The 57671-nt window shown below is 32.1% G+C and carries 45 protein-coding genes and 2 pseudogenes (1 of these 47 only partly in view); 34 read left to right on the top strand and 13 right to left on the bottom strand.

Annotated features, from left to right (window positions below; genetic code table 11):
- Positions 1 to 127 precede the first annotated feature (127 nt).
- Both HMPREF2715_RS01660 and ccpA read left to right on the top strand, forming a co-directional pair.
- Positions 128 to 1219 (top strand): bifunctional 3-deoxy-7-phosphoheptulonate synthase/chorismate mutase, encoded by a 1092-nt coding sequence (locus HMPREF2715_RS01660; RefSeq protein WP_070580934.1) that lies wholly within the window; start codon positions 128 to 130, stop codon positions 1217 to 1219.
- 319 nt (positions 1220 to 1538) lie between these two features.
- Positions 1539 to 2531 carry a catabolite control protein A gene (ccpA, locus tag HMPREF2715_RS01655; protein ID WP_070580931.1) on the top strand — a complete coding sequence of 331 codons (993 nt, stop codon included), beginning with the start codon at positions 1539 to 1541 and terminating at the stop codon, positions 2529 to 2531.
- Between the two features lie 146 nt (positions 2532 to 2677).
- Here ccpA and HMPREF2715_RS01650 read toward each other — a convergent pair whose 3' ends face one another.
- Positions 2678 to 3835 (bottom strand): acetoin utilization protein AcuC, encoded by a 1158-nt coding sequence (locus HMPREF2715_RS01650; protein WP_070580929.1) that lies wholly within the window; start codon positions 3833 to 3835, stop codon positions 2678 to 2680.
- A 34-nt stretch (positions 3836 to 3869) separates the two neighbouring features.
- Positions 3870 to 4502 carry a GNAT family N-acetyltransferase gene (locus tag HMPREF2715_RS01645; protein ID WP_070580927.1) on the bottom strand — a complete coding sequence of 211 codons (633 nt, stop codon included), beginning with the start codon at positions 4500 to 4502 and terminating at the stop codon, positions 3870 to 3872.
- Between the two features lie 164 nt (positions 4503 to 4666).
- On the opposite strand from HMPREF2715_RS01645, the gene acsA reads away from it, so the two are divergent.
- Together acsA and HMPREF2715_RS01635 are read left to right on the top strand one after the other, a co-directional pair.
- On the top strand, positions 4667 to 6376 hold the full coding sequence (acsA, locus tag HMPREF2715_RS01640) for an acetate--CoA ligase (RefSeq protein ID WP_070580925.1): 1710 nt from the start codon (positions 4667 to 4669) through the stop codon (positions 6374 to 6376).
- Between the two features lie 333 nt (positions 6377 to 6709).
- The gene (locus HMPREF2715_RS01635) at positions 6710 to 8377 is read left to right on the top strand and encodes a formate--tetrahydrofolate ligase (protein WP_011275491.1); all 1668 of its coding nucleotides are present in this window, start codon (positions 6710 to 6712) and stop codon (positions 8375 to 8377) included.
- A gap of 142 nt (positions 8378 to 8519) precedes the next feature.
- On the opposite strand, the gene HMPREF2715_RS01630 is transcribed toward HMPREF2715_RS01635, so the two are convergent.
- The gene (locus HMPREF2715_RS01630) at positions 8520 to 9434 is read right to left on the bottom strand and encodes a biosynthetic peptidoglycan transglycosylase (protein WP_070678441.1); all 915 of its coding nucleotides are present in this window, start codon (positions 9432 to 9434) and stop codon (positions 8520 to 8522) included.
- 383 nt (positions 9435 to 9817) lie between these two features.
- Between HMPREF2715_RS01630 and tyrS the strand changes: the two genes are divergently transcribed.
- The 3 genes and pseudogenes from tyrS to HMPREF2715_RS01615 all read left to right on the top strand — a co-directional run bounded on the left by tyrS (position 9818) and on the right by HMPREF2715_RS01615 (position 13198).
- Positions 9818 to 11080: a tyrosine--tRNA ligase gene (tyrS, locus tag HMPREF2715_RS01625; RefSeq protein ID WP_070678444.1), complete on the top strand. Its 1263-nt coding sequence runs from the start codon at positions 9818 to 9820 to the stop codon at positions 11078 to 11080.
- 124 nt (positions 11081 to 11204) lie between these two features.
- A pseudogene (locus HMPREF2715_RS01620) lies at positions 11205 to 11675 on the top strand (MarR family winged helix-turn-helix transcriptional regulator).
- A 118-nt stretch (positions 11676 to 11793) separates the two neighbouring features.
- Positions 11794 to 13198 (top strand): annotated as a pseudogene (locus HMPREF2715_RS01615) (DHA2 family efflux MFS transporter permease subunit).
- 79 nt (positions 13199 to 13277) lie between these two features.
- Here HMPREF2715_RS01615 and HMPREF2715_RS01610 read toward each other — a convergent pair.
- A complete protein-coding gene (locus HMPREF2715_RS01610) occupies positions 13278 to 14555 on the bottom strand; it encodes a S1C family serine protease (RefSeq protein WP_070580917.1) in 1278 nt (425 codons plus the stop codon).
- Between the two features lie 167 nt (positions 14556 to 14722).
- Here HMPREF2715_RS01610 and HMPREF2715_RS01605 point away from each other — a divergent pair, with 167 nt between their 5' ends.
- The 3 genes from HMPREF2715_RS01605 (at position 14723) to HMPREF2715_RS01595 (ending at position 18493) form a co-directional block, all read left to right on the top strand.
- Positions 14723 to 15346 (top strand): lysophospholipid acyltransferase family protein, encoded by a 624-nt coding sequence (locus tag HMPREF2715_RS01605; RefSeq protein WP_053024789.1) that lies wholly within the window; start codon positions 14723 to 14725, stop codon positions 15344 to 15346.
- A 334-nt stretch (positions 15347 to 15680) separates the two neighbouring features.
- Positions 15681 to 17144, top strand: a complete 1464-nt coding sequence (nagE, locus tag HMPREF2715_RS01600) for an N-acetylglucosamine-specific PTS transporter subunit IIBC (RefSeq protein ID WP_053024786.1) — start codon at positions 15681 to 15683, stop codon at positions 17142 to 17144.
- Between the two features lie 224 nt (positions 17145 to 17368).
- Positions 17369 to 18493 carry an HAD family hydrolase gene (locus tag HMPREF2715_RS01595; protein ID WP_070580915.1) on the top strand — a complete coding sequence of 375 codons (1125 nt, stop codon included), beginning with the start codon at positions 17369 to 17371 and terminating at the stop codon, positions 18491 to 18493.
- A 128-nt stretch (positions 18494 to 18621) separates the two neighbouring features.
- Here HMPREF2715_RS01595 and serA read toward each other — a convergent pair whose 3' ends face one another.
- From serA to HMPREF2715_RS01580, 3 genes are all read right to left on the bottom strand, one after another.
- Positions 18622 to 20220: a phosphoglycerate dehydrogenase gene (gene serA, locus HMPREF2715_RS01590; protein ID WP_070580913.1), complete on the bottom strand. Its 1599-nt coding sequence runs from the start codon at positions 20218 to 20220 to the stop codon at positions 18622 to 18624.
- Positions 20210 to 21370 carry a pyridoxal-phosphate-dependent aminotransferase family protein gene (locus HMPREF2715_RS01585; RefSeq protein ID WP_070839218.1) on the bottom strand — a complete coding sequence of 387 codons (1161 nt, stop codon included), beginning with the start codon at positions 21368 to 21370 and terminating at the stop codon, positions 20210 to 20212. The genes serA and HMPREF2715_RS01585 overlap by 11 nt, the downstream gene beginning before the upstream one ends.
- 115 nt (positions 21371 to 21485) lie before the next feature.
- Positions 21486 to 21926 (bottom strand): OsmC family protein, encoded by a 441-nt coding sequence (locus tag HMPREF2715_RS01580; protein WP_070839216.1) that lies wholly within the window; start codon positions 21924 to 21926, stop codon positions 21486 to 21488.
- A gap of 78 nt (positions 21927 to 22004) precedes the next feature.
- On the opposite strand from HMPREF2715_RS01580, the gene HMPREF2715_RS01575 reads away from it, so the two are divergent.
- Positions 22005 to 22751, top strand: coding sequence for a glycerophosphodiester phosphodiesterase (locus HMPREF2715_RS01575; RefSeq protein ID WP_053024775.1), 747 nt, complete (start codon positions 22005 to 22007; stop codon positions 22749 to 22751).
- 73 nt (positions 22752 to 22824) lie between these two features.
- On the opposite strand, the gene rpsD is transcribed toward HMPREF2715_RS01575, so the two are convergent.
- A complete protein-coding gene (gene rpsD / locus HMPREF2715_RS01570) occupies positions 22825 to 23427 on the bottom strand; it encodes a 30S ribosomal protein S4 (protein WP_011275505.1) in 603 nt (200 codons plus the stop codon).
- Positions 23428 to 23651: 224 nt separating this feature from the next.
- Positions 23652 to 24119: a GAF domain-containing protein gene (locus HMPREF2715_RS01565; RefSeq protein WP_053024774.1), complete on the bottom strand. Its 468-nt coding sequence runs from the start codon at positions 24117 to 24119 to the stop codon at positions 23652 to 23654.
- Positions 24120 to 24248: 129 nt separating this feature from the next.
- Here HMPREF2715_RS01565 and ezrA point away from each other — a divergent pair, with 129 nt between their 5' ends.
- The 7 genes from ezrA (at position 24249) to HMPREF2715_RS01530 (ending at position 32427) form a co-directional block, all read left to right on the top strand.
- Complete coding sequence (ezrA, locus tag HMPREF2715_RS01560) at positions 24249 to 25943, top strand: septation ring formation regulator EzrA (protein ID WP_070839213.1); 1695 nt, start codon at positions 24249 to 24251, stop codon at positions 25941 to 25943.
- Positions 25944 to 26305: 362 nt separating this feature from the next.
- Positions 26306 to 27442 (top strand): cysteine desulfurase family protein, encoded by a 1137-nt coding sequence (locus HMPREF2715_RS01555; protein WP_070580909.1) that lies wholly within the window; start codon positions 26306 to 26308, stop codon positions 27440 to 27442.
- Entirely contained in the window at positions 27443 to 28666 is a 1224-nt protein-coding gene (gene thiI, locus HMPREF2715_RS01550; RefSeq protein WP_070580907.1) for a tRNA uracil 4-sulfurtransferase ThiI, read from the top strand.
- A gap of 41 nt (positions 28667 to 28707) precedes the next feature.
- Complete coding sequence (locus tag HMPREF2715_RS01545; protein ID WP_070580905.1) at positions 28708 to 29478, top strand: sulfite exporter TauE/SafE family protein; 771 nt, start codon at positions 28708 to 28710, stop codon at positions 29476 to 29478.
- 96 nt (positions 29479 to 29574) lie between these two features.
- Positions 29575 to 30069, top strand: coding sequence for a thiol peroxidase (gene tpx, locus HMPREF2715_RS01540; protein ID WP_053024767.1), 495 nt, complete (start codon positions 29575 to 29577; stop codon positions 30067 to 30069).
- Between the two features lie 132 nt (positions 30070 to 30201).
- Positions 30202 to 31149: a class I SAM-dependent methyltransferase gene (locus tag HMPREF2715_RS01535; protein WP_070580903.1), complete on the top strand. Its 948-nt coding sequence runs from the start codon at positions 30202 to 30204 to the stop codon at positions 31147 to 31149.
- A gap of 81 nt (positions 31150 to 31230) precedes the next feature.
- Positions 31231 to 32427, top strand: a complete 1197-nt coding sequence (locus HMPREF2715_RS01530; RefSeq protein WP_070839210.1) for an acetate kinase — start codon at positions 31231 to 31233, stop codon at positions 32425 to 32427.
- A 149-nt stretch (positions 32428 to 32576) separates the two neighbouring features.
- On the opposite strand, the gene HMPREF2715_RS01525 is transcribed toward HMPREF2715_RS01530, so the two are convergent.
- Positions 32577 to 33074 (bottom strand): universal stress protein, encoded by a 498-nt coding sequence (locus tag HMPREF2715_RS01525; RefSeq protein ID WP_037551041.1) that lies wholly within the window; start codon positions 33072 to 33074, stop codon positions 32577 to 32579.
- Positions 33075 to 33217: 143 nt separating this feature from the next.
- On the opposite strand from HMPREF2715_RS01525, the gene ald reads away from it, so the two are divergent.
- Complete coding sequence (gene ald / locus HMPREF2715_RS01520) at positions 33218 to 34339, top strand: alanine dehydrogenase (RefSeq protein WP_070580899.1); 1122 nt, start codon at positions 33218 to 33220, stop codon at positions 34337 to 34339.
- A 72-nt stretch (positions 34340 to 34411) separates the two neighbouring features.
- On the opposite strand, the gene HMPREF2715_RS01515 is transcribed toward ald, so the two are convergent.
- A complete protein-coding gene (locus tag HMPREF2715_RS01515) occupies positions 34412 to 35467 on the bottom strand; it encodes a M24 family metallopeptidase (RefSeq protein ID WP_070839207.1) in 1056 nt (351 codons plus the stop codon).
- Between the two features lie 154 nt (positions 35468 to 35621).
- Here HMPREF2715_RS01515 and HMPREF2715_RS01510 point away from each other — a divergent pair, with 154 nt between their 5' ends.
- Complete coding sequence (locus HMPREF2715_RS01510; protein ID WP_070580894.1) at positions 35622 to 36311, top strand: metal-dependent hydrolase; 690 nt, start codon at positions 35622 to 35624, stop codon at positions 36309 to 36311.
- Positions 36312 to 36432: 121 nt separating this feature from the next.
- On the opposite strand, the gene HMPREF2715_RS01505 is transcribed toward HMPREF2715_RS01510, so the two are convergent.
- Positions 36433 to 36846 carry a universal stress protein gene (locus tag HMPREF2715_RS01505; RefSeq protein ID WP_037551038.1) on the bottom strand — a complete coding sequence of 138 codons (414 nt, stop codon included), beginning with the start codon at positions 36844 to 36846 and terminating at the stop codon, positions 36433 to 36435.
- Positions 36847 to 37074: 228 nt separating this feature from the next.
- Between HMPREF2715_RS01505 and HMPREF2715_RS01500 the strand changes: the two genes are divergently transcribed.
- The 9 genes from HMPREF2715_RS01500 (at position 37075) to HMPREF2715_RS01460 (ending at position 50194) form a co-directional block, all read left to right on the top strand.
- Positions 37075 to 38379 (top strand): DRTGG domain-containing protein, encoded by a 1305-nt coding sequence (locus tag HMPREF2715_RS01500; RefSeq protein ID WP_070580892.1) that lies wholly within the window; start codon positions 37075 to 37077, stop codon positions 38377 to 38379.
- Positions 38380 to 38416: 37 nt separating this feature from the next.
- Complete coding sequence (locus tag HMPREF2715_RS01495; RefSeq protein WP_070839205.1) at positions 38417 to 39355, top strand: DHH family phosphoesterase; 939 nt, start codon at positions 38417 to 38419, stop codon at positions 39353 to 39355.
- Positions 39356 to 39376: 21 nt separating this feature from the next.
- A complete protein-coding gene (locus tag HMPREF2715_RS01490) occupies positions 39377 to 42580 on the top strand; it encodes a DNA polymerase III subunit alpha (RefSeq protein WP_070580888.1) in 3204 nt (1067 codons plus the stop codon).
- Positions 42581 to 42736: 156 nt separating this feature from the next.
- A complete protein-coding gene (locus HMPREF2715_RS01485; protein WP_070580886.1) occupies positions 42737 to 43966 on the top strand; it encodes an NADP-dependent malic enzyme in 1230 nt (409 codons plus the stop codon).
- 128 nt (positions 43967 to 44094) lie between these two features.
- Complete coding sequence (accD, locus tag HMPREF2715_RS01480; RefSeq protein WP_070839202.1) at positions 44095 to 44961, top strand: acetyl-CoA carboxylase, carboxyltransferase subunit beta; 867 nt, start codon at positions 44095 to 44097, stop codon at positions 44959 to 44961.
- A complete protein-coding gene (locus HMPREF2715_RS01475) occupies positions 44954 to 45901 on the top strand; it encodes an acetyl-CoA carboxylase carboxyltransferase subunit alpha (protein WP_070839200.1) in 948 nt (315 codons plus the stop codon). Before accD ends, HMPREF2715_RS01475 begins: the two co-directional genes overlap by 8 nt.
- A gap of 286 nt (positions 45902 to 46187) precedes the next feature.
- Positions 46188 to 47156 (top strand): 6-phosphofructokinase, encoded by a 969-nt coding sequence (gene pfkA, locus HMPREF2715_RS01470; protein WP_070580879.1) that lies wholly within the window; start codon positions 46188 to 46190, stop codon positions 47154 to 47156.
- A gap of 18 nt (positions 47157 to 47174) precedes the next feature.
- A complete protein-coding gene (pyk, locus tag HMPREF2715_RS01465; RefSeq protein ID WP_070580877.1) occupies positions 47175 to 48935 on the top strand; it encodes a pyruvate kinase in 1761 nt (586 codons plus the stop codon).
- Positions 48936 to 49216: 281 nt separating this feature from the next.
- Positions 49217 to 50194, top strand: coding sequence for a tRNA dihydrouridine synthase (locus HMPREF2715_RS01460; protein ID WP_070441167.1), 978 nt, complete (start codon positions 49217 to 49219; stop codon positions 50192 to 50194).
- Between the two features lie 117 nt (positions 50195 to 50311).
- Here the strand turns inward: HMPREF2715_RS01460 and HMPREF2715_RS01455 are convergent, their stop codons facing one another.
- Complete coding sequence (locus HMPREF2715_RS01455) at positions 50312 to 51673, bottom strand: amino acid permease (protein WP_070839198.1); 1362 nt, start codon at positions 51671 to 51673, stop codon at positions 50312 to 50314.
- Between the two features lie 349 nt (positions 51674 to 52022).
- On the opposite strand from HMPREF2715_RS01455, the gene HMPREF2715_RS01450 reads away from it, so the two are divergent.
- The 5 genes from HMPREF2715_RS01450 to polA all read left to right on the top strand — a co-directional run.
- Positions 52023 to 53141 carry a citrate synthase gene (locus HMPREF2715_RS01450; RefSeq protein WP_070580874.1) on the top strand — a complete coding sequence of 373 codons (1119 nt, stop codon included), beginning with the start codon at positions 52023 to 52025 and terminating at the stop codon, positions 53139 to 53141.
- Between the two features lie 43 nt (positions 53142 to 53184).
- Entirely contained in the window at positions 53185 to 54453 is a 1269-nt protein-coding gene (icd, locus tag HMPREF2715_RS01445) for an NADP-dependent isocitrate dehydrogenase (RefSeq protein ID WP_070441160.1), read from the top strand.
- 358 nt (positions 54454 to 54811) lie between these two features.
- Entirely contained in the window at positions 54812 to 55522 is a 711-nt protein-coding gene (locus HMPREF2715_RS01440) for a response regulator transcription factor (protein WP_037536805.1), read from the top strand.
- Complete coding sequence (gene pnpS, locus HMPREF2715_RS01435) at positions 55522 to 57219, top strand: two-component system histidine kinase PnpS (protein WP_070580872.1); 1698 nt, start codon at positions 55522 to 55524, stop codon at positions 57217 to 57219. The genes HMPREF2715_RS01440 and pnpS overlap by 1 nt, the downstream gene beginning before the upstream one ends.
- 246 nt (positions 57220 to 57465) lie before the next feature.
- Positions 57466 to 57671: the 5' end (the start) of a DNA polymerase I gene (gene polA / locus HMPREF2715_RS01430; protein WP_070580870.1), read on the top strand. It continues 2425 nt past the right edge of the window; 206 of the gene's 2631 nt are visible here — the first part of the coding sequence; it begins with the start codon at positions 57466 to 57468; its stop codon lies beyond the right edge, outside the window.

Here is a 57671-nt window from a genome sequence, read left to right as displayed (position 1 = left end):
AGAAAATTTTTGGACTTCTAAGGTTGAACTATTATTTTTAAATTGTTAGAATATTATCTAACTAATATTATTTTATCGCTTTAAAGTAATATAATTAATTAAGTAACTTTTATTGAGGTGAGTAGTAATGTCAACGAAATTAGAACAATACAGAGAAGAAATTGTTTCGATTAATAATCAAATTTTAGAATTATTATCTAAACGTGGTGAGTTAGCTCAAAAGATTGGTGAAGAAAAAATAAAACAAGGCACAAAAGTTTATGATCCACAGCGCGAAAAGGAAATGATTAATGAATTAATGGATCGTAACCAAGGACCTTTTAATGATAATGTTATTAAGCAATTATTCAAAGAAATCTTCAAAGCGTCAACTGACTTGCAAAAATCTGAGAATGAAAAACATCTTTATGTATCACGTAAATTAAAACCTGAAGATACAATTGTTAAATTTGACAACGGTGGCATTATTGGCGATGGGAATAAATCATTTGTATTTGGACCTTGTTCTGTAGAATCTCAAGAACAGGTAGATGCAGTCGCAAAAGATTTGCAAGCTAGGGGTGAGAAATTCATTCGTGGTGGCGCATTTAAACCTCGTACATCGCCTTATGATTTCCAAGGTTTAGGCGTTGAAGGGCTTAAAATTTTAAAAAATGTTAAAGATAAATTCGATCTTAATGTTGTTAGTGAAATTGTAAATCCTGCTGATTTTGAAGTTGCTGATGAATACCTAGATGTATTTCAAATTGGCGCGCGTAACATGCAAAACTTTGAATTACTGAAAGAAGCTGGCAGAACTAATAAACCTATCCTATTAAAAAGAGGATTGTCTGCGACTATTGAAGAATTTACCTTTGCAGCCGAGTATATTGCTTCACAAGGAAATAAAAATATTATCCTGTGTGAACGTGGTATCCGTACTTATGAAAAAGCAACACGTAATACTCTAGATATATCTGCTGTTCCAATTTTAAAACAAGGAACGCATTTACCAGTAATGGTAGATGTAACGCATAGCACAGGACGCAAAGATATTATGTTACCAACTGCAAAAGCTGCTTTAGCTGTTGGCGCAGATGGTGTAATGGCAGAAGTTCATCCAGACCCATCTGTTGCACTAAGTGATAGTGGTCAACAAATGGATTTAAATGAATTTGATCAATTTTACAATGAATTGAAACCATTAGCTGAATTATATAATTTAAAAAAATTAAAATAATAAGTTCACTTAATTAGATAATTGATATACATGAGCTATTCGTTTTACTGAATTATAAGTATGTTTTATAATACTAATTCTGGTAATAATGAATAGCTCTTTAAATTGTCAAACTTTAGCTATTCTATTTATTAATCAACGAATTCATTTTTATTGAATAATATGGCAAATCACTCTTTGTAATGAAAATAATATAAAATTTGACATAAATGTGAAATTATTAACAATAGGTTTGAATGAAAGCGATTTTGTGGTAAACTTTGAAAATGAAATGAAAACACGTTATAATAACAAATAAAACGCTTACAAGGAGGAAATTATGACAGTAACTATATATGATGTTGCTAGAGAGGCCCGAGTATCTATGGCAACCGTTTCACGAGTAGTGAATGGTAATCAAAATGTTAAACCTGAAACTAGAAAAAAAGTTAATGAAGTAATCAAAAGATTAAATTATCGACCAAACGCTGTTGCAAGAGGACTAGCTAGTAAACGAACAACAACAGTAGGCGTTATCATTCCTGACATATCCAATATCTATTATTCTCAATTAGCTCGTGGTATTGAGGATATAGCAACAATGTACAAATATCATTCTATAATTTCTAACTCAGATAATGATTCTGAAAAAGAAAAAGAAATATTTAATAATTTATTAAGTAAACAAGTGGATGGTATTATCTTTTTAGGTGGAACGATTTCTGATGAAATTAAAGATTTAATTAATCAATCATCTGTTCCAGTCGTCGTATCAGGTACGAATGGAAAAGATGACAATATCGCTTCTGTTAATATTGATTTCAAAACTGCAGCAATGGAAATTACTGAGCAGCTAATTCAATCAGGTGCTAAAGAATTTGCATTAGTAAGCGGTGATTACTCTAAAAAAGCTCAAGAAGATGTATTTAATGGTCTTAAAGAAGTAGTGGATCGTCATCAATTAAAATTAAATGAAACTGTGCAATTCTCTGGATCTGAAAGTTATAAAGACGGTATTAAAGTATTCGAGGATTTGAAAGGGGATTTACCTGATGTCATTTTATCAATAAGTGATGAACAGGCAATAGGTATTATGCATAGTGCATTAGATGCTGGTATTAGAGTACCAGAAGATTTACAAATTGTTAGCTTCAACAATACACGATTAGTAGAGATGGTAAGACCAAAACTATCTAGTGTTATCCAACCATTATATGATATCGGTGCTGTAGGCATGCGTCTATTAACAAAATATATGAACGAAGAAGAAATTGAAGAACCTAATGTTATTTTACCTCACCGTATTGAGTATAGAGGTACAACCAAAGACTAGTAGTAAAAAAATAATTTATTATTAATAGTTACAATTTTAACACATAACAACTGACAAACTGAGAAGATATGTTATAAACTTTCCAATTATAATTGTTTTAAGGGAGCGGTATGATGATTTTAAAATTAAATCATCATACCGCTCCCTTAGTGTGTATACCAATGAACGATTCTACTTGCTCGTTCGTTGTTTTTCTGTGAGATTTCATATGTTCTGGGTATTGTTTGATAGTCGCGATAATCTTCTGTCCAATGTTTTGGTAGGTTTACTGGTGAGTACGCACGCCATTTTTTAATCCATTGTTCTGGTAAAGGTCCTTCTTGAATGGGTTTATTAATTAATGCTAAAAATATATGGCTCCACGCTCTTGGGACTACTTTCCAAATATTATAACCTCCACCACCAAACATTAAAATTTTTCCATCTGTATATTTGTGCGCTAATTTATTAATTATATATGGAATTTCGTATAAAGTTTCTAATGAACAACTCATGTGTGTTAAAGGATCTAAGTAATGAATATCCACACCATGTACACTAAGTAGGATATCAGGTTTATAAGCCTCAATAACACTTGTCACGGATTCTTTAAAGACTTTTAAATAATTATCATGTTCAGTATAAGGTTCTAACGGTAAATTTACTGTATAACCATAACCCAAATCTTCGCCACGTTCAGTGTAATGTCCTGAACCTGGAAATAAAAATTTCCCTGTTTCATGGATGGAATAACACATGATCGTATTATCAGTATAAAGGCTCCATTGAGTCCCATCACCGTGATGCGCATCTGTATCAATGACCATCACACGCTGCTTATATTTAGTAGCAAGATATTTTGCTGTAATGGCAACATCATTATAAATGCAAAATCCATTGGCACGTCCGGGTAAACTATGATGTAATCCGCCACCTAAGTGACAACCATTTAATATATTTTCATTCATTATTTCATCTGCCAAATTAAGTGCACCACCAACAATCCTTGCGCTATGCCTGTGCATATGTTGAAATTGGAATGTATCATCTGTATTTAATCCATATTTATTAGCCTCCGATGGACTTAAAATTCCATGAGACGCATGTTTAATTGCTTGTATATAATCATATTTATGAATTAAAGCCAATTCCTCTTCAGTGGCTATTCTAGGATTAATGATTTGATCATCCTTCAACAATTTCATCATTTGGAGTAATTCTGTAGTTAATTTTAATCGCATTTGATTAAAAGGGTGGTTATCATTAAAACGATACTTTAATAGTTCACCTGAATAGACATAACCCGTTTTTAAATTATTTTGCATAAATATCATACCCCTTAAATTTTTAACAGAAATCTTAAAATAAAAATCGATTCTTATAACGTAAATCATCAAAAGACTGTTGCTGGTCTAATGTAATTCTGTTACCAATTCTCGCCATTAAACAATTAGCTGGATGACTGGTAATTTCTGGATCATCAGTAGCAAATACTTCTAATCCACCTTTAGACATTAATTTTTGCATCATTTTTTTATATTCAAAAACATCTAATTTAGCTGATTTCAAATCCCAATGCCAATAATACTCAGTTGTCAAAACAATATAGTCTTCAATCTCATCTTGAGAAAGACTTAATGAAATAAGCTCACCACCTAGATGAAACTGTCTAAAATCACGATGCACTTCTATAGCACCTAACTCAATTAAATAGGGTAGTTGTCCTTCAGACCATCTTTCAAATTCATCGGGATAGTGATATGTTACATACCCTATGACATGTTTGTTTTCTCGAGCAATATATATACGACCTTCAGGTAATTGCGTAATTTCTTTCAAAGCGTCAAATTGATCTTTTGCCGGTCTAAAGGCATTTAACGACTCATCGAAAGAAAGCGTTTTCAAATAATTGCACGAAACAGGGCCTTCAATAATGAAATGCTTATTGTTAATTGTTAGGTGCTTGGTTACGTTTGTTTTAATGTGTTTCATTCATCTCACTCCCAATATGAACTACTATTATAGTTATTTTATATTTATTTAGAGAAATAAACAAATTAAATTGTAATAATTATCTAAAAATTTTGAATAACACAAAAATTGATGTATAATACTTTTTGAAGAAAGCGATTTCATTAAATGAGGGGGAATTTACAATGAAAGTAGAAGTATTTGAAAGCGAGCAAGGTAATTATAATTTACAAGATTATGAAAAGACATATCAGAACTTTGATTGGGATGAAGTGAAAAAAGCTTTCTCATGGAATGAAACAGGAAAAATAAACATGGCTTACGAGTGTATTGATCGTCATGTTGATAATGGTGAAGGCGATAAAATTGCACTTAATTATAGAGATGAAAAACGTAAAGAACAATTTAGCTTTAAAGAATTAAAAGTGCTATCAAATAAGGCTGCCAACGTTTTAGTAGATAAAGCGAATGTTCAAAAAGGGGATCGCGTATTTATCTTTATGCCAAGAACGCCTGAACTATATTTTGCCTTTCTTGGTATTCTAAAAATTGGTGCTATCGTTGGTCCATTATTTGAAGCTTTTATGGAAAAAGCTGTAACTGATAGATTAGAAAATAGTGAAGCAAAAGTCATTGTTACTACAAATAGTTTACTAGGCAGAATTCCTAAGGATAAATTACCTCACTTAGAAACAATAGTAGTTGTTGACGATGAAGTTGATGAACAATATGTTGATTTCAATAAAGAATTGAATCAAGCAAGTGAAGAATTTGATATTGAGTGGTTAAAAGAAGATGATGGTTTAATCTTACACTACACATCAGGTTCTACTGGTCAACCTAAAGGGGTATTACACGTTCAAAAAGCAATGTTACTTCATTATATTTCAGGTAAATATGTATTAGATTTAAAAGAAGGCGATATTTACTGGTGTACAGCTGATCCTGGTTGGGTTACCGGTACATCTTATGGTGTGTTTGCACCGTGGTTAAATGGTGTTACAAATTGCATAGCGGGTGGTCGATTCTCTCCTGAACAATGGTATAGCATGATTGAAACATTTAAAGTAACAATTTGGTATACTGCGCCTACAGCATTAAGAATGTTAATGAGCGCAGGTGATGATGTAGTAGAAAAATATGATTTGTCATCATTACGATCAATTTTATCTGTTGGTGAGCCACTTAACCCTGAAGTTATTAAATGGTCTAAAGATGTATATGATAAACGTGTATTAGATACATGGTGGATGACAGAAACAGGGGGTCATATGATTGTGAATTATCCTGCAGTTGACGTTAAATTAGGTTCAATGGGTAAACCATTACCGGGAATAGAGGCTGCTATTATAGATGACTCAGGTAATGTATTACCACCGAACAGAATGGGGAATTTAGCTATTAAAAAGGGTTGGCCATCTATGATGTATTCAATTTGGAAAAACCCTAAAAAATATAATTCTTATTTTATTGGAGATTGGTACGTTTCAGGTGATTCAGCATATCAAGATGAAGAAGGTTATTTCTGGTTCCAAGGTCGTGTTGATGACGTAATTATGACTGCTGGTGAGCGTGTAGGTCCATTTGAAGTAGAATCGAAATTAGTTGAGCATGAAGCAGTAGTTGAAGCGGGTGTTATCGGTAAACCAGATCCTGTCAGAGGCGAAATTATCAAAGCCTTTATTTCATTACGCCAAGGCTATGAACCTTCAGATGAGCTAAAAGCAGATATTCGTAAATTTGTTAAAGAGGGGCTATCAGGTCATGCAGCACCAAGAGAAATAGAATTTAAAGATAAATTACCTAAAACACGCTCTGGTAAAATTATGAGACGTGTGTTAAAAGCTTGGGAGCTTAATTTAGATGCAGGCGATTTAAGTACGATGGAAGATTAAATTTTAATGAATGTAACTAAGCTAGGACAATTATTGGTCCTAGCTTTTATAATGATTATAGTTGACCTAAGTCGAAATAAAGGTTTTTGAATTCATATTATGATGTATTTTTACTTTAAATTTTTAGATTTATAAAATAAATTTATTTAAATTAGCAGATTTATCATAAAATTAAGTTAAATTTTACACAAATCATTGGAAACGCTCTCAAAAATTCGACATCGCTTACATTGTTAGTTATTATTAATATGTAAGATTAAAAGAAACCTTAAGCAACTGATTTGAGGTATTCTTACATAAATCAAATTATAAATAACAAGGGGTTGAAATAAGTTGGCACATTTATCAGATTTAGATATTGCTAATCAATCAGAACTAAAACCTATTGGAGAAATCGCTGAAAAAGCTGGAATCCCAGCAGACGCTTTAGAACAATATGGTCACTATAAAGCTAAGATTGATATCAATCAAATCAAACCAAAAGACAACAAAGGGAAAGTCGTTTTAGTAACTGCAATGAGTCCAACACCAGCAGGTGAAGGTAAATCTACAGTTACTGTTGGATTATCTGATGCGTTCAACGAATTAAAGAAAAATGTAATGGTAGCTTTACGTGAACCAGCACTAGGACCTACATTTGGTATTAAAGGTGGGGCAACTGGTGGAGGTTATGCGCAAGTATTACCAATGGAAGATATTAACTTACATTTCAATGGTGACTTCCACGCGATTACTACTGCAAATAATGCTTTATCTGCATTTATCGATAACCACATCCATCAAGGTAATGAATTAGGCATTGATGTACGTCGTGTTGAATGGAAACGTGTATTAGACATGAACGACCGTGCATTACGTCATGTAAATGTTGGTTTAGGTGGACCTACTAACGGTGTACCTCGTGAAGATGGTTTCAATATTACAGTTGCCTCAGAAGTAATGGCAATCTTATGTTTAGCTCGTAATATTAATGACTTAAAAGAAAAAATTAGCCGTATTACTATTGGTTACACTCGTGATCGTAAACCAGTTACAGTTGCAGACTTAAAAGTTGAAGGCGCATTAGCAATGATTCTTAAAGATGCTATTAAACCTAACTTAGTCCAAACTATTGAAGGTACACCTGCATTAGTTCATGGTGGACCATTCGCTAACATTGCACATGGTTGTAACTCAATTTTAGCTACTGAAACAGCACGTGATCTTGCAGACATCGTTGTAACAGAAGCAGGATTCGGTTCAGACCTTGGTGCTGAAAAATTCATCGACATTAAAGCTAGAGAAGCTGGCTTTGAACCTTCAGCAGTAGTTTTAGTTGCAACAGTTCGTGCCCTTAAAATGCATGGTGGCGTAGCTAAAGATGACTTAAAAGAAGAAAATGTTGAAGCAGTAAAAGCTGGTATTGTTAACTTAGAACGTCATGTTAACAACATCCGTAAATTTGGTGTTGAACCAGTTATCGCATTAAATGCATTTATTCATGATACAGATGCTGAAACTGAAGCAGTAAAAGCTTGGGCTAAAGAAAATAACGTTAGAATCGCTTTAACTGAAGTATGGGAAAAAGGCGGTAAAGGTGGCGTTGAATTAGCTAACCAAGTACTTGAAGTTATTGAACAACCAAATGATTTCAAATTCTTATATGATTTAGATCAATCATTAGAAGAAAAAATTGAAACAATCGTTAAAGATATCTATGGTGGTTCTTCAGTTACATTTAGTAAAAAAGCTAAAAAACAACTAAAAGAATTTACTGACAATGGTTGGGGTCAATATCCAATCTGTATGGCTAAAACTCAATATTCATTCAGTGATGATGCAACTGCTTTAGGTGCTCCAACTGATTTTGATATTACTATTAGAGAATTAGAGGCTAAAACAGGTGCAGGATTTATTGTTGCATTAACTGGTGCAATCATGACTATGCCTGGATTACCTAAAAAACCAGCTGCATTAAATATGGACGTTACAGAAGACGGCCATGCAGTAGGCTTATTCTAGTAGACTGGAATACCGACTATCATAATGTATTATTATGTTACGTTGAAAACTGCTGACAAAGCGCAAAACTTTGTCGGCAGTTTTTTTATGAATTTGTTTTTGAAACAAATTATGAATTTAATTAAATAAGACATTTTATCAATTATGCAGATTGATTATTATTTAATTGCAGTTTTGTAAGTAAATGGTCATAGATATGATAACGTTTAGCATGGCGGTATTCCTCTTTATCGATTACACCTTCAACAAGCATTCGTTTTAATACATAGTGTTGACGATCAACGCTGATTTTGACTTCTTTATAAGTTTTTAATTCACCATTTTCTTCATACGGTGTATACATATACGGGCTTTGTAATAAACCAATTAGGTAAGCAGACTGTGCAATATTTAAATCTTTCGGTGGAATACCGAATAAACTATAAGACGCAGACGCAATACCTGTAATATTGTTACCTTCATAATCTCTACCGAAAGGTACAATATTTAAATATGTATAGATGATTTCATTTTTTGACAATAAATTTTCAAGACGCATTGCTAAAATAAGCTCATTTGCTTTTCGACTATATGTTTTTTTACTTGATAGCACTTGGTTTTTAACTAGTTGTTGAGTAATTGTACTACCACCAGTACTTTGATCAAGATTAAATACATCTTGTATCATTGCTCGTACGAGTGCTTTTGGAAGGATACCTTTATGTTTATAAAACATGGTATCCTCGGAAGAGGTAAGAGCTTTAATGACATTTGGATTGACGTGTTTAGGACCTACTATTAGAGAGTTCTCAGATTTATCATATTCACTTAAGATATCAGAATTTTCATGATTTATTAAATCGTCACCTGCAAAATGCAAGACTTTCTGTTTTAATTCACGATCGCTTATTTTAGACGATTCATGCGTTAAATGATTGAAATAAATAACTGTACCTATAAATCCTATTAAACATATAAATAACCCAACACTAAATAATCCTACAATTGCATGTTTCTTTTTTTTGTAGGACTTTTCAAATGAATTAAACTTAGTATCTCTATTAATGTTGGTTAACATCTCTTTCACCTTAAGCATCTTGAAATTTAAATATAGTATACCATAATCACTGATTTGACTTTTATATTTTTAATACTTATAATTAATTAGAATTCAATATATTTTGGATAAGAGGACAAGTAATATATTTGTGATTTCCAGAGAGTTAGTGGTAGCTGTGAACTAATAGTTGCACTTATATGAATACACCTCATTATGAATTGTCCAACGTTTATTAATGAACGTATCATTGATAGAGTGAATAGCAATATGCTATTTAAGTATGGTGGTAACGTGCTCAAGCGCCCTTACATTTAACGATGTATGGGTGCTTTTTATTTTTCATAAATAGAGTATAGATCACTAAATATTAAAAATAAAATCTTTGTTTAGGAGGAATATTGATGTCAAACGCTTTAATTGAAGAGTTACAATGGAGAGGTTTAATTTATCAACAAACAGATGAAAGTAGCATTGAAGAATTATTAAATAAGGAACAAATTTCTTTATATTGTGGTGCTGACCCTACTGCTGATAGTCTGCATATTGGTCATTTGCTTCCCTTTATGACTCTAAGACGTTTCCAAGAACATGGTCATCGACCTATCGTTCTAATTGGTGGGGGAACTGGTATGATTGGTGATCCATCCGGTAAATCTGAAGAACGTATACTACAAACAGAAGACCAAGTAGAGGCTAACGTTGAGGGTATTAGTGCTCAAATGCATAAATTATTTGAATTTGGTACGGATAAAGGTGCCATTTTAGTTAATAACAAAGATTGGTTGAGTCAAATCTCATTAATTAGTTTCCTAAGAGATTATGGTAAACATGTTGGTGTGAACTACATGTTAGGTAAAGATTCTATTCAATCTCGCCTTGAGAATGGTATATCTTACACTGAATTCACTTATACTATACTTCAAGCTATCGACTTTGGTCATTTAAACCGTGAATTAAATTGTAAATTACAAGTTGGTGGTTCAGATCAATGGGGTAATATCACTAGTGGTATTGAATTAATGCGACGTATGTATGGACAAACTGAAGCATATGGTTTAACAATTCCTTTAGTTACGAAATCGGATGGTAAGAAATTTGGTAAATCAGAATCAGGTGCTGTATGGTTAGACGCTGACAAAACAAGCCCTTATGAATTTTACCAATTTTGGATTAATCAATCAGATGATGATGTCATTAAATTCTTGAAATACTTCACATTTTTAGATAAAGATGAAATTAATCGTCTCGAAGAATCTAAAAATCAAGAACCTCATTTAAGAGAAGCGCAAAAAGCCTTAGCGGAGAATGTTACAGAATTTATTCATGGTAAAGAGTCATTAGATGATGCCATTCGTATTTCTAAAGCTTTATTTAGCGGCGATTTAAAATCATTATCAGGCAAAGAATTAAAAGAAGGTTTCAAAGATGTTCCTCAAGTTGAATTATCAACTGAAACTTCAAATATTATTGATGTCTTAATTGAAACAGGCATTGCGACGTCTAAACGCCAAGCACGTGAGGATGTTAATAACGGTGCTATTTATATTAATGGGGAAAGACAACAATCAGTAGACTATGAATTAAGCAATGAGGATAAAATAGATGATGAATTTACAATCATTCGTCGTGGTAAGAAAAAATATTTCATGGTTAACTATAAATAATAAGTTTAATTTTATTGGCAATGTTGCGAAATCTTATAGATTTTGCGCATTGCCCTTTTTATGAAAAAATAAATAGAGTACGGGTATAATAAATGTGTTATAAAGATTAAAAAGAAGTGATGAAATGACTAATAATAAAGAAGAAATTTTAATGAGTAGCTTTAGAGATTTGTTTAATAAAATAGGTTGGCTAAATAAAGATAAAATGGAACAAGCACTTAAGGGGTTCAAATCATCTGAAGTTCATTGCGTTGAAGCGATTAAAGAATATCAGAATCCCAATGTACAATATTTAGCGAATAAGCTATTTATGACAAGAGGTGCAATTAGTAAATTAACAAAACGTTTGCAGCAAAAAGGTTTAATTGAAAGTTTTAAAAGTAAAGACAATAAAAAAGAAATATATTTTAAATTAACTGCACAGGGTGAAAGCGTTTATCAAATTCACTCTGAATTACATGAATCGTTTCAAAATTGAGATCAAAGTGTTTTTGACAGCATGACAGAAGATGAATTTAATAATATGATGACCTTCATTAATAGGTATCATCAACATTTGGATCAACTAATCGAACAAGAGAAAAGATCATTATAAGAGATTAAACTTAAAAACTCGCTTACAGGTTAAGCGAGTTTATTTGTTATATATTGTTGACAAGGAAACAAAAAAGAGTATATTTTGTTGACATGGAAACAATATATAGGAGGAACGTATGTCAAAATTAAATGATAGTCAAGTATCGAGAGAAATTATGATAGCTGCTTGGGCAATAGCATTAGGGGCTATAGCACCTATGTTAGATTCTACAATGATTAATATAGCAATCAAACAACTTAACAACGCATTTAATACTACTATTGAAATCACTCAGTGGGGTATAACAGGATATGTCCTTGCTTTAGCGCTAGTTATTCCAATAGCAGGATGGCTAGTCAATCAATTTAATGGGAAGTATGTATTTATAGGAGTCTCAATTCTATTTGGAATTACATCTGTATTAGCTGGTATTAGTTGGAATGTAGAGAGTTTTATTGTGTTCAGAATTATTCAAGGATTGTCCGCGGGCATAATTACAACGTTAATGTTCACGCTATTGATTAAGACAACGGGTCAAGACGATATTGGGAAAGTCATGACTGTCGTAAGTACACCTATGATATTCGGGTGATATTCGGGCCCATCATGGGACCAGTCATTGGTGGAGTTGTAATTCATATTGTGTCTTGGCGCTGGATGTTCTTTATTAATGTCTTAGTCGTAATCATCGCCGTATTATTGCAAATAAAATATTTATCGAACTTTGTCCCTTTTAATAAAAGTAAGTCTATTGACATGTTAGGAATCATATTGCTAGGTCTTATCAGTAAATCAACCATATACGGCTTAAAAAAAGCAAGTGATTACCATAGTTTTTATAATAGAACTACTATTCTTCTTCTGATTAATGGTTGTATTATATTCATAATAAAGTTAAACATGATAATACCATTATGCCGTTATCACTCTTTAGTAAGGGAAATTATACAGCATCATTTATAGGCTTATTTCTCTCGAACATAGGTATCATGGGACCTATGTTCATAATTCCGTTATATTTTCAGACATTTAAGCATTACACTCCTATTGAAGCAGCTCTAGCACTTATTCCACAGGGAATTGGAATGCTTATTACAAGACCATACATGGGGAAATTGATCGATCAATATGGAGCGAAATGGGTGGTTTTAGTAAGTGTTATAATATCGATGCTTGGATCAATACCTTTATTATTTATTACAGATCATACTAGTATCATTGCTCTATCTATTATCTTATTTTTAAGAGGATGTAGTGTTGGAGGCATTAATTTAGGTTTAACTACTGATGCATATATGGGCATTAAAGAAAGCGTATTAGCTGAAGCGGCTGTGGGAATTAATATGATTGAAAATATTGGTTCAAGTTTTGGAACAGCTTTTATTGCAACAATTCTTTCAGTTGTAATAAATCAATTAGGTAATTCCTTGACACACAGTATTATCGCTTATCATGTTGGATTCTTAGTATCGGTCATTACATTAATTTTAATTATTGTTCAAGCTTTATTTCTTACTAATAAGTCAAAGGCGACAATATAAACAATAATACGGCCAGTAATTGATTTTGATTAATCATGTACTGGCCGTATTTGTGTATTATGTTCTTTTGTTAAAAAAACTATTGTATAAATTGACTATTTCGACTATTGTCTGATTCAGAGTCAGATGATTGAGTAGATGATATATCGGACTGGCTTTTTAGCTTAACATTAACTGTTAGCGTTTTTCCATCACGTATAACAGTTAGTTTAGCAGTCTCACCAGGCTTCTTATTTTGATACAGATAAGTTCTTAAATCAGTATCTTCTTTTACAGTTTTATCATCTATTTTAGTAATGATATCGCCTGTTTTTAATTCACTTGAGCGACTTACTTTAGCAACATAAATACCATCATCACGATCTGTGTTTAATTCTTTTTTATAAGAATCAGGAATATCACTTAAATTTAGTAAACCAATTCCTATAGAAGGGCGTTCAATTTTACCGTTTTTAACAAGTTGTTCAATAGTTACTTTAACTTCATTACTTGGAATAGCAAAACCAATACCTTCTACTTGCTCAGCGGCTATTTTCATAGAGTTGATACCAACCAAGTTACCATTAATATCTACTAATGCACCACCAGAGTTACCAGGGTTTATTGCAGCATCAGTTTGCAAGACGTTAACTTTAGTACCACCAGAAGTAGTATTTGACTCAATTGTACGCTCATTTGCTGAAATAATTCCAGAAGTAACTGAATTAGCAAATTCCAAACCTAGAGGATTACCCATAGCGAATACACTATCCCCAGTTTGCACTTTTGAAGAATTTGCAAATTTAATCGATTTGATACCTTTAGTATTATCTATTTTTAAGACAGCTATATCTGATACAGTATCCTTCCCAATTAACTTCGCTTTAACTTGTTTACCACTATGCAATTGCACTTTAATCTCGGATGCACCACTTATTACATGGGTGTTTGTCACAATGTAAGCAAAATTATTATTAATTTGATAGATTACACCTGATCCAATACCTGCTTCTTCAGATTCGGATGACGATTTTCCTTGTAAAAAATCTTCTAGACCATTAGCTTTTTGCATATTAATGACACCAACTATCGCAGGTGATACATCTTTAATCATTGCATTAACAGATTTATATTTATCACTTTTTCCGTCTAATACATTTCCACTTTTACTATTATTGGCTTCTTGAACTTGGGCACCACTATTATCTATTCCAACTAATCCCATTATTTTACTTGCACCTAAGACAAGTAAAGCACCTATCACACCAGCAATTAATGCAACGATAATTGTTTTAAACCATGGGAATTTAGGTTTTCCAGGTTGAGGTTGCTGATAGTTGTTATAATTTGATTGATTCTCTTGATTAAATTCAGACATTTTTAACCTCCATTATAATATTAACCCTTTATTTAATTATGAAAGGTTTAATCAAATATTGCCAGTAATCCACTATCAGACTTTAGATGTATCTTTTGATAAGTTGTTCATATATAAGGATAATGATAAAATCAATAAAGTATAGAAATCAATAAGCAGGTGACATAATGTATCAATTTATAAGTAGACTATTAGATTTTATATTAGTTAAAATGGCTAAATCATTATATGTTATTGGAAAGGAGAATATTCCTAAAGATAACAAATACGTAGTAACATGTACTCATGAAAGTTATAATGAAGTGATCATGTTAGGTATGGCATTAGTTCCTAATGAAATTCATTACATGGCTAAAAAAGAATTATTTAATAATAAATGGTTTGGTCAATTTTTAACTTCATTGAATGCTTTTCCTGTTGACCGTGAAAATCCAGGACCAAGTACATTGAAAAGACCAGTTAATTTGTTAAAAGAAAATAAAACTGTTGGTATCTTCCCAACGGGACATCGTACATCAGCTGAAGGGGCTCCATTAAAAAGAGGCGCTTCAACTATTGCAATGTTAGGCAAAGCGCCAATTTTACCAGCAGCCTATGTTGGACCTAAAAAATTACTTGGTTTAATTACAGGTCAGGCACTTATTAAATTTGGTGAGCCAATTTATCAATCAGATATTCCTAAAGATTTAAAAAGAAATGAAAAAATAGATTATTTAACACATGAAATTGAAAGACGTACAGCACAATTACAAAAAGAACTACACTTAATTCAAGATAGTCTAGATAAATAAATTATAGTAACTAATTAACAATAAACACTCTATTTAATGACTCAAATAGTTATTTTAATAGGGTGTTTTTGTTTTTAAGTATACACTTAATTAATCTCAGTGAATTTAATACGAGACTTTTATTTTTATAAATTTATTTAAAATTAAAATTCTACATTTATAGGTTGAAGAGCTTTAGCGTGTTAGATACCTGTATGCTTATTATATTTTTAAAATGATTTAAAATTGACACATCAAAAGCGCTTACATTTATGGTAAATTAATTAAGGAACTATATACATATCTTAGTTATATATAAATTATTTGAATAATATGTGTTTTGGGAGTGAGTGACATGTTTAAGTTTTTTCAAAATTTAGGGAGATCCTTAATGCTACCAGTAGCTGTTTTACCCGCTGGCGCAATAATCGTTGGAATTGGTAATTTGCTTAAAGCATTAAATATATTACCAACAGTGTCATTATTCTTCAGTACGGTAGGGATTGCAATACTAGGCCAACTAGGGCTTATCTTTGCAATTGGCGTTGCGATTGGTATGGCAAAGAAAAATGATGGTGCAGTCGCATTAGCGGGTGCTTTGGGATTTGCACTGGTCGTTAAAGTATTATCTCCTGAGTTCGTAGCACCATTATTTAATATAAAAGAGAGTGCTGTAAACGACGGATTTAGTAAGATGGATAATTCAAATGTGTTTATTGGTATTATAATAGGACTAATTTCAGCATACTGTTATAACAAATTCAGTGATGTGGAATTACCTACAGCGTTATCATTCTTTAGTGGTAAACGATTAGTTCCAATTATGACAGTATTCTATTGTACTTTTTTAATTATGATTTTATTATTCGCATGGCCATTTATATATTCAGCTATAGTGGCATTTGGTGAATGGTTAGTTGGTTTTGGACCATTCGGTGCATTCCTATACGGCTTCTTTAACCGACTATTAATTCCTACTGGGCTTCACCATGCATTAAATGCTGTGTTCTGGTTTGATACAGCAGGAATTAACGATATCGGTAAATTCCAAACTGGACAAGATGCAATCAAAGGTATTACTGGTCGATATCAAGCAGGGTTCTTCCCAATTATGATGTTTGGTATGCCAGCTGCAGCGTTGGCGATGTATCACACCGCTGAATCTGCTCAGAAAAAACAAGTATATGGTTGGTTTATAGCAAGTTCCATTTCTGCATTTATGGTTGGTGTAACTGAACCGATTGAATTTGCATTTATGTTTGTTGCACCCGTATTATTTGTAATCCATGCATTATTAACCGGTTTGTCATTATTTATAGCTGCACTATTTCATTGGACAGCAGGATTCTCATTTAGTGCAGGTTTAATTGATTACGCATTATCACTAATCAATCCAGTGGCTAATCATCCGTTAATGATTTTAGTTCAAGGCATTGTATTCTTCGTTTTATATTACTTTATCTTTAGGTTTGTCATTAAAATCTTTAACCTCAACACAATTGGTCGTGGTGACAATTTATTAGCTGATCCAACTGCTAATACAACTAAGAAAGATGGGGCTGAAACTACAAGTAAAAGCAAATATCATCACACAGCAAGTCAAATCTTAGAAGGATTAGGTGGTAGTGAAAATATTACTACATTGACCAATTGTGCTACTAGATTAAGAATGGAATTAAAGGATAATTCTATTATTGACGAACAAAAAATTAGAAATGCAGGAGCGGTTGGGGTAACCAAAAATGGTCAACACTCAGCACAAGTTATAATTGGCACTCATGTACAGCAAGTCGCAGATGAAATTGAAAAGCAAATGTAAAATTTATAGTTTCATTTTTTAAAAGTATTAAGACAGACAAAATATGTCTTACTGATTTGATAAGATATAACCATATTGATAAATATGTGTTGTTCAATTAGCTGATGAATTTTAGGAGGCCACCTAGAATTCATCAGTTTTTTATTATAGTTTTATTGACATTGAGATATAAGGCGTTAAGATTATAAGTATCAGAATATTCAAAAATAATGGAGCGAAAAGTCATGAAATCAATTTTATTTGATGTAGATGGTGTATTCTTAAGTGAGGAACGTTGTTTCGATACGTCAGCTTTAACTATAGAGGCGTTACTTAAAAGTGAACATTTTTTAGGTTTAGATAAATCATTTAAATTAAATACATTAAGTGACGAAACTATAAATAATATTCGCAGTAAAGTATTTAATAATGATATAATTCTTAATCGATTAAAATCAATAGGATTAAATTCAAATTGGGATATGTTATTTGTCGTTTTTTGCATACATTTTATCCATTTAATGAAGCAATTTACCTTTCAACAAATTAAATACATTATAGAAGATAATCAATTTTCAGCTAGAAGTATTCAAGACATTCAGTCATTGATCAATAAAGATTTTAAAATCGATTATGAACTTCCTATGAATTTTATTAATCATAGTCAAGGTGGTAAAAATAATATTTATGCTGAGTTAGAACAATATGCTAAGAAAGAATTAAATGTTAATGATGCGCGTTTGTTTAAACTTAAAGGACCTCTATGGTTTGTTGCAAGAGATTTATACCAAGAATTATACTTGGGTTCTGAATTATTTGAACAAGTTGAAGAAAAGCCTTCTATTCTTGATGGCATTAATGGTTTTATTTATCACGAAACTGTTCTTAGACCTATTGAAGAGATAAAGTCATTACTTAAATCTCTTAAAGAGAGAGGTTATCATCTTGCAATAGCTACAGGTAGACCTAGAACTGAGACATTAGTTCCATTTGAATCTTTAGGTTTAAAAGCGTTCTTTTCAGATAATCACATTGTTACTGCAAGTGATGTTATGGAAGCTGAAAATGAATATCCTGAATTTATACCTCTAGGTAAGCCTAATCCTTTTTGCTACATAGCTACTCTATATGGAAATAACAAGGAGAATTATAAACAATTCATTACTCAGCAAGATCAAATTGTAAATAAAGAAGATGTAATCATTGTTGGTGACTCATTGGCTGATTTATTCAGTGCTAAACAAATAGGTGCTACTTTTATAGGTACATTAACAGGGTTAAAAGGGCAAGAGGCTCGTAAAGAATTGGAGCGTCATGAAGCGGATTATATTGTTGATCATATAGGTTTAATTAAAAATATTTTATTGTAAGGTTAATTCACCATAAATTGATATTAAATCATTAGTATTAATACGCCCCTCAATGATGAAGTAAAATTCATCATTGAGGGGCATTATTATTTCAAGTAGTTATAGTAGTGAATCTTTAAAAAGATTAGTTATTTGACTGAAAGTGTAGTTCCATATATTTTATCGAAACCACCCACATCATATAGTTCATTGATAATATCCTCAGTAACAGGTTGATCAATTGATAATACCATCATCGCTTGGCCTCCTTGTACATTTCTGCCAAGTGACATTGATGCAATATTAATATTATGTTTACCTAGTAGCTGACCAGTTAAACCGACCATACCAGGCTTGTCACCATGATAAGAAACAAGTTGGTAGGCATTAGGTTTAAAGTCTACAGAGTAATCATTAATACGTACAATACGAGCACCAAAGCCAGCTATGACAGTGGCACCAATTTTTATTTCTTCTGTATCACTAACTAAATGAACTTGAATATAATTACTAAAAGTACCTTGTGATGCCCTTTTTTCAACGTTACGTGTTACACCTTGTTCATTTAAAAGTGCAAAAGCATTAATGATATTAACACGATCTCCTAAATCCTGTTGCAAAATTTGTTTTACAATTGAGCGTGTAATTAAGTCAGTTTCCTGTTTAGCGACATCACCATTAAAAGTCACCTTGATTTCTCTCGGTGCACCTTCAATTAATTGAATTGCTAATTCACCAGATAACTCACCTATTTCAATCCATTGTTGTGTTATTTCGTCTATATCATTGAAACTAATTTTTGGGGCATTGACTGCGTGTGTTACATTCCCGTTTTCCAGTATATCTATAATTTCTTCTGACACTGATACTGCAACTTTCTCTTGAGCCTCAATAGTTGATGCACCTAAGTGTGGCGTAACAATGATTTTATCATGCTCAATTAATGGTGAATTGGTAGGAGGTTCATGTTCAAATACGTCTAACGCAGCACGTGCGATCTGATTGTTATTTAGTGCATTTAATAAATCATCTTCATTGATGATACCGCCTCTTGCGACGTTAATAATTTGCAATGTTGGCTTTGCTTTTGAAAAGAAATCAGAATTCACAATACCTCTTGTTTTAGGTGTTAATGGCGTATGAACTGTTATAAAATCAGCTTGTCTAGCTATTTCATCTATAGTAGCAAGTTTAACGCCTAATTGCTGTGCTTTATCTTCCGTAAGATAAGGGTCATAAGCTAATACTTTCATACCGAAACTTTGAAGTCGTTGTGCTACACCAATACCTATTCGTCCTGCACCTATGACACCTAATATTTTGTGGTAAAGTTCGACACCCTTAAATGCTTTTCTATTCCATTCCTTATTTTTTAAAGATGCATGCGCTTGAGGAATATTTCTAGCCATCGCTAAAATCATAGCTACTGAATGTTCAGTTGCAGAAATAGTATTACCATCAGGTGCATTAATAACTAAAATACCTTGGAGAGTAGCAGCATCAATATCAATATTGTCAACGCCAACACCAGCACGAGCGATAACTTTCAATTTATTAGCCTTTTCAATGATTTGTTGAGTCACTTGCGTCTGACTACGAACAATTAAACCCTCGTAATTATCTATAATATCTAATAATGATTGTTCATCCAAATTAGTTTTAATATCGACGTTAAAATCAGAATGGTTTAATAAACTTTGTAATCCATCTGTTGAAATAGGGTCTGACACTAGAATATTATGCTTCACTATGAATCACCTCTGAAAATTTTGTTAAGCCTTTCCCAATATAATTCGTTTGACGGTAATCTGTAAGTATAATCTCTAAAGCACTTATAACTGAGAGCATATCGAAAGGTGAGACTTTACCCATATGTCCGATACGTAAAATCTTTCCTTTCAATTTACCTTGACCACCAGCAATTGTAATATTAAATCTTGTTTTTAAAGTTGATTTAATATGAGTTAATTCATCTTTGGATGTTGGTATGAACGATGTTACCGTTGGGGAAGCGAAATCATCTTCTACTAGAAGTTCTAAATCTAATGCATTTAAAGCTGATCTTAGACCGTCTCTAATAATATAGTGACGTTTGATGGTATTTTCAAACCCTTCAGAATGAATTAATTCGGCATAAGCGTTTACAGCTCTAAATAACCCGACATTTGGTGTAAAAGGAGTAGAATCTTGTTTAAGTGAGTCAAAGTATTTATTTAAATTTAAGTAAAAGCGTGGTGTAGTAACTTCTTTAAAACGTTTCAACGCACGATCATTAAAAGCAACGAATGCTAGTCCAGGTGGCAACATAATTGCTTTTTGACTTCCAGAAACTAACACATCTATGTTGTCACGTTCTAAATTAACATCTACAGCACCAATACAACTCACACCGTCTACAACAAAGTAGATATCTTGATCGAATGTTTTCAATGGTTTACCAAGTTCACCTACAGGATGTAGGACAGCTGTTGACGTTTCGCAGAATTGAGTAAATACAGCACTGATTTGATGATTTAAATTGTTAAGATATGTTATGAATTCTTTAACATCAAGGGGTTGTCCCCATTCCACATTATATATGTATACATTTTCATAGTATGTTTCAGCAATTTGTTTAAAGCGATTGCCAAAGGCGCCTGACACTATAACGACAAAATGATCATCAGGATTAACTATATTTAACATACTTGCTTCTAAGACACTAGTGCCACTTGATGTTAAAATCATAACTTCATTTTCTGTACCAAAAATGGGTTTTAAATTGTTAAATGCTTTTTTAGCTATAGATTCAAAATCTGGTGAACGGTGACCAACCATAGGTAAACCTAAAGCATGATTGATTTCCTTTGGAACTGGAGTAGGTCCTGGTGTTAATAAAAGTGGTTCATAATAATTCATTAAATTTCCTCCCACGGTATAAGATTTAATCATTTTACCAAATATTCTGATAATTTAAAAGAGCAATCACCATGTTTATATGAGATTCATGGTGAAACTAGCGCAATTTTAACAATTATTGAATTGACGCTTGAATTTTAATTTCTACATTATTACGTATAGAATTCGAAATCATACAATTACTATCAGCTATTTCTAATAATTTAGGAAGTCGTTTCTCAAGACTTTCTTTGTGTTCTGCAGTCACTGAAATTTTAGGATAATGTGTTATTGTTGCCATTTTAAACTTACCATTCTCGAATATGACAGTACCCACTGAATCATTTATCAGATCGATGTCGGTAAATTTTGCTCTTTCTAATGTTGCTGCCAATGAGATGATATAACAAGACGATGCTGCTGATACTAATAATTCATCAGGATTTGTACCTACTCCATTACCACCAAGCGGTGCAGGTATAGAAATTTGTTCAGAAATAATGTCTCCATTAACAGTTCCAACTTCTTCTCTTCCACCACGCCATTTTGTTTGTACCTTAAAATCATGCTTAACCATTTATGTTTAACCTCCACTTATAATATGGTAATTTAAGTGTAGTTTAAACTGTGACATAATTAAAGAAAGGTGACTTTTATGAAAATTAATAAACCTAATCAAGCATTTCAAATAGTTGCTCATCGTGGTTTATCGAATCAATTTCCAGAAAATACTCTTGTTGGTTTTAAGGCGGCTTTAATGCAACATGTTGATATGTTAGAAATAGATGTACATTTCAGCAAAGACAATCATCTAGTTGTTATACATGATGACACTATTAATCGAACTTCAAATGGTGAAGGAAAAGTAAAAGACTATACACTTGAAGAATTGTTAACATTTGATTTTGGAGTAAAACATGATAAATCCTTTCAAAATACTAAGATTTCGACATTTGAAGAGGTGTTATCCTTAATTAAAAATTTTTCAAAAAAGTTACTTATTGAGATTAAAGTTCCACATCAATATCCCGGAATAGAAAAAGCTGTATTGAATGCTTTAGAAATATATAAAGTTCCTAAACATAAGGCAATCATTCAATCTTTTGATGAAGATTGTGTGAAACGTTTAAACTCATTGGATAGTGAGTATCAATTGGGTTTGCTTATTAGTAGAAAGAAATATTGGTATAAATCTCCAAACTTTGAAGAAATATCTGATTATGCAAATTTTATTAATCCTAATTACAAATTAGTTAATTCTAAATTTATAAAAAATGCACATAGTCAATCATTGAAGGTTATTCCATATACTGTGAATAAACCGAAAGATGTTAAAAAACTTATCAATCTTGGCGTAGATGGCATTATTTCTGATTTACCAGAGGATATCTTTAGAATATAAAATCACTTTGATCATCTATGAATAAAAAAACCACCCATTCCATAAGGAAGGGTGGTTGTTCATTATCATGAACTTATCTTGAGTAGTACTCAACGATTAATTGTTCATTAATTTCAGCTGGTAATTCGCTACGTTCAGGGAAGCGTACGAAAGTCCCTTTTAAGCTATCTGCATCAAAGTCTAAGTATTCTGGTACGAAATTATTAATTTCAACAGATTCTTTGATGATGTCTAAATTTTGTGATTTTTCACGTACAGTGATAACTTGACCAGGTTTTAATGAATATGATGGAATATCAACACGACGACCATCAACTTCAACGTGACCGTGACCAACTAATTGACGTGCTTGACGACGAGTACGAGCTAAACCTAATGAATAAACAACTGCGTCTAAACGACTAGCTAATAAAATCATGAAGTTTTCACCATGTACACCGTGTTGTTTACCAGCGATGTCAAATGTGTTACGGAATTGTCTTTCAGTCATTCCATATAAATAACGTAATTTTTGTTTTTCACGTAATTGTAAACCATATTCTGATAATTTTTTACGTTGGTTTGGACCGTGTTGTCCTGGTGCGTAAGGACGTTTTTCTAATTCTTTACCAGTACCGCTTAATGAGATACCTAAACGACGAGATTTTTTCCAGTTTGAACCTCTGAATCGAGCCATATTAAGACTCCTCCTTTTTCTTTTTTGTTGTTATGAATAAACAAAAAAGAGTGTTGCATGCCCAATAGGATATGTTGTTTTATGTGTCTTCACCTTATAGCGTCAGTTACGCGACACGTCCTCACTGGGAACAACATAGAGCTCATTGATATGCAACTGCTATTTTCGTTAATTCACACAAAGTTCATTGTAACAGTATTTTACAAAGTGTCAATACTTTTTAGTTATTTAGTTAGCTGTTTTTCAAGAACTTTGACAATAACTTCTAAACCTTCCTTGTCTTCATTAGTAAATCGATCTGTGATAGGTGCATCAATATCTAGAACCCCAATTATTTCATCATTGACATGAATTGGAATAACTATTTCTGATTTACTGTTTGCATCGCAAGCAATGTGTCCTGGGAACGCGTGTACATCTTTAACTAACTGAGTTTTATCTTCTGCAACTGCAGTACCACAGACACCTTTGCCAATTGCAATATGAACGCAAGCTGGATGACCTTGAAAGGGTCCAAGAATAAGTTCTTCATTTTCAATAAGATAAAAACCAACCCAATTAATTTGATCTAAATTATCATTTAATATAGCTGATGTATTGCTTAGAATTGCGATAAGGTTCTGTTCGTCTTCGATTAAACTTTGAAGCTGTTTAGTTAATAAATTATAATTTGTTTCTTTTATTATTGGCATATGCTTACCTCATTTTGTTATTTTTAATAAATTATAAATGGAAAAATTTATTCTATCAATTCATTCATTTACTAGTTTAATGAAAGCGGTATTTGCGTTATAATAATGATAACATAGGAGGAGAATGAGATGGTTTTATACACAATATTAGCAATAATTATCATTGTTTTAATCATTGTAGGAATCATGTTTTATTTACGTTCTAACAAACGAAAAATTGTTGAAGAAGCTGAAGAACGTAAGTTAAAAGTTCAAAGATTACCTTTTGAAGAAAATTTAAAACAACTTTCTGAATTAAATTTAAAAGGGGAAACTAGAACAAAATATGATGCCTTTAAGAGAGACACCTTAGACTATACAAATAACTATTTAGCACCCGTAGAGGAAAAAATCCACGATGCTGAAATTCAACTTGATAAGTTTCAATTTTCTGGAGCTCAAAGTGACATTGACGATGCACATGAATTAATGGATAAATATGAAACTGGGTATCAACAACAAGTTGAAGATGTTAATGAAATTGTTTCTTTACATAAGGAAAATGAACAAGTTTATGAAAAGTGCAAGACTAATTATCGAGAAATGAAGCGTGATGTGTTAGCTAACAGACATCAGTTCGGCGATGCAGCTTCACCACTTGAAAAAAGAATTGAATCATTTGAGCCAGAACTTGTACAGTATGAAGAACTAAAAGAAGAAGGTAATTACGTTCAAGCACACAACCACATTATGGGTCTAAATGAATCTATGAATGAAGTCCAAAAGTATATGGATGAAATTCCAGAATTAATTAGAGAAGCTCAAAAAGAACTACCTGGACAATTTCAAGATTTGAAATATGGATGTCGTGACTTAAAGATGAACGGTTATGATCTAGATCACGTTAAAATCGATGGTACACTACAAAGCTTAAAGACAGAGTTGAATTTTGTAGAACCTATGATCAGTCGTCTTGAGTTAGATAATGCAAACGATAAACTTGAACAAATTAATGATAAGCTTGATGAAATGTATGATTTGATTGAGCATGAAGTTAAAGCTAAAAATGAAGTGGAAGAAACTAAAGAACAAATTACTGATGAATTGTTCAAAGCACGTGAGATGAATTACACATTACGTACAGAAATTGACTATATTCGTGAAAATTATTTCATTAATGAAAGTGATGTTCATAGCATTAGACAACATGAGAACGAAATTCAAAATTTAGTAGCAGTATATGATGAAATTCTTAAAGAAATGGCTAAATCTGCTGTACGTTACAGCGAAGTTAAAGACAACTTAGAATATTTAGACGATCACGTTAAAGTAATTAATGAGAATCAAGAAAAATTACAAAATCATCTTATTCAATTGAGAAAGGATGAAGCTGAGGCAGAAGATAATCTTTTAAGAATTCAATCTAAAAAAGAAGAAGTTTATCGCCGGCTTTTAGCTTCAAATTTAACAAGTGTACCTGAAAGATTCATTATTATGAAAAATGAAATTGACCATGAAGTTCGTGAAACTAATGATCAATTTAGTGAACGTCCAATTCACGTTAAACAACTTAAAGATAAAGTTGCCAAAATTGTTATTCAAATGAACACTTTTGAAGATGAAGCAAATGATGTATTGGTGAATGCCGTATACGCAGAACGTTTAATTCAATATGGTAACCGTTATCGTAAAGATCATAATAATGTAGATAAGAGTTTAAACGAAGCAGAACGCTTGTTTAAAAATAATCGTTACAAACGATCAATTGAAATTTCAGAACAAGCACTTGAAAGTGTAGAACCTGGAATTACTAAATATATTGAAGATGAGGTAGCCAAAGGTTAATTTCGCTTGTCATATTGACAATAAACATTTATAACTTTGGTAAGTAATAAATGTTAGGTTGAAGCAAATAAATAGTAGTCTATTTTGAGGTGGGACAATGAATTTTGTCTCATCTTTTTTGATTTATTTAAATTCATATAAAGTTATTGAATTCAAGGGGGGGACTCAAATTCAGAACGCTTAATAAATAATGCTAAATAAGTTTTCAACTCAAAATCATTTAATTTGAGTCCGACGCCTTTTATTTTTATTTAAAAATAGTATAATGCTTTAGTATCTATTTTTGAATAATATGTCTATAAAAGATAAATTTACAAAGGGTAAATAAATAATTTAATAGTGAATGAAAGAGAGTGTTTTAAGTGATCTATTTTGATAATGCAGCCACTACTAAGCCTCATAAAGATGTACTCGATTCATTTAATAAAGTAAATGAAACTGTTTATTTCAATCCAAATAGTCCTCACAAGTGGGGGTTGCAAGCGGAGAAGGTGCTTCTACAAGCAAAAGAACGTATATCTTCAATGTTATCTATAGGACAAAATACAGATGTTATTTTCACAAGTGGTGCCACTGAATCGAATAATATAGCTTTAAAAGGTATTGCTTATCGTAAAAAGCAATTTGCAAATGAAATTATTACTTCCGTTTTAGAACATCCATCTGTCTTAGAAGTTATGAGAAACTTAGAAGAAGATGGGTTTGTATTAAAATATGTTGATGTTAATGCGGATGGCCGTGTTGATATTGAACATTTAGCTTCATTGATGAATGATAAGGTCGGCCTTGTTTCTTGTATGTATGTGAATAATATTATGGGACAAATTCAACCTATTAATGAAATAGTGAACATATTAAAAGAATATCCTAAAGCACATTTACATGTTGATGCAGTTCAAGCTTTGGGAAAGGTAACAATGAACCTTGAAGGTGTTAATAGTGTAAGCTTTAGTGGCCATAAATTTAATGGACTTAAAGGACAAGGTCTCCTATTAATTGACAATAAAGATAAATTAGAGCCTATTGTTCATGGCGGAGGACAAGAATACGGCGTAAGAAGTGGAACAGTGAACTTGCCAATGAATGTGTCACTAGTGAAAGCAATAACTTTAGCAATGGATAGTTTAAATGAACGTAATCAACGATTAAGTGATTATAACCATGAATTACGTGAATTTTTAAAAGAGTTTAGAGGGGTATATATCAATTCTCCTATGGATTGTGCACCGCAAATATTAAATATTGCGTTTCCAGGTGTGAAAGGTGAGGTCTTAGTTAATGCATTTTCTAAATTGGATATCATGGTTTCAACTACAAGCGCTTGCTCATCTAAAAGAGGGAAACTAAATGAAGTTTTAATGTCAATGGGACTTCCGGATAATAAAATTGAGGGAAGTATTAGGTTATCCTTAGGAGATATGACTACTCAAGAAGATATCGATCAATTTAAAGTGAAATTTGGAACAATATACAAAGAAATTAAGGAGTTGTTAAAGTAAATGGAGTTTGATCATTTATTAGTTAGATATGGTGAACTGACTTTAAAAGGAGCAAATCGGAAAAAGTTTGTAAATGCTTTGAAAGATAACGTTATTAAGTCTTTACAAACTATAGAAGGAACCCATGTTAAAGGAAAGAGAGATAGAATGTATATCTCGTTATCTGAAGAAGCGGATGCACAAGAGGTAATCAATCGCTTAACTAAAATATTTGGTATTAAATCTATTAGTCCTGTTCATAAAACATCTCAAGAATTAGATGAAATAAAAAAATTATGTGTTGATTTAGCTCAAGATTTTAAACCGGGAGAGACATTCAAAATTGATGTTAAACGTGTAGATAAGTCATTTCCAATGGACACATATGCTTTACAACGTGAACTTGGAGGTGCGATTTTACAAGCAACTGAAGATATATCGGTTGATGTGAAACAACCGGATCATAACGTAAGAGTTGAAGTAAGAATGGATGGTGTGTATGTATTCACACAGATTTATGAAGGTGCTGGTGGTTTACCAGTTGGCACTGGCGGTAAAACACTCTTAATGTTGTCAGGAGGCATAGACTCTCCAGTAGCTGGAATGGAGATTATGAAACGTGGTGTTTATATAGAAGCGATTCATTTCCATAGTCCACCTTTCACTAGTGAAAAAGCTAAAGACAAAGTGATTGAACTTACACGTATCCTCTCTGAAAGAGTGGGGCCAATAAAATTGCATATAGTGCCATTTACAGAATTACAAAAACAAATAAATAAAGTAGTTCATCCTAGATACACAATGACATCTACACGTCGCATGATGTTACGTGTAGCGGATATTGTATTAGAAAAAGTTGGGGCTAATGCGATTGTTAACGGTGAAAATTTAGGACAAGTGGCAAGTCAAACATTAAAGAGCATGTACGCAATTAATGATGTGACTTCTACTCCGATTTTAAGACCACTTGTTTCGCTTGATAAGGAAGATATTGTCAAGAAAGCACGAGAGATTGGTACATTTGATGTTTCGATTCAACCTTATGAAGACTGTTGTACTATTTTTACTCCTAAAAATCCTGTAACTGAACCAGATTTTGATAAAGTAATTAAATATGAAAGTGTATTTAACTTCGATGAAATGGTTCAACGTGCAGCAGATAATATTGAAACATTAACGATTAACAAAGATTATAAAAGCGAAAAAGACCAAAACACTGATGCATTAATTGATGAGTTATTTTAAAATAGAGTAATCAAGTATTAAAAACAAAGGGGATATGCATCATGGAGATAACGCTAAATATTATATTGATTATTATAGCATTTGGATTTTTAGCTGCTTTTATCGATGCAGTAGTAGGTGGTGGGGGCCTAATTTCAACACCAGCTCTATTAGCTATAGGAATGCCACCTTCATTGGCCCTTGGTACTAACAAATTAGCCAGTTCATTTGGATCGCTTACAAGTGCAATTAAGTTTATACGTTCAGGCAAAGTAGATTTAAATATTGTACTTAAGTTATTTCCATTTGTGTTTATATATGCAGCAGGCGGTGCTAGTTTAGCTACTATGTTGCCTGCACAAGTTTTAATGCCTTTGATTATCATTATATTGAGCCTTGTACTGATATATACAATTACGAAAAAAGATTGGGGAAATGTGCGCACATTTTCTAAGCTAACAATTGGTAAAGCTGTCATTTTTGTATCTTTAATGTTAATGATTGGCTTTTATGATGGTTTCTTAGGTGGAGGCACTGGCTCTTTTATGTTATTTGTTTTGCTTATGTTTGGATTTGATTTTTTAAGTGCAGCAGGTAATGCGAAAGTCTTAAACTTTGCTTCTAATTTAGGTGCATTAGTTCTGTTTATTATCTTAGGTCAGGTTGATTTTGTGTATGGCTTAATTATGGCTGTAAGTATGATAATTGGTTCATATGTAGGTGCACAATTTGCCATAAGTAATGGTGTTGGTTATGTAAAGATACTTTTTATCATCGTTACAACAGTTCTAATATTGAAAAACACATATGACTACATTTTACAACTACTTTAACATTAGATATGATTTAGTTTTAAATGATTGATTTAAGTTTTACGACTGTCGTATGATAGCAATATAATGATAAATACTATAGGAGGTCATTTCATCATGACACAAATTACTTTTAAAAATAATCCAATTCATTTAGCTGGTTCTGAAGTATCAGAAGGGCAACATGCTCCTGACTTTAAAGTATTAGATAACGATTTAAATGAAGTTAGTTTAGAAAATTATAAAGGTCAAAAGAAATTAATCAGCGTTGTACCTTCTATTGATACAGGTGTGTGTGACCAACAAACTCGTAAATTTAATGAAGAAGCGGCGCAAGAAGACGGTGTTGTTTTAACGATTTCTGCAGATTTACCATTTGCTCAAAAAAGATGGTGTGCATCTAATGGTTTAGATAACGTTATTACTTTAAGTGACCATAAAGACTTATCATTTGGTCAACAATATGGTGTCGTTATGGAAGAGTTAAGATTATTAGCTCGTTCTGTTTTTGTATTAGATAGTAATGACAAAGTTGTATATAAAGAATTAGTTAGTGAAGGTACTGATTTCCCTAAATTTGATGCTGCATTAGAAGCATATCGCAACATTTAATATCAATTTTTAGAAGATAGATATAACGTAAAAGTGTCCATATTTATTTCAGAAATGCTACTTTAAATTAGCGTTGATTATTTTTAAGAAATAAACCGAATGGACACTTTTTTAATGGAGAGGATTAAGTTTATGAGTGAAGAACAAACAATCATGGAAAAGCTTTTCAAAACATTAGATGAAAAAGCTAAAGCTTTAAATGAACAAAACGGTCAAAGTTTTATTGAGAATTTAGGATTAGCGATGGAAGATGTTTATAGTAATAAACGTGAATTATTGGAACAAGCCACATTACAAGATCGTAGAAAAGCATTTCAGTTCGCTTATTTAAGTTTAATGCAAGAAGAAACGATTCAAGCCAATCACCAAATAACACCTGATTCTATTGGTTTAATTCTCGGATTTTTAGTTCAAAAATTTACTGAAAAGAACGAAGAATTACATGTTGTAGATATCGCTAGTGGTGCAGGCCATTTAAGTGCATCTGTTAATGAAGTGCTTAAGGATACTACAATTATGCATCATCTTATTGAAGTTGATCCGGTACTTTCAAGAGTTAGTGTACATTTAGCAAATTTCTTGGAGATACCGTTTGATGTTTATCCTCAGGATGCAATTATGCCGTTACCATTAGAAGAAGCGGATATTGTTATTGGTGATTTACCGATAGGATATTATCCTCTAGATGAACGAAGTCATGAAATGCAATTAGGTTTTAAAGAAGGGCATAGCTATTCTCACTATTTACTAATTGAACAAGCAATTACTGCCTTGAAACAATCTGGTTTCGCATTTTTAGTAGTTCCAAGTAATATTTTTGAAGATGACAATGTAAAACAGTTGGAAAATTTCATTGCTACAGAAACAGAAATGCAAGCATTTCTAAATTTACCTAAGACGTTATTTAAGAACGAAAATGCGCGTAAATCAATATTGATTTTACAAAAGAAAAAATCGAATGAGACTAAGCCAGTTGAAGTGTTATTAGCAAATATTCCTGATTTTAAAAATCCTAATCAATTCCAAGGATTTATTGGTGAATTAAATACTTGGATGAAAGACAATCATCCTCAAAAATAAACTGTGATATTCTTGAATTATGGCTGTATTAATGGTTAAATAAATATGGATATTAATTAATAAATTGGAGGACAATAATATATGTCTAGTTTAGTTTTAGCGATTAACGCGGGTAGTTCTTCTTTAAAATTCCAACTAATAAGAATGCCTGAAGAAACTCTAGTAACAAAAGGTTTAATCGAACGTATCGGTATTAAAGATTCAATCTTCACAATTGAAGTGAATGGTGAAAAAATTAAAGATGTTAAAGATATCAAGGATCATGAGGAAGCAATTAACATCATGTTAGACAGTTTCAAACAACATGGCATCATTGATGACATTAATGATATTGCTGGTACAGGACATCGTGTCGTGCACGGTGGTGAGTTATTCCCAACGTCTGCATTAGTTACAGATAAAGTGGAAGAACAAATTGAGTCATTAAGTGAATTAGCACCATTACATAACCCTGCTAACTTAATGGGTATCCGTGCATTCAGAAAATTATTACCAAACATTCCTCATGTAGCAGTGTTTGATACTTCATTCCACCAATCAATGCCAGAACAATCATATTTATATAGCTTACCTTACCAATACTATAAAGATTATGGTATTCGCAAATATGGTTTCCACGGTACAAGTCACAAATATGTATCACAACGTGCTGCTGAAATCATGAATAAACCAATTGAAGAGTTACGTATTATCTCTTGTCATATTGGTAATGGTGCATCAATTGCTGCCATCGATAGTGGTGAATCAATCGATACATCAATGGGATTCACTCCATTAGCGGGTGTTACAATGGGTACACGTTCAGGTAATATCGACCCTGCATTAATTCCTTTCATTATGCAAAAGACTGGTCAAAACGCCGAAGAAGTTCTTAATGTATTAAACAAAGAATCAGGTCTACTTGGTATTTCAGGTACATCAAGTGACTTACGTGACCTTGAAAGTGATGCAGAAGAAGGTAAAGAACGTGCACAATTAGCACTAGACGTATTTGCTTCAAGAATTCATAAATATATTGGTTCTTATGCTACAAGAATGCATGGCGTGGATGTCATTGTATTTACAGCTGGTGTAGGAGAAAACTCTTCAACAGTTCGTGCTAAAGTATTAGAAGGCTTAGAATTCATGGGCATCTATTGGGATCCTAAGAAAAATGAAGCAATGCGTGGTGAAGAAGGATTTATCAATTACCCACACTCACCAGTTAAAGTTATTGTTATTCCAACAAATGAAGAAGTTATGATTGCTAGAGATACAGTTAAATTTGGCGAATTATAATTTATTAATACTGATAACATGCATTGTCATTAGACAATGTATGTTATTTTTTTTTAATAAAATTGTGACAAATAAATAATGACGATAAAGTCAAAGACCTTATCGCCATATTAAACTCACTTTGTAAATGAATAGATTAGATATAACTTTTATGAATATTGTTTTCTAAATTCTGGAGTTGCAACTTCAGGTTGGAAATCTTCAGGGATTTCTTCTGTACGTACTACTAATACATCACATGGTGCGTGACGTACAATTGCTTCAGATACAGAACCGACAATAAATCTTTCAACGGCATTTAAACCTGAAGTACCACACATAATTAAATCTACACCTAATTCACTTGCTAACCTTTTAGGGATAATTGCTTTAGGAGAACCAAATTCTAAACGAGTTTCAACGTTAGTAACTCCAGCACGTGTTGCAACTTCTTGATAACCTTTTAACAATTCTTCAGAGAAACTTCTAGACTTCTCAGTAAATTGTGCATCATATACTTCATAAGAAGAATACGTTCTTGAATCGATAATGTTCACTATAGTTAATTTAGCGTCATTACGTTTAGCTACGTCTACTGCTTTGTTGAAAGCCCACTCAGCTTCGTGTGAACCATCAACTGCGATTAAAATGTTTTTGTATGTTAACATCTTAATAACCCCCTTAGCTTTTCTTACTTATATATTACCACAAATTTCAGAATTTTTACTCTTTATATTTTAACAATAATGTGTACTTTTTCTGATTGCGCTTTCATTGGTTTAGCGTTACGATAGTAATGGAGGTGGATGGAATGAAAATTGGTATTCCAAAAGAGATAAAAAATAACGAAAACAGAGTTGGTTTATCACCAAGTGGTGTACATGCATTAGTTGAGCAAGGACATACAGTACTTGTTGAGAAAGATGCTGGTTTAGGTTCATTCTTTGAAGATAAAGATTACAAAGATGCAGGTGCTGACATTGTATCTGAACAGTCATCTGTATGGGATGTAGAAATGGTTATTAAAGTTAAAGAACCATTGGAAGAAGAGTATAAATATTTCAAAGAAAGACTCATCTTATTTACATACCTACATCTTGCAAATGAAGAAAAATTAACTCAAGCGTTAGTTGAAAATAAAGTCGTAGGTATTGCCTATGAAACGGTTCAATTACCTGACCGTTCATTACCATTATTAACACCAATGAGTGAAGTTGCAGGACGCATGTCTGCTCAAGTTGGCTCACAATTCCTACAAAAATTCAACGGTGGAATGGGTATTTTACTTGGAGGCGTTCCTGGAGTACCAAAAGGTAAAGTATCTATCATCGGTGGCGGTCAAGCTGGTACAAATGCGGCTAAAATCGCACTAGGTTTAGGTGCTAATGTTACAATCTTAGATGTAAACCCTAAACGATTAGCTGAATTAGATGATTTATTTGATGGCCGTGTGAACACAATTATGTCTAACCCATTAAATATTGAAAATGCAGTAAAAGAAAGTGATTTAGTTATTGGTGCCGTATTAATCCCTGGTGCAAAAGCACCTAGCTTGGTAACTGAAGATATGATTAAACAAATGGAAGATGGTTCAGTGATTGTTGATATTGCTATTGACCAAGGTGGTATTTTTGAGACTACAGATAAAATTACGACACACGATGATCCAACATATGTAAAACATGGTGTTGTTCACTATGCAGTTGCGAATATGCCAGGTGCAGTACCTCGTACATCTACAATTGCATTAAATAATGCAACATTACCTTATGCGCAATTATTAGCTAGTAAGGGTTACCGTGAAGCATTTAAAGCTAACCACGCATTATCTTTAGGTTTAAATACGTACAAAGGTCATGTAACTCACAAAGGAGTAGCTGAAGCGTTCGGTTTAGAATATACGTCTGTTGAAGATGCATTAAAAGAAGATTAATAATTGATTTAATATAAATAATCCAGTTGAGTACATAGTTTTTTACTATTAACTCAACTGGATTTTTAATTTTTATTTATCATAGTTTGTTAGTATTTCATAACCATTTTCAGTTACTAAAATATCATCTTCAATACGTACGCCAGCAACATTAGGTACATATATACCAGGTTCTATCGTAATAACCATTCCTGCTTCAAGTAGGTTTGAATTTGTACTTGAAACATCTTGATATTCATGCTCTTCTAAACCAAGACCATGTCCTAATCTGTGAGGGAAATAATCACCATATCCAGCATCACTTATAATGTCTCTAGCGATTTTATCAATATCTTGTAAAGGAACGCCCGCTTTAATTGCCTCAATAGCATTGGTTTCTGCTTCTAAAACAATATTATAAATTGTTTGAGCTTCTTCAGAAGGTGTTCCGAATTTTACTGTACGTGTCATATCGCTACAATAATGATTATATATAACCCCTAAATCAAATAATACATATTCATCTTTAACAAGTTTTCTTTCTCCTGGAGTTCCGTGAGGTGATGCAGCGTGATCTCCAAATAATACCATTGTGTCAAAACTCATCTCACTAACACCAAATTTTTTGATTTCATTTTCAATATGATTGACTACTTCACGTTCTGTTACACCGACTTTAAGGAATTCGGTACCAATTTCGATGCATTTGTCAGAGAGCTTTGCCGCTTCGCGAATATTTTCAATTTCGGATTCATTTTTAATATTACGTAATTCTTTAATTGTTTGATCAATATCGCCATAGTGTTGAACACCAAAGTTTTGAGTTAACTCGCGTTGACGTTTTACTGTTAAGTGTTCGCTTTCAATCAATAACTTATTAAAAGATGAAGGGTCAATTTCAAATGGATTCTCAGTATCTAAGTAACCAATGATTTTTCCTTCAAATGGAGAATTCTTAACTTCTTCAACTTCCATCTTTGGACAATATAAGGTTTGATCTCCATTTGCTGTAATTAATAGTGCAAATAATCTCTCGTGAGGTTCGCTTCTATACCCAGTGAAGTAGAATACATTGAGAGGAGTTGTTATCCATGCAGCGTCAGCTTGTTCATGTTGTAATTGTTTAGTTATTTTTTCGATTTTACTCATTCAATCATCTCCATTAAGTATTTATGTTAATTTTACGTCTAATCAGCTTAAAATTCAAAATTATTTAATACGATAAGCGATTATTTTAGTTTCATGTTATATCTTTTATGGCTAGGGTATAATTATAGTAATCAAGCAATAGGAGGCTATAATTATGAAACTTTCTTTTCATGGGCAATCAACGATTTATTTTGAGGGTAATGGTAAAAAAGTAATTGTAGATCCATTTATTTCCGGTAATGACAAATGTGATTTAGATGAACAAACATTAGATGTAGATTATATTATTTTAACTCATGGTCATGCCGATCACTTTGGCGATGTAGTTGAGTTAGCAAATCGTAATCACGCAACTGTTATAGGTTCTGCTGAATTACAAGGGTATTTAAGTACTTATCACGGTGTAGAAGATGTTCATGGTATGAATATCGGTGGCAAAGCTAAATTTGATTTTGGTAGCGTTAAATATGTTCAAGCTTTCCATAGTTCAAGTTTCACACATGAAGATGGTATCCCTATTTACTTAGGCATGCCAATGGGACTTATATTAGAAGTTGAAGGTAAAACGATTTATCACATGGGTGATACAGGATTGTTTAGTGATATGAAATTAATTGCTGAAAGACACCCTGTTGATGTATGTTTTGTTCCAATTGGTGATAACTTTACTATGGGTATTGATGATGCAAGTTATGCAATTAATGAATTTGTTAAACCTAAGATTTCTGTTCCAGTTCATTACAATACTTTCCCTTTAATTGAACAAGATCCACAACAATTTAAGAATGCAGTGCATGAAGGTGAAGTACAAATATTAGAACCTGGTGAGTCTGTATCATTTTAATAAATGTAAATATAAATGGAGTAATTGATTAGTTTAATGAAATTAATAAGCACAAAGGTGATTTATACATGAACAATCATCTTTGTGCTTATATTTTGACGCATCTTTTGAATTTCACTAACTATTTTACAATCAATACAGGGATGGTAGCACGTTTAGCTACTTTGTGACTTACGCTACCTAATACGAATTTTTTCTGAGATTCAGCTTTACGGTTACTTAATACGACGATTTCATATTTACCACTATTAGCGTGTTTCACTAATTCGTCCTTAGGGTTACCACGCACAATGATTTGATCATAATCAATTCCGTAGTCTTCTAGAGTAGTTCGTGTTTTTTCTAGCAAATGACTACGTTTTTCAGTTAATTCATTAATATGCGTACCAGCTTTAATTGATGCTTGTGCATCCTGTTCACCAATCGCATTTAAAATAGTTACTACGGTATCTGGACCTGCTAATTTTGATACTTCCTTCAACGCTTTCTCATTTTTCAATTGAGTATCTACACCTAATAAAATATTTTTATACATAGGTCATCCCTCCTCATAAACAATTATATATAAAATATTTTAATTTTACCAATGTATATAATTAAAATAATTAAAGATTTAATTAACATAACTTGATTTATTAATTAATAAAAAATCAAACTGATGAAGCGTTTTTAAAACTAATTGGTTTACATTTTCTAAATCGATTTTTTATGATTAAAAAGTTATAATAAATAAAACACTGTACATTATAAAGAGGTATTATCAATGACTAAACATGAACAAATCATAGCATACATAGAATCGTTAAATGTTGGCCAAAAAATTTCTGTTAGGAAAGTTGCCAAAGTAATGAAAGTATCTGAGGGGACTGCATATAGAGCTATAAAAGATGCCGGACAACTTGGGTTAGTAACTACCATTGATAGAGTAGGTACAGTACGTATTGATAAAAAGAATCGTGAGGAGATTGAGAACCTTACGTTTAAAGAAATTTTAAAAATCATTGATGGAGATATCATTGGTGGCAAAAATGGATTAACAAAAAGTGTTTCAAAATTTGCGATAGGTGCAATGGAACTAAAAGATGTGGTTAAATATTTAAGTCATCATACATTGTTAATCGTAGGTAATAGGCCTGATGTTCAGTTAGAAGCGCTAAAAAGAGGTAGTGGCGTACTTATTACTGGGGGTTTTAAAACAACACAAAAAATTATTGATTATGCTAATAATCATGAATTACCAATCCTGTCTTCAAATTATGATACATTTCTTGTAGCCAATATTATTAATAGAGCAATGTATAATCAAATGATTAGAAAAGAAATTTTAATAGTTGAAGATATAGTGAAACCAATTAATGATATGACGGTTATTTTTGATGAAATGGGTATTGAAGATTATAAATCACGTGCCAAAGTTACAGGTCATTCGAGGTTTCCAGTCGTAGATAAAGATTGGCGATTAGTTGGAATAGTTACGAGTAAGGAAGTCATTCAAATGAACTCGGATGATACCATTGCTAAAGTAATGACGAAACGTCCTATCAATGTTGAATTAAATACAACGGTAGCGAGTTGTGCTCACATTATGATTTGGGAAGGAATTGAGATATTACCCGTAACTCAGAATAAAAGAGCAATAGGTGTAATAACGAGAGATGACGTATTAAAAGCGATGCAACTTATTGGCAGACAACCTCAAATAGGTGAGACGATTAATGATCAAATAGCGAAACACATTACGATTTCACAAAGTGATATTTCGGTTGAGGTTTCTCCGTTATTAACCAATCAATATGGCACATTAAGTAAGGCTGTATTTGTCGCTATTATTGAAGAAACAATAAAGCATGAATTGCGAAAATATAAAAAGGTAGATGTTATGATTGAAAGTTTAAATATCATCTATATTAAAACTGTGCCAATTGAAGCATCAATTAGAGTTCAATATGACATGCTCGATGTTGGAAGGAACTTTGCTAAATTGGAAGTCGCGATGGTAAGTGGTAATGAAAAAGTCGCAAATGCAATGATAATTTGTCAGATGTTTGAGGATATACAAAGTATTTAATTTTAAAGTAATAAATCTAATTTAAGGAGATATAACAATGGTAGAAATTTTTAATGAAATCATGCAAAGAGTTAAAGAGGCAGAAACAATTATTATTCATAGACATGTGAGACCTGATCCAGATGCTTATGGCTCACAACTTGGATTAAAGTTATATCTTGAACGAAAATTCCCTAAAAAAAATGTCTATGCTGCAGGTGAAGCTGAACCATCATTATCATTTATAGGAGACTTAGATGAAATTGATGACAGTGTATATGGTGATGCACTTGTAATTGTATGTGATACTGCAAATGCACCACGTATTGATGATCAAAGATATCTAAATGGACAGTCATTAATTAAAATAGATCATCATCCTGCTACTGATCAATACGGTGATGTAAATTTTGTTAATACTGAAGCATCTTCTACAAGTGAAATTATATTTGATTTCATCGCACATTTTAATGATCTAAGTATAATTGATGAACATGTAGCTCGAGTATTGTACTTAGGTATTGTTGGAGACACAGGGCGATTCTTATTTAGTAATACATTACCCCATACAATGGAAGTTGCTAGTCAATTATTGGCATATCCATTCAATCATAATGTTGAATTAAATAAAATGTCCGAAAAAGATCCTAAGTTAATGCCTTTCCAAGGATATATTTTACAAAATTTTGAACTATCAGATTCACATGAATATTGTCAAATTAAAATAACTAATGATGTTTTAAAGCAGTTTGACATTCAGCCTAATGAAGCTTCTCAATTTGTAAATACAGTTGCGGATATTAGCGGTTTAAAAATATGGATGTTTGGTGTAGATGAGGGAGATCAAATTAGATGTCGTATTCGATCTAAAGGAATCACTATTAATGATGTCGCTAATCAATTTGGTGGGGGAGGCCACCCAAATGCATCAGGTGTGTCAGTCTATAGTTGGGATGAATTTGAAGAATTAGCACAAGCTTTACGTCAGAAATTATAAATTTAAGAAAGGAAGTCATTCATGGTTGCTCATTTAAATCTTCATACAGCATATGATTTATTAAATTCTAGTTTGAGAATCGATGATGTAGTTAAAAAAGCACAACATAATCATTATGATACATTAGCGATTACTGATACTAATGTCTTATATGGCTTCCCTAAATTTTATGATGCTTGTATTAAAGCCAATATTAAACCAATTTTTGGAATGACAGTTAACGTTACGGATGGTTTGTATACAATTGAGACTGTGATTTTAGCTATAAATAATGATGGCTTAAGATCACTATTTCAACTCTCTTCTGCAATTAAAATGAAGCAAAAAGACGTTATATCAGTTGAGTGGTTAAAAAAGTATTCAACAAATATTGCAATCATATTTAAGCAAGCAAATCAATCTCATTATTCTATAGTTGAACAATTTCAAAACCATCAAAATATATTTATAAATCATTCAAGCAACTTAGCATTTTATAATAATATAAAAGTGGTTTGGTTTGAAAATGCACGATACTTAAATCAAGAAGATGTTGAGACGATTCCAGCACTTGAAGCAATTAAAAATAATACTAAGATAGATTTGGTTAATGATATTGAAGATATTGGGGAACATTTTCCTAATCAAAATGAATTAGAAACATTAAATATAGACAGAGACGTATGGAATAATACGCTTGAACTAGCTAATTTATGTAGTGCAAGCATAGAATATCATCAAAATTTACTACCTAAATTCGATGCACCATCAGGTAGTTCCTCAAAAGAGTATTTATGGTCACAACTCCAATCAAGTTTAAAGAAGATGAAATTAAATCATGATGAACGCTATACAAAAAGATTAGAACATGAATATCGAGTTATAACTGAAATGGGTTTTGAAGACTACTTTTTAATTGTGAGTGATTTAATTCACTACGCTAAAACACATGATGTTATGGTTGGTCCTGGGCGGGGATCCTCAGCTGGTTCATTAGTTAGCTTCCTACTAGGCATTACTACAATAGATCCAATTAGATTTAATCTATTATTTGAACGTTTTTTAAATCCTGAACGTGTAACAATGCCAGATATAGATATTGATTTTGAAGACACGCGTAGGGAAAGAGTCATTCAATACGTTCAAGACAAATATGGAAAACATCGTGTTTCGGGTATTGTCACATTCGGACATTTATTGGCTAGGGCCGTTGCAAGAGATGTTGGTCGCATAATTGGATTTGATGATAAAACTTTAAATGAGATTTCTAAGTTAATACCTCATCAACTTGGCATAACTTTAGATAAGGCATATGAGGATGAGCGATTTAAGCAATTTGTACATAGAAATCATCGACATGAAAAGTGGTTTGAATTAAGTAAGAAATTAGAAGGCTTACCTAGACATACTTCAACACATGCAGCAGGTATTATTATTAACGATCAACCTCTATATAATTATGCACCACTAACATTGGGCGATACTGGTTTATTGACGCAATGGACGATGACAGAAGCAGAGCGAATTGGTCTACTTAAGATTGACTTTTTGGGGTTAAGAAATTTATCTATCATACATCAAATTATCACTCAAGTAAAAAAAGATTTAAATATTACTATAGAGATTGAAGAGATACCGTTTAATGATGTAGATGTATTTAAGTTATTATCTAGGGGAGATACAACTGGAATCTTCCAACTTGAATCCGAAGGTGTAAGAAAAGTATTAAAACGACTTCAGCCTGAACATTTTGAAGATATCGTTGCGGTTACGTCTTTATATAGACCAGGACCTATGGAAGAAATTCCAACTTATATTTCACGAAGACATAACGAAAGTGAAATTAAATACGTACATCCTGATTTAGAACCCATACTTAAAAATACGTATGGTGTAATAATCTATCAAGAACAAATTATGCAAATCGCTAGTCAATTTGCTAGCTTTAATTATGGACAAGCAGATATTCTACGTCGTGCCATGAGTAAAAAGAATAGAGCAGTTTTAGAAAGTGAAAGACAACATTTTGTCGAAGGTGCGATAAAAAATAAATATGATGAGAAGATAAGTAAACAAATATTTGATTTAATTCTAAAGTTTGCTGATTATGGATTTCCTAGAGCACATGCGGTAAGTTATTCAAAAATTGCATATATCATGGCATATTTGAAGGTTCACTATCCTAATTATTTTTATGCTAATATTTTAAGTAATGTCGTTGGTAATGAATCTAAAACAGCGGCCATAATTGATGAAGCTAAAAATCAAAAATTGAAAATTTTGCCTCCTAATATTAATGAAAGCCATTGGTATTATAGAGCAACTAAATCAAATATTTATTTATCCTTAGGTGCTATTAAAGGTGTTGGTTATCAGAGCGTTAAATCAATTGTTGATGAAAGGTATCAAAATGGTAAGTATAAAGATTTCTTTGATTTTACTAGACGAATATCAAATCGCGTAAAGACTAGAAAATTACTTGAATCATTAATTTTGGTAGGCGCTTTTGATACTTTTGGAAAAACACGTTCAACTTTATTAAGTTCTATTGATCAAGTTTTAGATGAAGTATCAAATGTAGAACAAAACGATTTATTAATGAATATTTTGACACCTAAACAATCTTACACTGATAAAGATGAATTTAGTGATCAAATGATTAGTAGTTACGAAATGGAATACTTGGGATTTTATGTTTCTAATCATCCAGTCGAAAAGCAATTTAATAAAAAGCAATATTTAGGTATCTATACACTAAGTAATGTTGTAAATCACAAACCTATTTTGGTTCAAGTAGATCAAATCAAACAAATAAGGACCAAGAATGGTCAAAATATGGCATTTTTAGTTCTAAATGATGGGCGACATACGATGGATGCAGTTTTATTTCCAGATAAATTCAAACGGTATGAAACTCAATTAAATGAGAGAGAAATGTATATTGTTTGGGGGAAATTTGAAAAGAGAAAACAACAATTGCAGCTCATTTTAAATCAAATGGATTCAGTTGAACATTTTGAAGTAACTAAAATGAATGGGGCATCTCAAATTATTTTAAGAAACATTCATAACTTAGATGAAATTAAACAAATTCTTAGTGATCATAAAAACAACCATATGATTAAAGTGAACATATATAATGAACAAACTGGAGAACTTGATTATTTAGGTAGTATGGATAAAACATCGAATGAAATTAAAACCTTTGTTGAGGCTTTTGATCCAAAAGATATAAGAATTTTATAACTTTTATGTATAAAAAAATTATGATATAGTAAACTGATGATTTATAAAATAAAGTCATCGGTTTATTTTATCTTAAAAAATTTTAAATGCAGAGAATATATATTCATTATACTGATGAACTTTCGATATTTTAGTAAATAAACAGGGGTTGATTTAATGTCTTTAAGAGATGATGCATTACAAATGCATAAAGAAAATCAAGGTAAGTTGGAAATTACACCTAATATCAAAGTTACTAATAAAGAAGAATTAAGTTTAGCCTATTCACCAGGCGTAGCAGAACCATGTAAAGAAATACATGAAGATCCAAGAACTGTATATGATTACACGATTAAAAGAAATACTGTGGCTGTTGTTACTGATGGCACTGCAGTTTTAGGTTTAGGTAATATTGGTGCCCCAGCTAGTATTCCTGTTATGGAAGGTAAAGCTGTTCTTTTTAAAAGTTTTGCAGGTATAAACGGTGTACCTATCGCTTTAGATACTAAAGATACAGAAGAAATTATTAGAACAGCTAAATTAATTTCACCTAATTATGGAGGAATTAATCTAGAAGATATTTCAGCACCAAGATGTTTTGAAATAGAAGATCGTCTTAAAAAAGAAACTAATATTCCAGTTTTCCATGATGATCAACATGGTACAGCGATTGTTACTATGGCTGGTTTAATCAATGCACTAAGAATTGTTGATAAAGATTTATCTGAAATTAAAGTTGTGTTAAATGGTGCAGGGGCAGCAGGTATTGCAATTGTTAAATTATTAGATTCTTACGGTGTCAGAAATATGATAATGTGCGATTCAAGAGGTGCTATTTTTGAAGGTCGACCTTATGGTATGAATGACACTAAGGATTATGTAGCTAAATTCACAAACAAAGACAAAATTGAAGGTTCATTACAAGATGTAATTAAAGATGCTGATGTATTTATAGGTGTTTCAGTTGCTAACTTACTATCAAAAGACATGGTTAAATCAATGGCGGATGATGCAATCATCTTTGCAATGGCTAACCCAGATCCAGAAATCAAGCCCAATGATGCTAAAGAAGCAGGCGCTAAAGTTGTAGGAACAGGTCGTTCAGATTTTCCGAACCAAATTAATAATGTACTTGCGTTCCCAGGTATTTTTAGAGGTGCATTAGACACTGAATCAACACATATAAATGAAGATATGAAGAAAGCGGCGGTTGAAGCGATTGCTAATCTTATAGATGAAGATGAGTTGAATCCGGATTATTGTATTCCTGGTCCTTTCGATAAAAGGGTAGCTCCTTCAGTTGCACGTGAAGTTGCAAAAGTAGCAATGGAAACTGGCGTGGCAAGAATTGAAGTGGATCCTCAAAAAGTTTATGACAAAACAATGCAATTAACAGACTTGAAATAACCTAGAATTGCAACAATTTTAATAAAAAACAAAGACATGTATTATTTCTAACTCATATTTTATGTTCGATCATATATTAAATTGAGATGTAATAAATTAAGGTTGTATGATTAGGTGGAGGTTTACGAATGTTTAAAGACTTTTTTAATCGTAGTAGTAAAAAACGAAAATATTTAACAGTTCAAGATTCAAAACAAAATGAAGTACCAGCAGGTATTATGACTAAATGTCCAAAATGCAAAAAAATAATGTATACAAAAGAATTAAATGAGAATTTAAATGTATGTTTTAATTGTGATCACCATATTGCATTACCTGTATATAAGAGAATTGAAGCAATCACTGATGAAAATAGTTTCGTTGAATTTGATAAAGGAGTGACATCAGCAAATCCTTTAGACTTTCCTGGATATCAAGAAAAAATTGAAAAAGACCAACAAAAAACTGATTTAAGCGAAGCGGTTGTAACCGGTACTGCCAAACTAGATGGTGTTCAATTTGGTGTAGCTGTTATGGATGCTAGATTTAGAATGGGAAGTATGGGTTCAGTTGTTGGTGAGAAAATATGTCGAATTATTGATTATGCAACAGAACATAGACTACCATTCATATTATTTTCTGCAAGTGGTGGTGCTAGGATGCAAGAAGGTATTATTTCATTGATGCAAATGGGTAAAACGAGTGTTTCACTGAAACGTCACTCAGATGCCGGATTATTATATATTTCTTATCTTACGCATCCAACAACTGGTGGTGTTTCTGCTAGTTTTGCATCTGTTGGGGATATCAATTTAAGTGAACCTAAAGCCTTAATTGGATTTGCTGGTCGACGTGTTATTGAGCAAACTATTAATGAGAAACTTCCAGATGATTTCCAAACTGCAGAGTTTCTTCTTGAGCATGGTCAACTTGATAAAGTTGTTCACCGTAAAGAGATGAAAGAAACACTTGCTCAATTATTAAAATTGCACCAAGAGGTGAATAAAGATGCTTGATTTTGAAAAACCACTTTTTGAAATAAAAAATAAAATTGAATCTCTTAAGCAATCTCAAGAAAAAAATGATGTAGATTTACAAGATGAAATTGATTTACTTGAAGCATCACTTGAAAGGGAAACCAAAAAAATATATACCAATCTTAAGTCTTGGGATAGAGTGCAAATTGCTCGTCTCCAAGAACGACCTACGACATTAGACTATATTCCATATATCTTCGATTCATTTATTGAATTACATGGAGATCGTAATTTTAGAGATGACCCTGCAATGATTGGTGGAATTGGGTATTTAAACGGTACCCCTGTTACAGTTATAGGCCAACAAAGAGGTAAAGATACTAAGGATAATATATATCGAAACTTTGGTATGGCGCATCCTGAAGGTTATCGTAAAGCATTGAGATTAATGAAACAAGCTGAGAAATTTAATAGACCTATTTTTACTTTCATTGATACTAAAGGTGCTTATCCAGGTAAAGCTGCTGAAGAACGCGGACAAAGTGAATCTATTGCTAGAAACTTAGTTGAGATGGCATCTCTAACAGTGCCAGTGATAGCTATCGTTATCGGCGAAGGTGGTAGTGGTGGTGCACTAGGAATTGGGATAGCCAATCGAATTATGATGCTTGAAAACAGTACGTATTCTGTCATTTCCCCAGAGGGAGCAGCGGCACTGTTATGGAAAGATAGCTCATTAGCAAAAATGGCTGCCGAAACTATGAAAATTACTGCAAAAGATTTACATCATTTAAACGTTATTGATAGTGTTATTGATGAACCTTTAGGTGGTGCACACAATAATATAGAACAACAAGCTATTGATATTAAGCAAGCATTCGTAAATCATTTAGAACAACTTCAACAACAAAGTGCTGATGAATTAGTTGAAGATAGATTTAATAAGTTTAGAAATATCGGTGCTTTTATTGAAAAATAGCTGGGCTGGTACACATACAAATTAATATTTAAAATTACTTTGAAAAACACAGTTGCAAATTAAGTTGTGAAGGAACCTTTATTATATTTTCCTAGCTGTAGTTTTCCTTATAAGGGTGAAACAATTGATTCTTGGTGAATATTGTTCACCCCTTTTTTATTGCAAAAGGAAAAATTGTTTGTAAAACGTTTACATGTATTTTGTGCACCTATATTGATGGAACACTAAAAAAAATTATGGTAATTTATTATTAAAGAGAAATATAGTTAGGAAAGGGAATGTCGTCATGAAGAAAATTGCGGTTTTAACTAGTGGTGGAGATTCACCAGGAATGAATGCTGCTGTTAGAGCAGTTGTGCGTAAGGCGATTTATAACAACATTGAAGTTTATGGAATTTATCAAGGTTATCAAGGATTACTTGATGACAATATTCATAAACTTGAATTGGGTTCAGTAGGGGATACAATTCAACGTGGAGGAACTTTCCTTTACTCTGCAAGATGTCCACAATTCAAAGAGGCGAGTGTAAGACAAAAAGGTATAGAGAATTTACACAAACGTGGTATTGAGGGACTAGTAGTAGTTGGGGGAGATGGCAGTTACCGAGGTGCCCAACGTATTAGTGAAGAGACGAAAGATATTAAAACAATAGGAATTCCAGGTACTATTGATAATGATATTAATGGTACTGACTTCACTATTGGGTTTGACACAGCGTTGAACACAATTATTGATAGTGTAGACAAGATTAGAGACACTGCTTCAAGTCATGCTAGAACCTTTATTGTAGAAGTTATGGGACGTGATTGTGGTGATTTAGCATTATGGGCTGGCTTATCAGTCGGTGCTGAAACAATATTAGTTCCTGAAGTCAATACAGATATTAAAGATATTGCCGAAAAAATAGAAAAAGGTATCAAACGAGGTAAAAAACACTCAATCGTCATGGTAGCTGAGGGCAGTATGAGTGGCCAAGAATGCGCGGATCAATTAATGAAATATATTAATGTTGATGCACGTGTGTCTGTACTGGGCCATATCCAACGTGGTGGTAGCCCATCAGGTACTGACAGAGTATTAGCTTCACGCTTAGGTGGTTACGCCGTTGATTTATTAATACAAGGTCATTCTGGACATGGAGTAGGTATTATGAATAACAAATTGACTGCCACACCATTTGATGAAATTTTCAATGGTAACGACCATAAATTCAATACTGATATTTATGAATTAGCGAAAGAGTTATCTATTTAATTTAGGAGGCTTTTTAAAATGAGAAAGACTAAAATTGTATGTACAATTGGACCTGCATCAGAGTCTGAGGAAATGTTAGAAAAATTAATGAAAGCTGGTATGAACGTAGCGCGTTTGAATTTCTCTCATGGTAGTCATGAAGAGCATAAAGCACGTATTGATACGATTCGTAAAGTAGCTGATAAATTAGGTAAAACAATTGGTATCCTATTAGATACTAAAGGACCTGAAATTCGTACTCATGACATGAAAGATGGCTTAATTATGCTTGAAAAAGGCAAAGAAGTTATTGTTAGTATGTCTCAAGTTGAAGGTACACCTGAAAAATTCTCAGTAACTTATGAAGATTTAATCAACGATGTTCAAGTAGGTTCTTACATTTTACTTGATGATGGTTTAGTTGAACTACAAGTAAAAGACATCGATAAAACAAAAGGCGAAGTTAAATGTGATATCTTAAATACTGGTGAATTAAAAAATAAAAAAGGCGTAAATTTACCAGGTGTAAAAGTTAATTTACCAGGTATTACTGATAAAGATGCTGATGATATCTTATTTGGTATCAAAGAAGATGTTGATTATATCGCAGCAAGCTTTGTACGACGTCCAAGTGATGTCTTAGATATTCGTGAAATTCTTGAAAGAGAAAATAATCATAATATCACTATTTTCCCTAAAATTGAAAACCAAGAAGGTATTGATAATATAGAAGAAATATTAGAAGTGTCTGATGGTTTAATGGTAGCTCGTGGTGACATGGGTGTTGAAATTCCACCAGAATCTGTACCAATTGTACAAAAAGATTTAATCAGAAAATGTAATAAACTAGGTAAACCAGTTATCACAGCTACTCAAATGTTAGATTCAATGCAACGAAATCCTCGTGCGACAAGAGCGGAAGCTAGTGACGTTGCTAACGCAATTTATGATGGTACTGACGCAGTTATGCTTTCTGGTGAAACTGCTGCTGGTTTATATCCAGAAGAGGCTGTTAAAACAATGAGAAATATTGCGATTTCTGCTGAAGCGGCACAAGATTATAAAAAATTATTATCAGACCGTACTAAACTAGTAGAAACTTCATTAGTGAATGCTATTGGTGTTTCAGTTGCACATACTGCTTTAAATTTAAAAGTTAAAGCTATTGTTGCAGCAACTGAAAGTGGTTCAACTGCAGTAACTATTTCTAAATATCGTCCACATTCTGATATCATTGCGGTTACCCCTAGCGAGCACACTGCACGTCAACTTGCTTTAGTTTGGGGTGCATATCCTGTAATTAAAAAAGGTCGTAAAACTACTGATGACCTATTAAATAATGCAGTTGCTACAGCAGTAGAAACTGGAAGAGTTACAAATGGTGATTTAATTATTATTACTGCCGGTGTACCTACTGGTGAAAAAGGTACAACTAATATGATGAAATTACATTTAGTTGGAGATGAAATTGCAAAAGGACAAGGTGTCGGTCGTGGATCAGTAGTTGGTAAAACTGTAGTTGCTAACAGTGCTAGTGATTTAGAAGGCGTAGATTTAAGTGAATCAGTTATTGTTACTAATTCTGTAGATGAGACATTAGTGCCTTATATTGAGCAAGCAGTTGGATTAATTACAGAAGAAAATGGTATCACGTCACCAAGTGCGATTATTGGACTTGAAAAAGGTATTCCAACAATTATAGGTGTTGAAAATGCTACTAAAGAATTAAAAGATGGTATTTTAGTAACAGTAGATGCTGCTCAAGGTAAAATATTTGAAGGGTATGCTAACGTACTTTAATTCATTATTATAAATGATGGCTAACTTAATAAGATAAGAGAGCCAGAACAGATAATATTTCAAAGCGATATTGCAAATTCGCAATAGTTGATTAAACTGGGAATAAGCTCGTGAAGAGTTTTTCTCAGTTTTTTCATTTCACTAGAAAGAAATTCATTAAATGAGAATTTCAAATAGGAAAGTTAATTGAGTTATAAAATTTCATTTTGAATAAGGTTATAATTTGTGGTAATATAACATGGATTAATTGAGATATACTATTATAAGAAGGTTTAATTATTATGAAAGAAAATTTTTGGAGTGAATTACCACGTCCTTTTTTTATTTTAGCACCTATGGAGGACGTTACTGATACCGTTTTTCGACATGTTGTAAGTGAGGCTGCTAGACCTGATGTTTTTTTCACTGAATTTACAAACACTGAGAGTTATTGCCATCCGGAAGGTATTCATAGCGTTCGTGGAAGATTGACATTCAGTGAAGATGAACAGCCTATGGTAGCACATATATGGGGCGATAAACCCGAACAGTTTAGAGAAATGAGTTTTGGTTTAGCTGAAATGGGTTTTAAAGGTATAGATTTAAATATGGGATGTCCAGTAGCTAATGTCGCAAAGAAAGGTAAAGGTTCTGGTTTAATATTGAGACCTGAAACAGCTGCTGAGATTATTCAAGCTACTAAAGCTGGTGGATTACCTGTTAGTGTCAAAACCCGTTTAGGTTATTATGATATTGAAGAGTGGAAAGATTGGTTAAAACACGTTTTTAAACAAGATATCGCAAATTTATCTATACATCTTCGAACACGCAAAGAGATGAGTAAAGTAGATGCGCATTGGGAATTAATCGCAGCAATTAAACAATTAAGAGATGATATCGCACCTAATACATTACTAACGATTAATGGAGATATTCCAGATAGACAAACTGGACTTGAACTTGCCATGAAATATGGTGTTGACGGCGTGATGATAGGTAGAGGGATCTTTAATAATCCGTTTGCTTTTGAAAAAGAACCCCGTGAACATACTAGTAAAGAACTATTGAATTTGTTTAGATTGCATTTATCATTGTTTGAGAAATATTCAAATGATGAAAGTCAACAATACAAAAGTTTAAGAAGATTTTTTAAGATTTATGTGAAGGGGATTAAAGGAGCTAGTCAATTACGTCATCAATTAATGAGTACAGAATCGGTTGATGAAGCACGCGATTTATTAGATGAATTTGAGTCTAAAATTGAAGAAGATATAAATTAATTTTCTAAAACATTAGATATAGTTATTAGATAATAGGTTTATTATAAAAACAAGCCAGTAAATGAATTTTTATGTTAATTCATTTACTGGCTATTATAATCATTTAAGAATTTTAAATTATTTATTATTCTTAGCAACTTGTCTATATCTCAAATACATTAAACCTAGTAATATAAACCATATTGGAGTTAAGAAAATAGCATTTCTAGTTGTTTCATTTACAAATAATAAACAAAATACTAAGAAGAAGAATACTAATATTGCGTAACCCATATATTTACCACCAGGAAGTTTATAAGATACAGTTTTATGTAGCTCAGGATTTTTTCTGTGATAATTAATATAAGCAATAATAATTAATGCCCATACGATAATAAATAATACAGTCGAAATTGTTGTTACATAAGTAAACACTAACGTAGCATTCGGGAAGATGTAGTTTAATAATGCTGTTACTAATAATAATGCAGATGAACCAATAATAGCAAAATGAGGAACACCATTTTTATTAGTACTTCTAAAGATAGGTGGTGCTTGATCTTGTTCTGATAAACCAAATAACATACGACTGTTTGAGAATATACCACTATTACAAGATGATGCTGCAGCAGTTAATACTACAAAGTTGATCAATCCAGCAGCGAAAGGAATACCAATTAATGAGAATAATCTAACAAATGGACTTTCACTAGGGTCAACTTTATCCCAAGGAATAATAGACATAATTACCGCTAATGCACCAACGTAGAATACTAAAATTCTTAACGGTACAGCATTGATAGCTTTTGGAATTGTTTTCTGAGGATCTTTAGTTTCTCCTGCAGTTACACCAATCATTTCAATACCAACAAATGAGAACAATGCCATTTGGAATGACATAAAGAACCCAGATGCTCCGTGAGTAAAGATGCCATGTTTATATAAATTTGTAAAACTCGCATGTCCAAATTGTGTTTTATATGCCATTAAAATCATGACTAAACCTACAACGATTAAAGCGATGATAGTTATAATTTTAATAATAGCGAACCAGAATTCTAATTCACCAAATAATTTAGCACTAAGCAAATTAAATAGCATTAATATAAGCACACAGAATAGTGCACTAATCCAGTTTGGAATTGCAGGGAACCAGAAACTAACATATTTAGCAACAGCAGTTACTTCAGCCATACCTGTTATAATCCAGCACAACCAATAAGTCCAACCAGTTACAAAACCAGCAAACGGTCCTATGTATTCATTTGTCACATCGGCGAAAGATTTGAAGCGAGTATTTTGAATTATAATCTCACCTAAGCCTCTCATAAACATGAACAACATGAAACCTATAATAATATAAGTTAATAGAATAGATGGACCAGTCATTGCTATTGTTTGACCTGCTCCCAAGAATAATCCGGTACCTATAGCGCCACCAATAGCAATCAATTGCACATGACGATTACTCAATCCTCTTTGTAATTTTTCTTCAGCCATAAGACAACTCCCTTACATTTAATTAATATTATTATGCACTTATAAATTCAATTCGACAATTATTTTTCGAATTTTTTCTAAAAATCCCTCTAAATTTAGATTAAATAATTGTAATCAAGCTTGATAATTAAATTGAAATTTTCAATATTTTCTCATTAATTACATAATTTAAATTGGAATGAAAGCTTATATAATGGCGTTTATTGGGCGTTTAAGTAAAGATAAGTTTAAAAATTTAAAGTTAAATAGCATTTATTGAACGATATATAATCGTTCACAAAAGTTATCACATTGGCTATAATAGTATTTGAAAGCCATTACATTATGTATAAGAAAAGGGGAATTACTTATGGCAGAATTACAAAAAGGTTTAGAAGGGGTAATTGCAGCTGAAACTAAAATCAGTTCAATTATTGATAGTCAATTAACGTATGCGGGATACGATATTGATGATTTAGCAGAAAATGCATTGTTCGAAGAAATAGTGTTTTTATTATGGAATTATAGATTGCCTACTCAAGATGAATTAGATGCATTAAGAGAAAAATTTAATCATTATATGACTTTAAACCCAAGAGTTTATAAGCATTTTGAAGAATACGCAACTGATAATGTGCACCCTATGACGGCACTACGTACATCTGTATCATATATTGCTCATTTTGATCCTGATGCTGAAAATGAAACAGAAGAAAATAGAAAAGAAAGAGCAATACGTATTCAAGCGAAAATTGCATCTTTAGTTACAGCATTTGCGCGTGTTCGTGAAGGTAAAGAACCTGTTAAACCTAATCCTGATTTAAGTTATGCAGCTAACTTCTTATATATGTTAAGAGGAGAATTACCAACAGATACTGAAGCTGAAGCATTTAATAAAGCATTAGTGTTACATGCTGACCATGAACTTAATGCTTCTGCATTTACTGCACGTTGTGCCGTATCGTCTTTATCTGATATGTACTCTGGTATTGTAGCTGCAGTAGGTTCATTAAAGGGACCTTTACATGGTGGAGCAAATGAACAAGTAATGAGCATGCTTGCTGATGTTAAATCAGTTGATGAGGTTGATGCTTATTTAGATGAAAAATTCAAAAATAAAGAAAAAATCATGGGATTCGGTCATAGAGTATACAAAGACGGAGATCCAAGAGCCAAATATTTACGTGAGATGAGCCGAAAAATCACTTCTGAAACTGGTAGAAGTGAATTATATGATATTTCAATAGCTATTGAGAAACGTATGAAAGAAGAAAAAGGACTTATTCCTAATGTCGATTTCTTTAGTGCTACTGTATATCATAGTATGGATATTCCACACGATTTATTCACGCCAATTTTCGCGGTAAGTCGTACATCTGGTTGGACAGCACATATTCTAGAACAATATCGTGATAATAGAATAATGCGTCCTAGAGCTAATTACGTCGGTGAAACAAATCGTAAGTATTTACCAATTGAAGAAAGATAAATTATAAACTTTAATAGATTTCACAATATTTGGAGGTAAAATTATGTCAACTGAAAAAATTACTAGAATTAACGATGGATTAAATGTACCTAATGAACCAATTATTCCTTTTATTATTGGTGATGGTATTGGCCCAGATATTTGGAAAGCAGCGAGTCGCGTTATTGATGCGGCTGTTGAAAAAGCATATAACGGCGAAAAACGTATTGAATGGAAAGAAGTATTAGCAGGTCAAAAAGCTTTTGATAAAACTGGTGAATGGTTACCTCAAGAAACGCTTGATACGATTAAAGAATATTTAATCGCTATTAAGGGACCTTTAACTACACCAATTGGTGGTGGTATTCGTTCATTAAATGTTGCATTACGTCAAGAATTAGACCTATTTACATGCTTACGTCCAGTTCGTTGGTTCAAAGGTGTTCCTTCACCAGTTAAACGTCCACAAGATGTTGATATGGTTATCTTCCGTGAAAATACTGAAGATATTTATGCAGGTATCGAATTTAAAGAAGGTACTGATGAAGTTAAAAAAATCATTGATTTCTTACAAAATGAAATGGGTGCTACTAACATTCGCTTCCCAGAAACTTCAGGTATTGGTGTGAAACCAGTTTCTAAAGAAGGTACTGAACGTTTAGTTAGAGCTGCAATTCAGTATGCAATCGATAATAACCGTAAAACTGTTACGCTTGTTCATAAAGGTAATATTATGAAATTCACCGAAGGCGCATTTAAGCAATGGGGCTATGATGTAGCTCATAATGAATTTGCTGATAAGGTATTTACTTGGCAACAATACGATGAAATTGTTGAAAAAGATGGTAAAGATGCAGCAAATCAAGCTCAAGAAAAAGCTGAACAAGATGGAAAGATCATTATTAAAGATTCTATCGCTGACATTTTCTTACAACAAATTTTAACTCGTCCAGCAGAACATGATGTAGTTGCTACAATGAATTTAAATGGTGACTATATTTCGGATGCTTTAGCAGCTCAAGTGGGCGGAATTGGAATTGCACCTGGTGCAAACATTAACTATGAGTCAGGACACGCTATTTTCGAAGCAACACATGGTACTGCACCTAAGTATGCTGGTTTAAACAAAGTTAACCCATCTTCTGAATTATTAAGTTCAGTTCTAATGTTAGAACATTTAGGTTGGCAAGAAGCCGCTGATAAGATTACTGATGCAATTGAAGCTACTATTGCTTCTAAAGTTGTAACTTATGATTTTGCTCGTTTAATGGATGGTGCTACTGAAGTATCAACTTCAGAATTCGCTGATGAGTTAATTAAAAACTTAAAGTAATTTATTTACACATTAATAATTTAAAACTTTAAAAAATCAATAGATTGATGATGCATGGCACTAATGTAGTAGTTAACACAATAACGCAAGTTTTAAGGGATTCTCAATCTTAACAATTTTTAATAAAAGTGGAACAGTGAATTTAAATTAAATTCTGTTCCGCTTTTTTATTATAAAGTAAAGCAAATAACTATAATTTGTTAATAATTTTTTAAAAATAAATAAATAAATACTCAATATTTGGAAAATAATCATATGATTGTTAAGATTATGTAAATTTAATATGTTGTATGTTATTTTTGTTTTAACTTCCGTTATAATGAAATTGAAATGTTATATTAATTCAGGGAGGCACATTATGTCACAAAAAGTATTAGTGGTTGACGATGAGCAATCAATTGTAACTTTACTTAAATATAATCTTGAAACGGCTGGTTACATCGTTGAGGTAGCTTACGATGGTGAAGAGGCTTTGGAAAAGGTGAATGAAATTCAACCAGAACTTGTCGTTTTAGATGTAATGTTACCTAAGAAAGATGGTATTGAAGTATGTAAAACAATACGTTCTGATAAAAATTTAGTACCTATTTTAATGTTAACTGCAAAAGATGATGAATTTGATCGTGTATTAGGATTAGAATTAGGTGCCGATGATTATATGACAAAACCTTTTTCTCCTAGAGAAGTAGTGGCGAGAGTTAAAGCTATCTTGAGAAGATCGAAATTTGCTAGTGAAATTGAAAAAGAAGATGTTGATGATGAGGATATATTGATTGAAAATATTAGAATCAGACCTGAATTCTTTGAGGTATATAAAGATGATGAATTATTAGAACTCACTCCTAAAGAATTTGAACTATTGTTGTATCTAATAGAAAGACAAGGGCGAGTAATCACTCGAGAGCACATGTTAAATTCAGTATGGAATTATGAATTCGCAGGCGATTCTCGAATTGTTGATGTTCATATAAGTCATTTAAGAGACAAACTCGAAGAGAATCCGAAACAACCTAAATTAATTAAAACTGTTCGTGGACTCGGTTATAAATTAGAGAGACCTAAAGCTTAATGCTTAAATTTCATCATAGATTATTATTGCTATTAAGCACAATTACTATAATCAGTTTTATTGGTTTAGGCGTCATTATTCATCATACAATTTATCAAATATTATCAACAGCTCAGGTTAGGGAACTCAAACATGTATCTGAAAATTTTTTGAAATTAAACAAGCAAAATGAGAATAATGAAATTAAAAATATTTCAGCTAATCAAAATTTAATTGTTAGAATTTCTGAAAATGGTAAAGTGATATACCAAATTGGTAACCAAAATAAAATAAATGATAACATTGATAATGAAGCTAATCCATCAAATATCATTTATAAAAGAGAAAATGGTCAGGTTAGATACACATTTAAAACAACTGTCAATGACAAAACGATATACATAAGTGGGATGAATACTGAGATTCTTGAATTACAAAAAAGTATGTGGAAGTATTTATCTTTAATAGGAATTATTGTTCTTTTAGCGATTTATTTAGCTGTTAGAAGTATCAATCGTACATATATTAGACCGATTAATGAAGTGACTTATGCTACCTCGTTAATTGCAGATGGATATTATCATGTTAGAGTACCTGAAAGCAATGTTAAGGAGACAAAAGCGCTATTTATCACAACTAACGATCTTGCAAGACGTTTACAGAAGCTTAATAATAAACAAAAAATGCAATCAAATCGATTAAAAACAACATTAGAAAATATACCAAGTTCAGTATTAATGATTGACAAACATGGTGAAATTGTGGTGGCCAATCATGCGTACTATGAGTTGTTTAGGCCAAACGGTAAGGTTGAAAATAAAAACTATACATCATATTTAGATCCTAAAATTCAACAATTAATTCTAGAAAGTTTTAAAACTGAAAAGCCATTATATGATCAGATAGAAATTTTATTAAATAATGTTCATCATAAATATTTTGATTTGTCATGTGTTCCAATACTAAGTAAATCTAAGAAAAAGTTACAAGGTATGGTTGTAGTAATGCATGACATTACAAATTTGAAAAAATTGGAAAACTTGCGTCGGGAGTTTGTTGCAAATGTATCTCATGAGCTTAAAACACCTATTACATCTATTAAAGGCTTCGCTGAAACACTCATCGAAGGTGCGAAAAATGATGAAGAATCACTTGATATGTTCTTAAATATTATTTTAAAAGAATCTAATCGTATTGAGTCTCTCGTTATGGATTTATTGGATTTATCACATATCGAACAACAAACAGAGATAGAAACAGCATTTATGAATTTATCAGAGCTTGCTTACACAACTATTGATAATTTACAAAACCAGGCAAGATATAAAAATATTAAAATAGTATCCGAAATAGAAAAAGATGTCATTATAGAAGCACATGAAAACAAAATTGCACAAGTCATTACTAATTTACTATCAAATGCAATTAATTATTCACTTGAGAATAATGAGGTTATTGTAAGAGTGTATAGAGAAGGACATGAAGTAAATTTAGAAATACAAGACTTTGGTATTGGAATAGATAAAAGTGATCAAAAGCATATTTTTGAAAGATTTTATCGGGTGGATAAAGCAAGAAGTAGAGATTCAGGTGGTACAGGTTTAGGTTTATCTATAACAAAACATATAGTAGAGGCACACCATGGAACGATTAATGTCGAAAGCAATATTGGTGAGGGCTCGCTATTTAAAGTTTCATTTTTAGATGAACAAGAATAATATCATTCAATTAAGAATGACTATAATATCGAGGTACAAGAACTTTTATTTTGATTAATAATTAATACTATTATTTTAAGGCCTTTCGTATACTTGAACCAAAAATTTGGTTGAGGATATGAAAGTGCCTTTTTTATTTAAATAATAAGTAATGTAGAGTGTGAAAAGTTATTGTATAAACCATACATTCGTTATGGCACAGGTTATATGCTAAAATATAATAAAATCACACTGGAGGTATACGCTTTGAATAAATTAGTTTTAATTGATGGTAATAGTTTAAGTTTTAGAGCATTTTATGCATTACCACTACTTTCTAACAAAGCAGGAATACATACGAATGCAGTATACGGTTTTGCTATGTTATTGGAAAAGATTATAAGAAAAGAACAACCAACACACTTTTTAGTTGCGTTTGACGCCGGCAAAACAACATTTAGACATTCAAAATT

Source organism: Staphylococcus sp. HMSC062A01 (genome assembly GCF_001836805.1).
In the GTDB taxonomy this organism is placed as follows: Bacteria; Bacillota; Bacilli; order Staphylococcales; family Staphylococcaceae; genus Staphylococcus; species Staphylococcus haemolyticus.
The sequence above is the reverse complement of the archived record's forward strand: the minus strand, read 5'-3'. Positions and strand labels throughout refer to the sequence as shown.

Bases quoted from the DNA above. Each gene is read 5' to 3' on its own strand.
- HMPREF2715_RS01660 (WP_070580934.1), top strand. From the start codon at position 128: ATGTCAACGAAATTAGAACAATACAGAGAAGAAATTGTTTCGATTAAT.
- HMPREF2715_RS01525 (WP_037551041.1), bottom strand. From the start codon at position 33,074: ATGTTAACATACAAAAACATTTTAATCGCAGTTGATGGTTCACACGAA.
- HMPREF2715_RS01490 (WP_070580888.1), top strand. From the start codon at position 39,377: ATGGTTGCTCATTTAAATCTTCATACAGCATATGATTTATTAAATTCT.
- HMPREF2715_RS01650 (WP_070580929.1), bottom strand. From the start codon at position 3,835: ATGCAAAATAATTTAAAAACGGGTTATGTCTATTCAGGTGAACTATTA.
- HMPREF2715_RS01545 (WP_070580905.1), top strand. From the start codon at position 28,708: ATGGAGATAACGCTAAATATTATATTGATTATTATAGCATTTGGATTT.
- HMPREF2715_RS01440 (WP_037536805.1), top strand. From the start codon at position 54,812: ATGTCACAAAAAGTATTAGTGGTTGACGATGAGCAATCAATTGTAACT.
- HMPREF2715_RS01485 (WP_070580886.1), top strand. From the start codon at position 42,737: ATGTCTTTAAGAGATGATGCATTACAAATGCATAAAGAAAATCAAGGT.
- HMPREF2715_RS01565 (WP_053024774.1), bottom strand. From the start codon at position 24,119: ATGCCAATAATAAAAGAAACAAATTATAATTTATTAACTAAACAGCTT.
- HMPREF2715_RS01515 (WP_070839207.1), bottom strand. From the start codon at position 35,467: ATGAGTAAAATCGAAAAAATAACTAAACAATTACAACATGAACAAGCT.
- HMPREF2715_RS01510 (WP_070580894.1), top strand. From the start codon at position 35,622: ATGAAACTTTCTTTTCATGGGCAATCAACGATTTATTTTGAGGGTAAT.
- icd (WP_070441160.1), top strand. From the start codon at position 53,185: ATGTCAACTGAAAAAATTACTAGAATTAACGATGGATTAAATGTACCT.
- HMPREF2715_RS01500 (WP_070580892.1), top strand. From the start codon at position 37,075: ATGACTAAACATGAACAAATCATAGCATACATAGAATCGTTAAATGTT.
- HMPREF2715_RS01530 (WP_070839210.1), top strand. From the start codon at position 31,231: ATGTCTAGTTTAGTTTTAGCGATTAACGCGGGTAGTTCTTCTTTAAAA.
- pyk (WP_070580877.1), top strand. From the start codon at position 47,175: ATGAGAAAGACTAAAATTGTATGTACAATTGGACCTGCATCAGAGTCT.
- thiI (WP_070580907.1), top strand. From the start codon at position 27,443: ATGGAGTTTGATCATTTATTAGTTAGATATGGTGAACTGACTTTAAAA.
- rpsD (WP_011275505.1), bottom strand. From the start codon at position 23,427: ATGGCTCGATTCAGAGGTTCAAACTGGAAAAAATCTCGTCGTTTAGGT.
- HMPREF2715_RS01475 (WP_070839200.1), top strand. From the start codon at position 44,954: ATGCTTGATTTTGAAAAACCACTTTTTGAAATAAAAAATAAAATTGAA.
- pnpS (WP_070580872.1), top strand. From the start codon at position 55,522: ATGCTTAAATTTCATCATAGATTATTATTGCTATTAAGCACAATTACT.
- HMPREF2715_RS01505 (WP_037551038.1), bottom strand. From the start codon at position 36,846: ATGTATAAAAATATTTTATTAGGTGTAGATACTCAATTGAAAAATGAG.
- ccpA (WP_070580931.1), top strand. From the start codon at position 1,539: ATGACAGTAACTATATATGATGTTGCTAGAGAGGCCCGAGTATCTATG.
- ezrA (WP_070839213.1), top strand. From the start codon at position 24,249: ATGGTTTTATACACAATATTAGCAATAATTATCATTGTTTTAATCATT.
- ald (WP_070580899.1), top strand. From the start codon at position 33,218: ATGAAAATTGGTATTCCAAAAGAGATAAAAAATAACGAAAACAGAGTT.
- HMPREF2715_RS01495 (WP_070839205.1), top strand. From the start codon at position 38,417: ATGGTAGAAATTTTTAATGAAATCATGCAAAGAGTTAAAGAGGCAGAA.
- HMPREF2715_RS01595 (WP_070580915.1), top strand. From the start codon at position 17,369: ATGAAATCAATTTTATTTGATGTAGATGGTGTATTCTTAAGTGAGGAA.
- HMPREF2715_RS01585 (WP_070839218.1), bottom strand. From the start codon at position 21,370: ATGAATTATTATGAACCACTTTTATTAACACCAGGACCTACTCCAGTT.
- HMPREF2715_RS01645 (WP_070580927.1), bottom strand. From the start codon at position 4,502: ATGAAACACATTAAAACAAACGTAACCAAGCACCTAACAATTAACAAT.
- nagE (WP_053024786.1), top strand. From the start codon at position 15,681: ATGTTTAAGTTTTTTCAAAATTTAGGGAGATCCTTAATGCTACCAGTA.
- HMPREF2715_RS01535 (WP_070580903.1), top strand. From the start codon at position 30,202: ATGAGTGAAGAACAAACAATCATGGAAAAGCTTTTCAAAACATTAGAT.
- HMPREF2715_RS01630 (WP_070678441.1), bottom strand. From the start codon at position 9,434: ATGTTAACCAACATTAATAGAGATACTAAGTTTAATTCATTTGAAAAG.
- pfkA (WP_070580879.1), top strand. From the start codon at position 46,188: ATGAAGAAAATTGCGGTTTTAACTAGTGGTGGAGATTCACCAGGAATG.
- HMPREF2715_RS01455 (WP_070839198.1), bottom strand. From the start codon at position 51,673: ATGGCTGAAGAAAAATTACAAAGAGGATTGAGTAATCGTCATGTGCAA.
- HMPREF2715_RS01610 (WP_070580917.1), bottom strand. From the start codon at position 14,555: ATGTCTGAATTTAATCAAGAGAATCAATCAAATTATAACAACTATCAG.
- acsA (WP_070580925.1), top strand. From the start codon at position 4,667: ATGAAAGTAGAAGTATTTGAAAGCGAGCAAGGTAATTATAATTTACAA.
- HMPREF2715_RS01580 (WP_070839216.1), bottom strand. From the start codon at position 21,926: ATGGTTAAGCATGATTTTAAGGTACAAACAAAATGGCGTGGTGGAAGA.
- tpx (WP_053024767.1), top strand. From the start codon at position 29,575: ATGACACAAATTACTTTTAAAAATAATCCAATTCATTTAGCTGGTTCT.
- HMPREF2715_RS01575 (WP_053024775.1), top strand. From the start codon at position 22,005: ATGAAAATTAATAAACCTAATCAAGCATTTCAAATAGTTGCTCATCGT.
- tyrS (WP_070678444.1), top strand. From the start codon at position 9,818: ATGTCAAACGCTTTAATTGAAGAGTTACAATGGAGAGGTTTAATTTAT.
- accD (WP_070839202.1), top strand. From the start codon at position 44,095: ATGTTTAAAGACTTTTTTAATCGTAGTAGTAAAAAACGAAAATATTTA.
- HMPREF2715_RS01450 (WP_070580874.1), top strand. From the start codon at position 52,023: ATGGCAGAATTACAAAAAGGTTTAGAAGGGGTAATTGCAGCTGAAACT.
- HMPREF2715_RS01460 (WP_070441167.1), top strand. From the start codon at position 49,217: ATGAAAGAAAATTTTTGGAGTGAATTACCACGTCCTTTTTTTATTTTA.
- HMPREF2715_RS01605 (WP_053024789.1), top strand. From the start codon at position 14,723: ATGTATCAATTTATAAGTAGACTATTAGATTTTATATTAGTTAAAATG.